The organism is Pseudomonas sp. UBA3153 (assembly GCF_002364635.1).
GTDB classification, from domain to species: domain Bacteria; phylum Pseudomonadota; class Gammaproteobacteria; order Pseudomonadales; family Pseudomonadaceae; genus Pseudomonas_O; species Pseudomonas_O kuykendallii.
Genome location: NZ_DEYR01000076.1, coordinates 1 through 54,387 on the forward strand (window position 1 = coordinate 1; position 54,387 = coordinate 54,387).

General features: G+C 67.6%; 53 protein-coding genes and 2 pseudogenes. 17 read left to right on the top strand and 38 right to left on the bottom strand.

What is annotated here, in order from left to right:
- Positions 1–271 (bottom strand): Rieske (2Fe-2S) protein (locus tag B2X67_RS16920; RefSeq protein ID WP_286786205.1); only part of this gene is annotated, 271 nt, incomplete at its 3' end.
- Entirely contained in the window at positions 268–1,344 is a 1,077-nt protein-coding gene (locus B2X67_RS16925) for a BMP family ABC transporter substrate-binding protein (RefSeq protein WP_286786206.1), read from the bottom strand. The genes B2X67_RS16925 and B2X67_RS16920, both read right to left, overlap by 4 nt.
- A 179-nt stretch (positions 1,345–1,523) precedes the next feature.
- On the opposite strand from B2X67_RS16925, the gene B2X67_RS16930 reads away from it, so the two are divergent.
- The 6 genes from B2X67_RS16930 (at position 1,524) to B2X67_RS16955 (ending at position 7,018) form a co-directional block, all read left to right on the top strand.
- Positions 1,524–2,357, top strand: a complete 834-nt coding sequence (locus B2X67_RS16930; protein ID WP_286786207.1) for an AraC family transcriptional regulator — start codon at positions 1,524–1,526, stop codon at positions 2,355–2,357.
- 263 nt (positions 2,358–2,620) lie between these two features.
- Positions 2,621–3,595 carry an HlyD family secretion protein gene (locus tag B2X67_RS16935; RefSeq protein WP_286786208.1) on the top strand — a complete coding sequence of 325 codons (975 nt, stop codon included), beginning with the start codon at positions 2,621–2,623 and terminating at the stop codon, positions 3,593–3,595.
- Positions 3,580–4,749, top strand: coding sequence for an ABC transporter permease (locus B2X67_RS16940; RefSeq protein ID WP_376747738.1), 1,170 nt, complete (start codon positions 3,580–3,582; stop codon positions 4,747–4,749). The genes B2X67_RS16935 and B2X67_RS16940 overlap by 16 nt, the downstream gene beginning before the upstream one ends.
- Positions 4,750–4,759: 10 nt before the next feature.
- Positions 4,760–5,896 (top strand): ABC transporter permease, encoded by a 1,137-nt coding sequence (locus B2X67_RS16945; RefSeq protein ID WP_286786210.1) that lies wholly within the window; start codon positions 4,760–4,762, stop codon positions 5,894–5,896.
- A 37-nt stretch (positions 5,897–5,933) separates the two neighbouring features.
- A complete protein-coding gene (locus B2X67_RS16950; RefSeq protein ID WP_286786211.1) occupies positions 5,934–6,494 on the top strand; it encodes a chromate transporter in 561 nt (186 codons plus the stop codon).
- On the top strand, positions 6,491–7,018 hold the full coding sequence (locus B2X67_RS16955; RefSeq protein ID WP_286786212.1) for a chromate transporter: 528 nt from the start codon (positions 6,491–6,493) through the stop codon (positions 7,016–7,018). The genes B2X67_RS16950 and B2X67_RS16955 overlap by 4 nt, the downstream gene beginning before the upstream one ends.
- A gap of 216 nt (positions 7,019–7,234) precedes the next feature.
- Here B2X67_RS16955 and B2X67_RS16960 read toward each other — a convergent pair whose 3' ends face one another.
- From B2X67_RS16960 to B2X67_RS16970, 3 genes are all read right to left on the bottom strand, one after another.
- Complete coding sequence (locus B2X67_RS16960; RefSeq protein WP_286786213.1) at positions 7,235–8,590, bottom strand: 8-oxoguanine deaminase; 1,356 nt, start codon at positions 8,588–8,590, stop codon at positions 7,235–7,237.
- 136 nt (positions 8,591–8,726) lie between these two features.
- Positions 8,727–10,517 carry a SulP family inorganic anion transporter gene (locus tag B2X67_RS16965; RefSeq protein ID WP_282340854.1) on the bottom strand — a complete coding sequence of 597 codons (1,791 nt, stop codon included), beginning with the start codon at positions 10,515–10,517 and terminating at the stop codon, positions 8,727–8,729.
- Positions 10,518–10,591: 74 nt separating this feature from the next.
- Positions 10,592–10,957 carry a MerR family DNA-binding protein gene (locus B2X67_RS16970; protein WP_282340801.1) on the bottom strand — a complete coding sequence of 122 codons (366 nt, stop codon included), beginning with the start codon at positions 10,955–10,957 and terminating at the stop codon, positions 10,592–10,594.
- Positions 10,958–11,038: 81 nt separating this feature from the next.
- Between B2X67_RS16970 and B2X67_RS16975 the strand changes: the two genes are divergently transcribed.
- Entirely contained in the window at positions 11,039–11,443 is a 405-nt protein-coding gene (locus B2X67_RS16975) for a hypothetical protein (RefSeq protein ID WP_282340803.1), read from the top strand.
- Between the two features lie 203 nt (positions 11,444–11,646).
- Here B2X67_RS16975 and B2X67_RS16980 read toward each other — a convergent pair whose 3' ends face one another.
- From B2X67_RS16980 to B2X67_RS17040, 13 genes are all read right to left on the bottom strand, one after another.
- The gene (locus B2X67_RS16980; RefSeq protein WP_090225408.1) at positions 11,647–12,573 is read right to left on the bottom strand and encodes an ABC transporter permease; all 927 of its coding nucleotides are present in this window, start codon (positions 12,571–12,573) and stop codon (positions 11,647–11,649) included.
- 40 nt (positions 12,574–12,613) lie between these two features.
- Positions 12,614–13,711, bottom strand: coding sequence for an ABC transporter permease (locus tag B2X67_RS16985; protein ID WP_286786214.1), 1,098 nt, complete (start codon positions 13,709–13,711; stop codon positions 12,614–12,616).
- A 12-nt stretch (positions 13,712–13,723) separates the two neighbouring features.
- Positions 13,724–15,265 (bottom strand): ABC transporter ATP-binding protein, encoded by a 1,542-nt coding sequence (locus B2X67_RS16990; protein ID WP_273230407.1) that lies wholly within the window; start codon positions 15,263–15,265, stop codon positions 13,724–13,726.
- A 236-nt stretch (positions 15,266–15,501) separates the two neighbouring features.
- Positions 15,502–15,969, bottom strand: a complete 468-nt coding sequence (locus B2X67_RS16995; protein ID WP_286786215.1) for a nucleoside deaminase — start codon at positions 15,967–15,969, stop codon at positions 15,502–15,504.
- 1 nt (position 15,970) lies between these two features.
- Positions 15,971–16,738, bottom strand: a complete 768-nt coding sequence (locus tag B2X67_RS17000; protein WP_286786216.1) for an ABC transporter permease — start codon at positions 16,736–16,738, stop codon at positions 15,971–15,973.
- Position 16,739: 1 nt separating this feature from the next.
- Positions 16,740–17,546 (bottom strand): ABC transporter ATP-binding protein, encoded by an 807-nt coding sequence (locus B2X67_RS17005; protein WP_286786217.1) that lies wholly within the window; start codon positions 17,544–17,546, stop codon positions 16,740–16,742.
- Positions 17,543–18,532, bottom strand: a complete 990-nt coding sequence (locus B2X67_RS17010) for an ABC transporter substrate-binding protein (RefSeq protein WP_286786218.1) — start codon at positions 18,530–18,532, stop codon at positions 17,543–17,545. The genes B2X67_RS17005 and B2X67_RS17010 overlap by 4 nt, the downstream gene beginning before the upstream one ends.
- 31 nt (positions 18,533–18,563) lie before the next feature.
- Positions 18,564–19,322, bottom strand: coding sequence for an alpha/beta fold hydrolase (locus B2X67_RS17015; protein ID WP_286786219.1), 759 nt, complete (start codon positions 19,320–19,322; stop codon positions 18,564–18,566).
- Positions 19,315–20,286, bottom strand: coding sequence for an isopenicillin N synthase family dioxygenase (locus B2X67_RS17020; RefSeq protein ID WP_286786220.1), 972 nt, complete (start codon positions 20,284–20,286; stop codon positions 19,315–19,317). The genes B2X67_RS17015 and B2X67_RS17020 overlap by 8 nt, the downstream gene beginning before the upstream one ends.
- A 290-nt stretch (positions 20,287–20,576) precedes the next feature.
- Positions 20,577–21,527 carry a LysR family transcriptional regulator gene (locus B2X67_RS17025; protein WP_282340823.1) on the bottom strand — a complete coding sequence of 317 codons (951 nt, stop codon included), beginning with the start codon at positions 21,525–21,527 and terminating at the stop codon, positions 20,577–20,579.
- A gap of 331 nt (positions 21,528–21,858) precedes the next feature.
- Positions 21,859–22,524 (bottom strand): TetR/AcrR family transcriptional regulator, encoded by a 666-nt coding sequence (locus B2X67_RS17030; protein WP_286786221.1) that lies wholly within the window; start codon positions 22,522–22,524, stop codon positions 21,859–21,861.
- A gap of 238 nt (positions 22,525–22,762) precedes the next feature.
- Positions 22,763–24,157 carry a nucleobase:cation symporter-2 family protein gene (locus B2X67_RS17035; RefSeq protein ID WP_286786222.1) on the bottom strand — a complete coding sequence of 465 codons (1,395 nt, stop codon included), beginning with the start codon at positions 24,155–24,157 and terminating at the stop codon, positions 22,763–22,765.
- A gap of 254 nt (positions 24,158–24,411) precedes the next feature.
- A complete protein-coding gene (locus B2X67_RS17040) occupies positions 24,412–25,332 on the bottom strand; it encodes a LysR family transcriptional regulator (protein WP_282340826.1) in 921 nt (306 codons plus the stop codon).
- A gap of 207 nt (positions 25,333–25,539) precedes the next feature.
- Here B2X67_RS17040 and B2X67_RS17045 point away from each other — a divergent pair, with 207 nt between their 5' ends.
- Both B2X67_RS17045 and B2X67_RS17050 read left to right on the top strand, forming a co-directional pair.
- The gene (locus tag B2X67_RS17045) at positions 25,540–26,886 is read left to right on the top strand and encodes an aspartate aminotransferase family protein (protein ID WP_090225430.1); all 1,347 of its coding nucleotides are present in this window, start codon (positions 25,540–25,542) and stop codon (positions 26,884–26,886) included.
- Between the two features lie 123 nt (positions 26,887–27,009).
- Entirely contained in the window at positions 27,010–28,509 is a 1,500-nt protein-coding gene (locus B2X67_RS17050; RefSeq protein WP_282340830.1) for a CoA-acylating methylmalonate-semialdehyde dehydrogenase, read from the top strand.
- Between the two features lie 357 nt (positions 28,510–28,866).
- On the opposite strand, the gene B2X67_RS17055 is transcribed toward B2X67_RS17050, so the two are convergent.
- The 3 genes from B2X67_RS17055 to B2X67_RS17065 are packed head-to-tail and all read right to left on the bottom strand — an operon-like array spanning position 28,867 to position 30,522.
- On the bottom strand, positions 28,867–29,301 hold the full coding sequence (locus tag B2X67_RS17055; RefSeq protein ID WP_286786223.1) for a hypothetical protein: 435 nt from the start codon (positions 29,299–29,301) through the stop codon (positions 28,867–28,869).
- Positions 29,298–29,975, bottom strand: coding sequence for a hypothetical protein (locus B2X67_RS17060; protein WP_286786224.1), 678 nt, complete (start codon positions 29,973–29,975; stop codon positions 29,298–29,300). Before B2X67_RS17060 ends, B2X67_RS17055 begins: the two co-directional genes overlap by 4 nt.
- Before the next feature lie 34 nt (positions 29,976–30,009).
- Positions 30,010–30,522: a PAAR domain-containing protein gene (locus B2X67_RS17065; RefSeq protein ID WP_286786225.1), complete on the bottom strand. Its 513-nt coding sequence runs from the start codon at positions 30,520–30,522 to the stop codon at positions 30,010–30,012.
- Between the two features lie 310 nt (positions 30,523–30,832).
- Here B2X67_RS17065 and B2X67_RS17070 point away from each other — a divergent pair, with 310 nt between their 5' ends.
- The 4 genes and pseudogenes from B2X67_RS17070 to B2X67_RS17080 all read left to right on the top strand — a co-directional run bounded on the left by B2X67_RS17070 (position 30,833) and on the right by B2X67_RS17080 (position 34,641).
- Entirely contained in the window at positions 30,833–31,600 is a 768-nt protein-coding gene (locus B2X67_RS17070; RefSeq protein ID WP_286786226.1) for a hypothetical protein, read from the top strand.
- A gap of 247 nt (positions 31,601–31,847) precedes the next feature.
- Positions 31,848–32,879 (top strand): annotated as a pseudogene (locus tag B2X67_RS20910) (HAMP domain-containing protein); the annotation flags it as partial.
- Positions 32,880–33,191: 312 nt separating this feature from the next.
- Positions 33,192–33,740, top strand: a pseudogene (locus tag B2X67_RS20915) (methyl-accepting chemotaxis protein); the annotation flags it as partial.
- 271 nt (positions 33,741–34,011) lie between these two features.
- A complete protein-coding gene (locus tag B2X67_RS17080) occupies positions 34,012–34,641 on the top strand; it encodes a c-type cytochrome (RefSeq protein ID WP_286786228.1) in 630 nt (209 codons plus the stop codon).
- A gap of 55 nt (positions 34,642–34,696) precedes the next feature.
- Here the strand turns inward: B2X67_RS17080 and B2X67_RS17085 are convergent, their stop codons facing one another.
- The 6 genes from B2X67_RS17085 to B2X67_RS17110 all read right to left on the bottom strand — a co-directional run bounded on the left by B2X67_RS17085 (position 34,697) and on the right by B2X67_RS17110 (position 40,851).
- Positions 34,697–35,038, bottom strand: coding sequence for a zinc ribbon domain-containing protein YjdM (locus B2X67_RS17085; RefSeq protein ID WP_282340844.1), 342 nt, complete (start codon positions 35,036–35,038; stop codon positions 34,697–34,699).
- A 93-nt stretch (positions 35,039–35,131) separates the two neighbouring features.
- On the bottom strand, positions 35,132–36,259 hold the full coding sequence (locus B2X67_RS17090; protein ID WP_286786229.1) for an acyltransferase family protein: 1,128 nt from the start codon (positions 36,257–36,259) through the stop codon (positions 35,132–35,134).
- Positions 36,260–36,350: 91 nt separating this feature from the next.
- Complete coding sequence (locus B2X67_RS17095) at positions 36,351–36,767, bottom strand: DUF1850 domain-containing protein (protein ID WP_286786230.1); 417 nt, start codon at positions 36,765–36,767, stop codon at positions 36,351–36,353.
- The gene (locus B2X67_RS17100) at positions 36,764–38,794 is read right to left on the bottom strand and encodes a TRAP transporter permease (RefSeq protein ID WP_286786231.1); all 2,031 of its coding nucleotides are present in this window, start codon (positions 38,792–38,794) and stop codon (positions 36,764–36,766) included. Before B2X67_RS17100 ends, B2X67_RS17095 begins: the two co-directional genes overlap by 4 nt.
- A 69-nt stretch (positions 38,795–38,863) precedes the next feature.
- Positions 38,864–39,820 carry a TAXI family TRAP transporter solute-binding subunit gene (locus B2X67_RS17105; protein WP_286786232.1) on the bottom strand — a complete coding sequence of 319 codons (957 nt, stop codon included), beginning with the start codon at positions 39,818–39,820 and terminating at the stop codon, positions 38,864–38,866.
- Between the two features lie 107 nt (positions 39,821–39,927).
- Positions 39,928–40,851, bottom strand: coding sequence for a LysR family transcriptional regulator (locus B2X67_RS17110; RefSeq protein ID WP_286786233.1), 924 nt, complete (start codon positions 40,849–40,851; stop codon positions 39,928–39,930).
- Positions 40,852–40,964: 113 nt separating this feature from the next.
- On the opposite strand from B2X67_RS17110, the gene B2X67_RS17115 reads away from it, so the two are divergent.
- A complete protein-coding gene (locus B2X67_RS17115) occupies positions 40,965–41,720 on the top strand; it encodes a 3-oxoacyl-ACP reductase family protein (protein WP_286786234.1) in 756 nt (251 codons plus the stop codon).
- A gap of 207 nt (positions 41,721–41,927) precedes the next feature.
- On the opposite strand, the gene B2X67_RS17120 is transcribed toward B2X67_RS17115, so the two are convergent.
- From B2X67_RS17120 to B2X67_RS17130, 3 genes are all read right to left on the bottom strand, one after another.
- Positions 41,928–42,419 carry an LEA type 2 family protein gene (locus B2X67_RS17120; RefSeq protein WP_286786235.1) on the bottom strand — a complete coding sequence of 164 codons (492 nt, stop codon included), beginning with the start codon at positions 42,417–42,419 and terminating at the stop codon, positions 41,928–41,930.
- A 103-nt stretch (positions 42,420–42,522) separates the two neighbouring features.
- Positions 42,523–43,278: a hypothetical protein gene (locus B2X67_RS17125; protein ID WP_273230452.1), complete on the bottom strand. Its 756-nt coding sequence runs from the start codon at positions 43,276–43,278 to the stop codon at positions 42,523–42,525.
- Positions 43,279–43,611: 333 nt separating this feature from the next.
- Positions 43,612–44,298, bottom strand: a complete 687-nt coding sequence (locus tag B2X67_RS17130) for a hypothetical protein (protein ID WP_090225454.1) — start codon at positions 44,296–44,298, stop codon at positions 43,612–43,614.
- Positions 44,299–44,507: 209 nt separating this feature from the next.
- Between B2X67_RS17130 and B2X67_RS17135 the strand changes: the two genes are divergently transcribed.
- Positions 44,508–45,566 (top strand): YeiH family protein, encoded by a 1,059-nt coding sequence (locus B2X67_RS17135; RefSeq protein WP_175534303.1) that lies wholly within the window; start codon positions 44,508–44,510, stop codon positions 45,564–45,566.
- A gap of 36 nt (positions 45,567–45,602) precedes the next feature.
- On the opposite strand, the gene B2X67_RS17140 is transcribed toward B2X67_RS17135, so the two are convergent.
- Positions 45,603–47,330 carry a cobaltochelatase CobT-related protein gene (locus B2X67_RS17140; protein WP_090225456.1) on the bottom strand — a complete coding sequence of 576 codons (1,728 nt, stop codon included), beginning with the start codon at positions 47,328–47,330 and terminating at the stop codon, positions 45,603–45,605.
- Positions 47,327–48,292, bottom strand: coding sequence for an AAA family ATPase (locus B2X67_RS17145; RefSeq protein WP_090225458.1), 966 nt, complete (start codon positions 48,290–48,292; stop codon positions 47,327–47,329). The genes B2X67_RS17140 and B2X67_RS17145 overlap by 4 nt, the downstream gene beginning before the upstream one ends.
- 207 nt (positions 48,293–48,499) lie before the next feature.
- Between B2X67_RS17145 and B2X67_RS17150 the strand changes: the two genes are divergently transcribed.
- Positions 48,500–48,742: a hypothetical protein gene (locus B2X67_RS17150; RefSeq protein ID WP_090225459.1), complete on the top strand. Its 243-nt coding sequence runs from the start codon at positions 48,500–48,502 to the stop codon at positions 48,740–48,742.
- Between the two features lie 62 nt (positions 48,743–48,804).
- Positions 48,805–49,569, top strand: coding sequence for a TSUP family transporter (locus B2X67_RS17155; protein ID WP_090225461.1), 765 nt, complete (start codon positions 48,805–48,807; stop codon positions 49,567–49,569).
- Here the strand turns inward: B2X67_RS17155 and B2X67_RS17160 are convergent, their stop codons facing one another.
- The 6 genes from B2X67_RS17160 to B2X67_RS17185 all read right to left on the bottom strand — a co-directional run bounded on the left by B2X67_RS17160 (position 49,570) and on the right by B2X67_RS17185 (position 54,158).
- Positions 49,570–50,478 carry a glycerophosphodiester phosphodiesterase gene (locus B2X67_RS17160; RefSeq protein WP_286786236.1) on the bottom strand — a complete coding sequence of 303 codons (909 nt, stop codon included), beginning with the start codon at positions 50,476–50,478 and terminating at the stop codon, positions 49,570–49,572. It abuts the gene before it with no gap.
- 372 nt (positions 50,479–50,850) lie between these two features.
- Positions 50,851–51,423, bottom strand: a complete 573-nt coding sequence (locus B2X67_RS17165; RefSeq protein WP_286786237.1) for a HupE/UreJ family protein — start codon at positions 51,421–51,423, stop codon at positions 50,851–50,853.
- 21 nt (positions 51,424–51,444) lie between these two features.
- Positions 51,445–52,059, bottom strand: a complete 615-nt coding sequence (ureG, locus tag B2X67_RS17170) for an urease accessory protein UreG (RefSeq protein WP_090225466.1) — start codon at positions 52,057–52,059, stop codon at positions 51,445–51,447.
- A gap of 70 nt (positions 52,060–52,129) precedes the next feature.
- The gene (locus tag B2X67_RS17175; protein ID WP_286786238.1) at positions 52,130–52,804 is read right to left on the bottom strand and encodes an urease accessory protein UreF; all 675 of its coding nucleotides are present in this window, start codon (positions 52,802–52,804) and stop codon (positions 52,130–52,132) included.
- Positions 52,801–53,301: an urease accessory protein UreE gene (gene ureE / locus B2X67_RS17180; protein WP_273230472.1), complete on the bottom strand. Its 501-nt coding sequence runs from the start codon at positions 53,299–53,301 to the stop codon at positions 52,801–52,803. The genes B2X67_RS17175 and ureE overlap by 4 nt, the downstream gene beginning before the upstream one ends.
- A gap of 221 nt (positions 53,302–53,522) precedes the next feature.
- Positions 53,523–54,158: a TetR family transcriptional regulator gene (locus B2X67_RS17185; protein ID WP_273230474.1), complete on the bottom strand. Its 636-nt coding sequence runs from the start codon at positions 54,156–54,158 to the stop codon at positions 53,523–53,525.
- Positions 54,159–54,387: the final 229 nt, after the last annotated feature.

Sequence of the window (54,387 nt, forward strand, 5' to 3'; positions counted from 1 at the left end):
GGTGCGCGGGGTAGTGGCGACAGCGGCCGGCGGCGTCGAACTGCCAGCCGTGGTACGGGCAGGCCAGGCTCTCGCCGCTTACCGCGCCGAGCGACAGCGCGGCGCCGCGGTGCGGGCACTGGTCGAGCCAGGCGCGCGCCTCGTGCTCGCCACGCCAGAGCACGACCGGCAGGCCGAGCAACTGATAGCGGCGCGCCTGCTGCGGGGCCAGCTCGTCACTTATGGCCAGCATGTACCACTGGTCGAAGGCATTGTCCGCGCGTGCGCTCATTGCAGGCTCCCGGTCACGCCTTCGACGAAGTAGTTCATCCTGGCCAGTTCGGCGTGACCGAGGGTGACGCCGGCGGCGACCACCTTCTTGCCGCCCTGATCGCGGAGCGGGCCGACGAAGACGTCGCGGCGGCGTTCGCGCAGCTGTTCGAGCATGGCGTTGGCATCGTCCTGCGCGGCCTGCGGGATCGCCGCGTTGAACGGCGAAAGGGTGACCACGTCATCGGCCACGTCGCCCCAGTAGTCGCCGCTCTTGAAGGTTCCGGCGGCGATCGCCCGGACCTGCTGGCGAAAATACGGCGCCCAGTTCTGCACGATGGCGGTGAGCTGGCCCTTCGGACCGAAGCTGCTCATGTCCGAGCCGTAGCCGACGCTGTAGACCCCGGCGCGCTCGGCGGCCATCACCACCGAGGCGCTGTCGTTGTGCGCGGTTAGCACGTCGGCACCCTGGCCGATCAGCAGCTGCGCCGCCTCCATCTCCTTCTGCGGGTCGTCCCAGGTGTTGACCCAGACCACGCGCAGGGTCGCCTGCGGGTTGACCGTGCGCATACCGAGGAGGAAGGCGTTGACCTCGCGGATCACCTCCGGCAACGGGTAGCTGCCGACGTAGGCGGCGATACCGGTCTTGCTCATGTGGCCGGCGAGGATGCCGGCGATGAAGCGGCCCTGGTAGGTGGCGGCCAGGTAGTTGCCGACGTTGGGCGCCTGCTTGTAGCAGGAGGCGCAGAGGTAGATCACGTCGGGATTCTGCTTGGCCGCCTGCATCAGCGGGTTCATGAAGTTGAACGAGGCACCGACGATCACCTGGCTGCCCTGGCGTGCCAATTGGCGCAGCACGCTCTGCGCGTCGCTGTTGCCGCTGACCTTTTCCACATAGCCGGTCTTCAGCGTGGGTATTTCCCGCTGCAGCGTCTGCCGGGCGAGTTCATGGCCGTGCACCCAGCCCACCGGATTGCTTGCCAGGCCGCTGTAGACGAAATCCATCTTCAGCGGCGCCGCGCTCTCGGCCAGGGCGTGGCCCGCCAGCAGCAGGGGGAGGAGGGCGAGGGCGGTTCTGATTCTTCTGTTTTTCATGGGGCACCGGGCACGTCGATCAAGGTGGCCCGACACTAGGAAGTGCCCGGGGAACGGACAATCCGTCGCAGGCCGATTGCCCGGCTGCAGCCAAGAGCGTGTTCATACCAGTCAATTTCCGTTACTGGCACGCAACTTGATCGGCTGATCGGCAAAAAGCCGACGAGGCCATGCGTGCGATGAAATTGTTCACCGAAGACCAGCTGTTTCGTTTCGGCGAAACCACCTACGAGCGCGGCGGCAGTTACGGCCCGTTGCGCGGCCCCTATCTGTGGCTGGCGATGATCGACGCCGGGCGCAGCCGCCTGGACATCGACGGCCGGTGCGTCGAGCTGAACGCCGGCCAGGCCTGCCTGGTGTATTGCCGCGAGAAGGTGCTGCAGCGCTTTCCCGGCGATCTGCACTGCCATGCGAGCTGGTGCGAGACCGGCGAATTCCTCGACACCCCGGACAACCAGCGCCTGCTGCAACGCAGCTTCGGCGCCTTCGACGCCAGTGCGCGGCTGAAATCGCTGCTGGGCATGGGCCTGGAGCTGGAGAAGGAGCAGCCGGGCCAGGCCGAGGCGCTGCGCGACGTGCTGGCGAAGGGCGTGTTCTACGAGTGTTTCCGCCAGCTCGGCCTGCTGCCGGAGCGCGCCGGCGCGCTGCACCGCTCGGTGGCACGGGCGAAGAGCTACATCGAGCGGCACTACGCGGCGCCCTGCAACCTCGACGAGATCGCCGCCTACGCCTGCCTCAGTGCCCAGCACCTGAGCCGGCTGTTCAACGAGCAACTGGGCATGCCGCCGATGCAGTACCTCTGGCAGGTACGCCTGAACAGCGCCGAGGAACTGCTGATCCAGTCGACCCGCAGCATGGCCGACATCGCCTATCAGTGCGGCTTCAAGAGTCCCTGCCACTTTTCCCGGATGGTCCGCGAGCACTTCGGACACAGCCCGCGCGAGCTGCGCCGGCGGCGCTGGGCGCGGATGCCGGCGCTGTACAGGGGCGAGGCGCGCGACGTCCACTTCTAGGAGCCGGCCTCACAAGATGCGACAGATGACCGCAGTGGCGGGTTGGGGTAGTTTGGCGCTCGATGAGCGTGTTTCGAGGAACCGTGAGTTTGGATGCATCGCGGTCGGGCTGGCCCATGACGCCCGTCTGACCGGGTGCCGGCTGGTCGCCATCGGCGCCGCCAGCTTGCTCGTCAGTGCCACCCGCCTGCCGCCGCTTTGGCTATCGTGGTCTTGCAGGCAACATGCCTACCCCTCGTCCGCAGGCTCAAGGAATCCGCTCAATGAAAGGATGGAAACTCTTCGCGCCGCTGCTGTTGCTCTGCATCGTCGGCATCACCCTTTACCTGCGCTTGCACCGCGAGCCGCTGCTGCTGCAGGGCGAAGCCGACGCCATCAGCGTCGTGGTGTCCTCCAAGGCCCACGGCCGCGTCGCCACCCTCCACGTGCAGCGCGGCGACGACGTGAAGCAGGGCGACCTGCTGGTGAGCATTTCCAGCCCTGAGATCGAGGCCCAGGTCGCCGGCCTGGAGGCGGCGCGCGCCGAGGCCCAGGCGCAGGTCCAGGAGTCCGACAACGGCACCCGCGAGGAAGACCTGCGGGTGCTGCGCGCCGGGGTTTCGGAGGCGGAAACCACGCTGCGCAACGCCGAGCGCGACTTCCAGCGGCTCTCCGAACTCGCGGCGAAGGGGTTCTACCCGGCCAGCCAGCTGGACGACGCGCGGCGCCAGCGCGACGTCGCCCGCGAGCAGGTCAACAGCGCCCGCGCCAACCTCGCCAAGGGCGAAAGCGGCGATCGCGACGAGCGCCGCGAGGCGCTGTCCGCCGCGCTGGCCGGCGCCGAGGCACAGCTGCAGCAGCTTCAGGCGCAGGCCGACGACCTGCAGGTGCGCGCCCCGGTGGACGGCGAGGTCGGTTCGATCCCCGCCGAGCAGGGCACCCTGGTGAATGCCTACAGCCCGTTGCTGACCCTGGTGCGCCTGTCGCAGAGCTACTTCGTCTTCAACCTGCGCGAGGACATCCTCGCCGGGGTGCGCAAGGGCGACCTCGTCGCCCTGCGGGTGCCGGCGCTGGGCGACCGCGAGGTGCAGGCCAAGGTCGGCTACATCGCGCCCCTGGGCGACTTCGCCACCAAGCGCGCGACCCGCGCCACCGGCGACTTCGACCTCAAGACCTTCGAAGTGCGGCTGTACCCCGAACAACCGGTCGAAGGGCTGCGCCCGGGGATGAGCGCGCTGTGGCACTGGTCGACCAACTGAAGCGCGACGCCTGGCGCTTCGTCCAGGCGTTCAACACCGAGACCCGGCTGGCGACGCGCAGCTGGACCATCCACTGGCTCGGGTGGATCTGGCCGCTGCTGCTGTTCGTGGTGATCAGCGGCATCTACAAGGCCGGCACCCTGCAGGACATGCCCGTGTCGGTGGTCGACGAGGACCACAGCAGCCTGTCGCGGCAGCTGTTGCGCCAGCTCGACGCCGGCCCCCATGCGCAGCTGGTGACCCAGACCGCCGGGCTGCCGGAGGCGCTGCGGCACATGCAGGCAGCCGATCAGTACGGCCTGCTCTACGTCCCGCGTGATTTCGAGAAGGACGTGCTCGCCGGGCGCCGCCCGAGCGTGCAGTTCTATTACAACTCGCTGTTCTACGCCGCCGGCTTCTACTCGACGCAGGACTTCGGTGGCCTCGCCGCGCTGCTCGACCAGCAGGTGCGCCCGGTGCTCGCCGCCGGCATGGGCAAGCCGGTGCCGAGCCTGGCCAGCGTCAGCGTGAGCTTCGAGAGCCTCTACAACGCCAGCGGCAACTACATCTACTACCAGCAGTTCGCCGCCATCGTGCACCTGCTGCAGTTGTTCGTGATCATCGCCACCATCCATGTGCTCGCCCGCGAGGCGCCCGAGCTGCGCGCCAGCTCGCCGCACATTCTGCGTGCCAAGGCGCTCGGCGTGCGCCTGCTGGGCAAGCTGGCGCCCTACACGCTGCTGTTCTCGACGCTGCTGATGGTCGAGCTGTTCCTGCTGGTGGTGCTCAACGGCGCGGTGATCAAGGGCAGCGTCGGCTGGATGCTGGCGATCACCCTCTGCTACGTCGTCGCCGCGCAGGCGATCGGGCTGCTGCTGTTCATCTTCACCGCCAACCGCTTTTCCGCCTACTCGCTGGTGGGCATGCTGATCGGCATCGCGCAGACCTATTCGGGCGTGCTCATCCCGACCCTGGCGATGCCGCTGCCGGCCCAGGCGATCAGCTACCTCGAGCCGCTGACCCACTGCCTGAGCGGGCTGTTCGACCAGTTCCTCCGCGAGGCGCCGGCCAACTCGGGCGCCTACGCCTGCCTCAAGCTGTCGCTGTATCCGCTGGTCACCTACATGATCGCCAAGCAGCGGTTGCGCAAGCGCCTCGATTTCAGCCCGGCTTAGCGAGGAACCCATGGAAAACTTCTGGAACGTCCTGCGTCAGAGCCTGAAGAACATGCTGGGCAAGCCGCTCTGGCTGCTGCTGGTGCTTACCGTGTGCTTCGCCTCCACGCCCTACCTGGGGCGCACCATCGACGACCTGCCGGTGGCGGTGATCGACATGGACCACAGCAGCGCCAGCCGCGAGCTGGCGCGGATGCTCGACGCGGCGCCGAAGATCGGCGTGCGGGCCTATGCCGACCTGCCCGTGGCGCAGGCCGACCTGGCCTGGCGCCAGCTCTTCGCGGTGATCGTCATCCCGGTGGATTTCGAGAAGCGCCTGCTGCGCGGCGAACAGCTGGTGGTCCCGGTGTTCGGCGACGCCACCAACCGCATCGCCAACGGGCAGATTCAGCAGGACATCAGCGCCACCTACAACCAACTGCTGCGCGACCACAACGGCGAGCTGCTCGCGCGCAGCGGTTTTTCCGCGATGCAGACGCAGACCCTGCTCGATCCGCTGGTGGCGCGCCTGGTCGATCTGTACAACCCCGGCGCCAGCTTCGCCGCCATCGTCCTGCCGGGGCTGGTCACGCTGATCCTGCAGCACGGCCTACTGCTGTCGAGCACGCGGGTCAGCCTCAACCTGCGTGGCGGTACGCCACGCTCGCTGCGTCAGCCGCTGTCCACCCGGCTGGGACGCTACGCGGCGCAGTTGCTGATCTGGATCGTCCTGGCGATGCTGCTCTACGTGATCTGGCCGTACATCTTCGGCTTCCGCCAGACCTCGCCGTTCTGGGCGCTGCTGGGCATCGTCCTGCCATTCCTGCTGGCGGTGCTGGCGTTCAGCGAGTTCCTCGCCGAACTGCTGCCCTCGGAGGAGGCGGTGTACCTGACGCTCACTTTCGTCACCCTGCCGCTGTTCTACCTCGCCGGCTACACCTGGCCGCCGCAGGCGATGCCCGACTGGGTGCTGCTGCTGGCCAACGCGATTCCGTCGACCTGGACCATCCGCGCGGTGGCGGAAATGAACCAGATGGACCTGCCGCTGGGCGCCGTAGGCCCGCACATCCTGGTGCTGCTGGCGATGGCCGCGGGCTACGCGTTGCTCGGTACGCTGATCTACCAATGGCGCAACTGGCGCACCGACCACAAGGCCGCGGCGGCGTGAGCGGCAGGCGGCCCGACCTTCATTGCGGAGATATCGCTTGAGCGAACCTGAACCCACCACGTCGGCGCAGCGGCCGAGTTGCACCGCGCTGTTCCTCGGTTTTCTCGGCCTCGGCCTGACTTCCTTCGGCGGTGCCCTGCCGCTGGCGCGCCGCGCCCTGGTGGAGCGCCGGCGCTGGCTCGGCGAGGAGGCGTTCACCGAGCTGCTCGGGCTCTGCCAGTTCCTGCCCGGCGGCAACATCATCAACCTCTCGGTGGCCGTGGGCGCGCGCTTCCAGGGCGTCGCCGGGGCGCTGGCTGCGCTGCTCGGGCTGGTGGCCGGGCCTACGGCCATCGTCATCGGCCTCGGCGTGATCTACGAGCGCTTCCACGACGACCCGCACATCCGCCACCTGTTCGCCGGGCTCGCCGCGGCCGCGGCCGGGCTGATGGTGTCGATGGCGGTGAAGATGGCCAGGCCGCTGCGCGGCCAGCCGGTGGCCATCGGCGTCGCGTTGCTGGCCTTCGTCGCGCTCGGCGTGCTGCAGTTGCCGCTGCTGGGGGTGATGCTGGTGCTGACGCCGTTGAGCGTGCTGATCGCCGCGGGGCGCGGCCGGTGAGCGAGACGCTGCTTGCCCTGGCGATCATCTTCACCCAGCTCTCGCTGCTGGCCTTCGGTGGCGGCAACACGGTGCTGCCGGAGATGCAGCGGCAGGTGGTGGACGTGCATCACTGGATGTCCGCCGCCGACTTCGGTGCGCTGTTCGCCCTGGCCCGCGCGGCGCCGGGACCGAACATGATGGTGGTGCCGCTGATCGGCTGGCATGTCGCCGGCTGGAGCGGAATGCTGGTGGCCTCGCTGGCCAAGTTCATCCCCTCGTCGCTGCTGACCCTGTTCGTCCTGCACCTGTGGCAGCGCTTCAGGGATCACCCCTGGCGCCGTCACGTACAGGCCGGCCTGCTGCCGGTGACCATCGGCCTGGTCGCCGCCAGTGCGCTGCTGCTGGTGCAGGCCACGGCGACCAGCTGGCTGCTGTTCGCCATCGCGCTGATGGTGGCGCTGTTCGACGTCTTCACCCGCGTCCACCCGCTGTGGCTGCTGGCCGCCGGCGCGCTGGCGGGGTTGCTGCTGGGCAGCGGGTAAGGCGCGACCAACCGTAGGGTGGATCGCGCTTCATCGATCCACCGGGCGGTGTGGCGGTGGATGAAAAGAGCGTCATCCACCCTACGCAAGTGGGTTGGTGCTTTGTAGGGTGGATCGCGCTTCATCGATCCACCGGGCGCCGTAACGGTGGATGAAAACGGCGTCATCCCCCTACGGCGCCTGGACCAGGGGCTGCCCCGCCATCGGGCGGCCGCGTCAGCCGGCGATCAGTGCTCCGGCGGCTTCGCGGTGGCGGGCGATCAGCTGTGGCAGGTCGAGGCCTTCGACCTGGCCGTCGATCACCCGCCACTGGCCGCCAACCATCACCCGGTCGGCGCGGTCGGCGCCGCACAGCAGCAACGCCGAGAGCGGGTCGTGGCTGCCGGAGAAGCGCAGTTCGTCGAGCCTGAACAGCGCCAGGTCGGCCTGCTTGCCGACTGCCAGCTCACCGATGTCGTGGCGTCCGAGCAGCTTCGCCGAACCGCGCGTGGCCCAGCCCAGCGCCCGTTCCGGGGTTATCCGCTCGGCGCCGTAGCGCAGGCGCTGCAGGTACAGCGCTTGCTTGGCCTCGAGGATCATGTTGGAGGCGTCGTTGGAGGCCGAGCCGTCGACGCCCAGGCCGATCGGCGCGCCGGCCGCTTCCAGCTCCAGGGTCGGGCAGATGCCCGAGGCCAGGCGCATGTTCGAGCTCGGGCAATGGCAGATGCCGGTGCCGGCGGCGCCCAGGCGGGCGATCTCGTCCGGGTTGAAGTGGATGCCGTGGGCCAGCCAGGTGCGCGGGCCGAGCCAGCCGACGCTGTCAAGATAGTCCACGGTGCGCAGGCCGAAGCGCTGCAGGCAGAAGTCCTCCTCGTCCAGCGTCTCGGCGAGGTGGGTGTGCAGGCGCACGTCCTCGGCCTCCGCCAGCGCGGCGCTGGCGCTCATGATCTCGGTGGTCACCGAGAACGGCGAGCAGGGCGCCAGGGCGATCTGCACCCGGGCGCCGTCGCCGCGCTCGTGGTAGCGGCGGATCAGCCGCAGGCTGTCGTCGAGGATCACCTGGCCCTGCTGCACCGTCTGCTGCGGCGGCAGGCCGCCGTCCTTCTCGCCGAGGCTCATCGAGCCACGGGTGAGCACGGCGCGCATGCCCAGCGCGCGGACCGCCTCGACCTGCACGTCGATGGCCTCTTCCAGGCCGTCGGGGAACAGGTAGTGATGGTCCGCCGCGGTGGTGCAGCCGGAGAGCAGCAGCTCGGTCAGCGCCACGCTGCTGGCCACGGCGAGCTTTTCCGGCGTCAGCCGCGCCCACACCGGGTAGAGCGTCTTCAGCCAGGGGAACAGCGGCTGGTTGACCACCGGCGCCCAGGCGCGGGTGAGCGTCTGGTAGAAGTGATGGTGGGTGTTGATCAGCCCCGGCAGCACGACGTGCTCGCGGGCGTCGAAGACCTGCCCGCAGGGCGCGGCGGGCGCTTCCCCGGCGGCCAGCAGTTGCACGATGACGCCGTCCTCGATCACCAGGCCGCCGGCGGCGGTGGAGGTCGTGGCGGTGAACAGGGCGAGGGGGTTCTTGATCCAGATGCGGGTAGCAGCCATGGGCCGGCTCCTCTGACGTGTGGGTTCAGGTTAGCCAGCTCAGTTTTCCTGTCTGCTGATCCAGGTGCCTTCTTGATGGAGGGCGCGGCGAAGATAAGGGCTTCGCCGTGCGTTGTCATCCCTTGGCGGCGGCCTTTCACTCGCGGGCGATCAGCGGCGCGCCCGTGTCCGGGGCCTGCGCGGCGCGCTGCGCGCATTCGGTGAAGGCGCGCGCGTTGCAGGTGCGGCAGATCGCCGAGTCCAGGTGCGGGTAGATCGCCTTCAGCGCCTGGTCCTTGGAGGCGAACACATGGTCGCGGCCGAGGCGGCCGAGCAGCCCGCTGCGGGCGAACAGCTCCAGCACCGGCGCGCGCGGGCGGTGGAAGTACAGGTCGCCGCCCATGCTGCGGCGCTGCTTCAGTTCGTGTTCCCAGAGGTCGTTGCCGGCAAGGTCGATGAAATTCATGCTCTTGGTCATGAACAGCGCGTGCTTCTGCTGCGGGTGCCGGTCGCGGAACTGCTGCAGGTAGTCGCCGACGTGCGCGGCGGCGCCGAAGAAGATCGAACCTTCGATGCGCACCAGCTTGAGCTGCGGGCACTCCTCCGGCACCGGTTGCAGGTCTTCCAGCGGCGTGAAGCGGCGGCCCGGATCGTTCGGGTCGGGCAGCAGCACGCGCACCGCCGGATGCGCCGAGCGATACAGGTAGACCATCAGCGAGACCAGCGTGCCGAGCAGCACCGCGCGGTCCAGCGGGATGGTCAGGGTCGCCATGAAGGTCACCGCGGCCACCAGCGCCTCGCTGCGGCTGGTGCGCAGGACGTGCCGCCAGCGCGCGCCATCGACCAGGTTCCAGGCCACCAGCAGCAGCATCGCGGCGATCGCCGCCAGCGGAATCTGCGCGATCAGGGTGCCGCCGAAACTCACCAGCAGCACCAGCAGCAGTGCCGAGAACACCGCCGCCAGCGGCGTGCGCGCGCCGGCCTCGTAGCTGGGCAGCGAGCGGTTCAGCGAGCCGCAGGACACGTAGGAGGAGAAGAAGCCGCCGATGCCGTTGGCCAGGCCCTGGCCGATGAACTCGCGGTTGACGTCGATGCGCTGCCCGGAACGCTGCGCCAGTGCCTTGCTGATCGACAGCGACTGGCCCAGCGCGACCAGGGTCAGCGCGACGGCGATCGACGACAGGTTGGCCAGGTCGGTGAAGCTGACGTCCGGCAAATGGAACGGCGGCAGCGCCGAGGGCATCGCGCCCACCGTGCTGATGCCGGCGTGCAGGCCGGGCTTCAGCCAGTCGATGACGAACGCCGCGAGGCAGCCCGCCAGCAGGCCCGCCAGCATGTACGGCCAGCGCGGCCGCAGCCGGCGCAGCAGCAGGGTCGCGCCGAGCGAGAGCAGGCCGATGCCCAGCGTCGGCCAGTGAATGGCGGTCGGGTGCTGGAGGATGTACTGCAGCAGGAAGTACGGCGAGCCGTCGCGCGGCAGCACGATGCCGAAGAAATCCTTGAGCGAGTACAGGCCGATCAGCACCGCCGCGCCGGACATGAACCCCAGCAGCACGGAGGGCGAGATGAAATTGGCCAGCGCGCCGAGGCGGAAGGCGCCCACCAGCAGTTGCAGCAGGCCGACCATCACCGTCACCGCCAGGGCCAGGTCGATGTACTGCGGCGAGCCGGCCGCCGCCAGCGGCGACAGCGCCGCGAACAGGGCGAGCGAGTTGGCGTTGTTCGGTCCTGTCACCACGTGCCGGCTGGAGCCGAACAGCGCCGCGATGATGCACGGCAGCACGGCGCCGTACACGCCGTACTGCGGCGGCAGCCCGGCCAGGGTGGCGAAGGCGACGCCCTGCGGCAGCGCCAGCACCGCGCCGAGCAGGCCGGCGCCGAGGTCCGGGCTCCAGCTGCTGCGGTTTACCGCGCGCAGCCAGGGGAACAGCTTGATCAGGCTTTCCAGGGTAGTGCCCTCGTCTGCGTCTGGCCGTCGTTGGCCTCGACTGTGGGAGCGGGTTGTTTGGCGATCGGGCGCATTCAGCCCGGCCCTTCGTCGCGGCCCAGCGGGCAGTCGTTGCCCAGGCGTGTCTGCAATTCCGCGCGCAGTTGCTGCAGCTCATCGATCTGCTGGTCGACCCGCGCCAGCTTGTCGCCGAGCAGGACGCGCACGGCGGCGTCCGGGTCGCTGGCGCTCTGCACGCCGGCCAGGTTGCTGCCGATCTCGGCCAGGCTGAAACCCAGGCGTTGCGCGGTCTTGATGTAGAGCACCAGCTCGCGGGCCTGCAGCGGGTAGTCGCGATAGCCGTTGGCGCTGCGGCGCGAACCGATCAGCCCGAGGCGTTCGTAGAAACGCAGGCTGTCGCGGCTCACCGCGGTGCTTTGCGCCAGTTCGCCGATGCGCATGGCGGGACTCCGGAAAAGGGCTTGACCCTGGAGCTTACTCCAGGCTCCAGGCTGCGCGCTCTTTCATCCGAGGATTCGCCCATGTGGAGCACGCAACACTATCGCCAGCTGGTTCGCGCCAGCGCCTGGTACGACCTGATCGTCAGCGCCGCCTTCGCCACGCCCTGGACCTTCGTCCTGCTGCACGGCGTTCTGGCGGCCATCGCCGCGCGTTTCGGGATTCCCGGCGAGCTGGGCGAATTCGGGCCTGTGCAGCTGCTGATGGCCAACCTGATGGGCTCGATCGTCTGCGTCTGGGCGGTGCTGCGCATCCGCGATCCGCAGGTGCGCCTGGGCCGCTACGACGCCGCCGGGCGGGTGCTGTTCGCCCTCTGGCAGGCCTACGCCCTGAGCCAGGGCGCGAGCCTGATCCTGCTGCCGTTCCTGCTCGCGGAGATCGCCTGGGGCGTGGCGCAGCTGCTGCCGCTGCGCACATCGAAGCCGTAGGGGCGCCGTGCGCACCGGCAGACCGCGGAAGGTGCGCATGGCGCACCCTACGACGGCAAGCCCCGTGGGGTGTGGACTCGAGGAGCGCAGCGACCATCCCATCGAGACCGGCAATCGACCCCACCCACATTTGCGTCGGGCGAAAATCCGTAGGGTGCGCCGCGCGCACCGGCAGAGCGCGGAAGGTGGAGTGGGCGACGCGGTCAGTGCCCGGCTTTCCACGGCTGGCCGAGGGAAACCGGCGCGTACAGGCGGGTCTTGATCGCATCGCGGGAGAGCACCACCAGCACCACGATGGTCGCCACGTAGGGCAGCATCGCCAGCAGGTTGCCGGGGATCGCCAGGCCAATGCCCTGGGCCACCAGGTGGAGGATGCTGGCGAGGCCGAACAGCCAGGCGCCGAGCACCACGCGGAACACCCGCCAACTGGCGAACACCACCAGCGCCAGGGCGATCCAGCCGCGTCCGGCGGTCATGTTCTCCGCCCACATCGGCGTGTAGGCGAGGGACATGTAGCCGCCGGCAAGGCCGGCCATGGCGCCGCCGAACATCACCGCCAGGGTGCGCACGCGCAACACCGGCAGGCCCATGGCGCTGGCCGCGTTGGGGTTCTCGCCGACCGCCTGGATGATCAGGCCGGCACGACTCTTGAGGATCACCCAGGCGACCAGCGCGAACAGCGCGAAGGACAGGTAGACCAGCAGGTCCTGGCCGAACAGCATGCGCCCCAGCAGCGGGATTTCGCTGAGCAGCGGGATCGCCACCGGCTCGAAGCCGGCCAGCGGCTTGCCGACCCACGCGGCGCCGATGAACGACGACAGGCCGACGCCGAAGATGGTCAGCGCCAGCCCGGTGGCGACCTGGTTCGACGACAGGCCGAGGGCGACGAAGGCGAACAGCAGCGAGAGCAGCACGCCCGCCAGGCAGGCGCACAGCACGCCGAGCCAGAGGCTGCCGCTGGAGAAGGCGACGATGAAGCCGATCACCGCGCCGAACAGCATCATGCCTTCCTGGCCGAGGTTGAGTACGCCGCTCTTCTCGCACACCAGCTCGCCGAGGGCGACCAGCAGCAGCGGCGTTCCGGTGCGCACCATGGCGTAGAAGATATTGGTCAGCAGGTCGATGTCCATGGTTACTCCGCGAGTTCGTAGGGGGCGACGGGCAGGCGCATCACGCGGCCGCCTTCTGCAGCGCCGCGCGCTTGGCCCATTTCAGCTTCAGCCGCGGGCGGTAGAGGATCAGCACGTCGCAGGCGAGCAGGAAGAACAGCACCATGCCCTGGAACAGCTGGGTGATCGATTGCGGCAGGTTGGCGGCCATCTGCGCGTTCTCGCCGCCGAGGTAGAGCAGGGCCATCAGCAGGCCGGCGAAGAGGATGCCGATCGGGTTCAGGCGACCGAGGAAAGCCACGGTGATCGCCGCGTAGCCGTAGCCCGGCGACACCTGTGGCACCAGTTGGCCGATCGGTCCGGTGACCTCGCCGACCCCGGCCAGACCGGCCAGGCCGCCGCTGATCAGCAGCGCCAGCCAGACCAGCCGGCGCTCGCGGAAACCGACGAAGCCGGCCGCGCGCTTGTCCAGGCCGAGCACCTTGATCTGGAAGCCGACGAAGCTCTTCTGCAGCAGCACCCAGACCACCACCAGCGCCAGCAGGGCGAAGTAGAGACCGGCGTGGACGCGGCCGTCCTCGAACACCGCCGGCAGCCGGCTGGCATCGCCGAAGGTCGCCGATTCCGGGAAGTTGAAGCCGGCCGGGTCCTTCAGCGGCCCGTGCACGAAGAACAGCAGCAGGTTCAGGGCGATGTAGTTGAGCATGATGGTGGTGAGGATTTCGTTGGCGTTGAAGCGCGTCCGCAACCAGGCCGCCAGGCCGCCCCATGCCGCGCCGGCGAGCGTGCCGGCGGCGAGTACCAGGGTCAGCGCCCAGCGGCTCTCCCAGTCGATGATGTGCACCGCCAGCGCGCTGCCGGCGAGGGCGCCGATCAACAGTTGGCCTTCGGCGCCGATGTTCCAGATGCGCGCCTGGTAGGCCACCGCCAGGCCGAGCGCGCAGAGCAGGATCGGCAGCGCCTTCACCAGCAGCTCGGAGACCCCGTAGAAGTCGGAGACCGGGTCGATCAGCAGCACCTTGAAGGTTTCCAGCGGCGGATGGCCGAGGATGGCGAACAGCAGGGTGCCGCTGGCCAGGGTCAGCACGCCGGCGAGCAGCGGCGACAGCCAGAGCATGGCGCGGGACTGGCGACCGCGAGGTTCTAGGGATAGCAACATGGGTCGGTCTCGTCAGGCGTGGGTTACGGGTTCGAATTCGCCGGCCATCCAGCGGCCGACTTCCACCGGCGTGGTCTGCGCGGTTTCTGCCAGCGGCGACAGGCGACCGCTACACAGCGCCCCGATGCGGTCGCTGATCTGGAACAGTTCGTCGAGGTCTTCGGAGATCACCAGGATCGCCGCGCCGGCATCGCGCAGGGCGATCAGCGCACGGTGAATCGCCGCTGCGGCGCCGACGTCGACGCCCCAGGTCGGGTGCGCCGCCACCAGCAGCTTCGGCTGCTGGAGGATTTCCCGGCCGAGGATGAACTTCTGCAGGTTGCCGCCGGACAGGCTGCGCGCGGTGGTGTGGGCGTCCGGGGTCTTCACCGCGTAGTCGGCGATGATCCTGTCGGCGAAGGCCATCACCTTGCCGTGGTTGATCATCCCGGCGCGGGTCAGGCCCATCTGGAAGCCGGTGAGCAGGGCGTTGTCGGCCAGGCTCATGTCCGGCACCGCGCCGTGGCCGAGGCGTTCGGCGGGGACGAAGGTCAGGCCGAGCTGGCGGCGCGCGTCGGGGTAGAGGTTGGCCACCGGCTGGTTGTCCAGGGTGATGCGCTCGCGTTCGGTGGAGGGCAGGCGCACCTCGCCGGAGAGCAGCGCCAGCAGTTCGTCCTGGCCGTTGCCGGCGACCCCGGCGATGCCGACGATCTCGCCGCTGCGCACTTCCAGGCGGCATTGCGCCAGGGAGGTGCCGAACGGGTCGGCGTTGTGCCAGTTGAGGTCGTCGACGCGCAGGCGGGTGAGGCCGCCGTGGACCTTCGGGTAGCTCGCTTCCAGGCCTTCCGCCGCGCCGACCATCAGCCGCGCCAGGTCCATGTCCGAGCATTCCGTCGGCACGCAGTGCCCGGACACCTTGCCGCCGCGCAGTACGGTGGCGCTCTGGCAGAGCGCGCGCACCTCGCCGAGCTTGTGGCTGATGAAGAGGATGCTGCAGCCCTCCGCCGCCAGGTGGCGCAGGGTGACGAACAGCTCGTCGGCCTCCTGCGGGGTGAGTACCGAGGTCGGCTCGTCGAGGATCAGCAGCTTGATGTCCTGCATCAGGCAGCGAACGATTTCCACCCGCTGGCGTTCGCCGATCGACAGGCTGTGCACCAGCCGGTGCGGCTCCAGGGCCATGCCGTAGCGCTGCGACACCTCGCGGATGCGCGGCTCCAGCTGCTTCGGCGTGCCGGCCGCGGCGCCCATCGCCAGGGCGATGTTCTCCGCCACGCTGAGCGTCTCGAACAGCGAGAAATGCTGGAACACCATGCCGATGCCGAGCCCGCGCGCCTGCGCCGGATCGCGCATCTTCAGCGGTTCGCCATGCCAGATGATCTCGCCTTCGTCCGGCTGGGTGACGCCGTAGATGATCTTCATCAGCGTGCTCTTGCCGGCGCCGTTCTCGCCCAGCAACGCGCGGATCTCGCCGGGCTGGATGCTCAGCTCGACGCGGTCGTTGGCCACGGTGCCGGGGTAGCGTTTGGTGATGCCACGCATCTGCAGGCGCGGGGTGGAAGCGGTGTCGAAGGACATGGCGTATCCAATGGGAAGCGGGATGGGCTTGTCGAAAGCAAAAACCTGGCCAGTGGGTCAAGTTTTGTCAAAAGGCCAGCAGAACGGTGCTCGGCGCGCGCTTCTGCGGCGTCCGGCAAGCCTGGCCGGGAAGCCAGGCGGCTTTTCAGTGCAATAAGAAGGCCGACGCAAAGGTCGGCCACATGATAAGTCGTCGCACCATTGCGGAGCGAGACGTCGTCTTTCGGTGCGGCCGATCACCACACGCCGTCGTGCAGCTCCGCGCCCTCTTCCTCGAGCAGTGGGCCGATCACCTCGACCTTGCGCTGGCCGGCGTCGAACACCACGCGGCATGGCAGGTCCAGCGTCGGATTTTCCGGGTGGTTGCCGGTGATGCGTTTCAGGCGCGCTTCGGAGAGGCCGTAGATGACCCGTCCCAGGCCCGCCCAGTAGGCCGCGCCGGCGCACATCGCGCAGGGTTCGGCGGAGGTGTACATGCTGCAGTTGGCGAGGAACTCCGGGCTGTAGGTGGTGCTCGCACGGGTCATCAGCACGCGCTCGGCGTGTCCGGTCATGTCGTGGTCGGGCAGGTAGGCGTTGCCCTGTTCCATCAGCACCTTGCCGTCGGCGTCCACCAGGATTGCGCCGAAGGGGTGGGCGCCGTTCTCGTGGGCGCGGCGGGCAACGTCGAAGCTCTTGCGCAGCAGGGTTTCGTGATCGGTCATGTCATGGGCTCTTCTTGGGCAGGCTCCAGGCGAACAGCAGGCGCTGCGCCAGACCGACCAGCTGGAACAGGATCAGGCTGATCAGCACCAGCATCATCAGCGCGGCGAACGCCTGCGGGACCTGGAACAACGAGGTGGAGAAGTTGATGAAGTAGCCCAGGCCGTTCTCCGCGGCGACGAATTCGGCGACCACCGCACCGATCACCGCGAGGGTGATGGAGATGCGCAGGGCGGCGAAGATGTGCGGGATGGCGTAGGGCAGGCGGATGTTGCGGTACTCGCGCAGGCGGCTGGCGCCGAGCGACTGCGACAGTTCGATGAGCTCGGCGGGGGTCGATTGCAGGCCGGTGACGGTGGACACCACGATCGGGAAGAACGCGATCAGGAAGGTGATGAACACCCGCGGCAGGTCGCCGGCACCGAGCACCACGACGATGATCGGCGCCACCGCCACGATCGGTGTGGACTGCACCACCACCAGCAACGGATAGAGCGTGCGCGACAGCGCCTTCGACGCCGACAGCGCGATCGCCAGCGGAATCCCGACCAGGATCGACAGGCCGTAGCCGAGCAGGCTGACCTTCAGCGTGGCGCCGATGTGCCCGGCCCAGGTGCCCGGCGCGACCTTGTACGCGGCAGCGGCGATGGCGCTGGGCGAGGGCAGCACAAAGCCGGGAATGGCGAACAGCCGGCAGGCGGCTTCCCAGAGCGCGAGCAGGGCGATGAAGGCGCACAGCGGGGCGAGCCCGTCCTTCCAGCGTGCGCTCATCCTAGAGCCCGACGACACGCGAGAAGACCTGTCGGCGGATGTGGTTGGCGAGCTCATGGAAGCGCGGCTCCGTCAGGGTTTCCAGGGACCGCGGGCGCGGCAGGTCGACCTCGATGATCTCGCGCACGCGCCCCGGCCGTGCCGACATCACCAGGATGCGGTCGGCCAGCAGCAGCGCCTCGGGAATCGAGTGGGTGATGAACAGCACGGTCTTCGGCCGCTGCGTCCAGATGTTCAGCAGCTCCAGGCTCATCTCGTCGCGGGTCAGCGCGTCGAGCGCCGAGAACGGCTCGTCCATCAGCAGGATTTCCGGATCGTGCAGCAGCGCCCGGGCGATTGCCGCGCGCTGCTGCATGCCGCCGGACAGCTCGTCCGGGCGTTTGTCGGCGAACTCGGCGAGGCCGACCATCTGCAGCAGCTCGCCGGCGCGCTGGCGTTCCTGCGGCGTCACCCGGCCGTACTTGTGCTTCATCGGGAAGGTGACGTTGTCGGCGATGCTCAGCCAGGGCAGCAGGGTCGGCTTCTGGAACACGATGCCGATCTCCTCGCGCGGGCCGTTCACCGGCAGGCCGTAGATCTGCACCTGCCCGGAGGTCGGCCTGACCAGACCGGCGAGCACCCGCAGCAGCGTGCTCTTGCCGCACCCGGACGGGCCGATCACGGCGACGAACTCGTGCCGGCCGATGCTGAAATCGACATCCTCCAGGGCCACCACCCGGCTGCCGTCGGAGGCCGGGAAGACCTGGCCGACGTGCTCGAAGCGCAGGCTCGGCCGGGTTTCCGTAGCGTTCGCGGGCGTTTCGTTCACTTGGAGAAGCGCCCGTCGATGGCGCTGGCCGGGTCGAGGGTATCCAGCGGCAGGTTCTGCGACTTGGCCACCCATTCCCAGGTGGTGTTGAGCAGCGTGCTGTCGAAGGTCTTCTTGCCGAGCTTCTCGCTGACCGGGTTGTCGATCAGCGGCAGCGACGCGCGGTACTGGGCTTCGGCCTGCGCCTCGTCGATTTCCGGAACCATGGCCTTGAGCGCCGCGGCGGCTGCGGCCGGGTCGGCGACGGCCATGTCCTCGGCCTTCTGATAGGCGCGGACGAAGCGCTCGGCGACATCCGGGTGGGCGTCGACGAAGCGCTTGGAGCCCATCAGCGACAGGCCGTAGCCGTCGAAGCCGTAGTCCGACCAGGGCAGCACGCGCAGCTTCTTGCCGGTTTCGGCGAGGGCCTTCTCGAAGCCCGGCGCCACGGTCACCCAGTTCAGCGTGGCCTGCACCTTGCCGGTGGCGAGCATGGCGGTCATCGCGCCCGGGTCGACCTTGAGCAGCGGGATGGCGTCGGCGGCGATGCCGTTGTTGGAGAGCACCAGCGGCCAGGTCACGTTGGACGCGGAGAAGGTCGGCGTGGCGACCTGCTTGCCAACCAGGTCCTTGATGCTGGCGATGCCGCTGTCCTCGGTGGTGAATACCGCATCCGGCTGGCGCGTGTAGATCGGCGCCAGCGCCACCACCGGCACTTCGCCCTGGGCGCGCGCCTGCAGCAGGGCCGGCAGGCTGGCGGAGCCGAAGTCGGCGCTGCCGGTGGCCAGCTTGGTGACCACGTCGCTGCCGCCACGGGCGCTGCCGATTTCCACCTCGAGGCCTTCGGCGGCGAACAGGCCCTTCTGCACGCCGAGGTAGATCGCGGCCTTGTCGCCGGCCGGCAGCCAGTCGTTCAACCAGCGCACCTTGTCGGCGGCCTGCGAGGTGCCGGCGAAGGCGAACAAGCCGGCGGCGAGCAGCGCGGCTTTGAGCGGGGAGAGCGTCATGGGGGTGAACTCCTGGAGGAAGAACGGTAGGTCATGCAAGAAACGAATCGGTTTGCGCGAAGAAGCCCAGCAGCGCGCTGGCCAGGTGGTCCGGCGCCGCCAGCTGCGGGACGTGCCCGCAGGCCAGGCTGACCACCTGGGCGCCGGGCACCTGCTGCTGCATGCGCCGTTGCGCGGCGAGCGTCACCGAGCGGTCGGCGCGCGCTTCGATGTACAGACGCGGCAGCCGGCCGAAGCGTTCCGCGCTCCATCGCACGCTGACCTGGCGACCGCCGTCGGGCTGCATCACCAGGCGTTCGGCAGCGCACCGGGCGGCTTCGTCCGGCGCGTCGTGAAAGAAAATGTCCCGCGCGGCATGCGGCGGCACGCGGCTGCCGCCGTCGACCGGCTGCAGGTAGGGGCCAATTCCGGCGACATCCTCGCCCTCCGCGCTCAATTGCGCGCAGAGTTCGGCGAAGCCCAGGCCGCTGGGCAACATCATCCCGGCGACGTAGCTGACGCTGGCGATGCGCTCCGGCGCCGCTTCCCCCACCGCGGTGGCCGTCAGCCCGCCGCCGGAATGCGCGACCAGGTGCACCTTGCCGTCCAGCGCGGCGATCAGCGCGAGGATCTGTTCGCGATAGCCTTCCAGGGTGACCTCGCCGGGCGCCACGGCATCGCTGCCGTTGCCGATCAGGTCCGGCGCATGCGGGCGGTAGCCGGCGTCGCGAAGGGTCGGCAGCAGGCCGTCCCAGACCCAGCCGCCGGCCCAGGCGCCGTGGATCAGGATGACGTGAGCGGACTCAGGCATAGGTGCGCCGGTACATCTCGCGCAGGTGTTCCTCGACGGTCACCGCCGGGTAGCGCGGCGGCTCGTCGGAGCCGGGCAGGCACTCCACCAGGTGGTCGGGGTTGCCGCTGTAGAAGAACGGGATCGAGTAGCGCTCGCCGCCGCTGGTGTTGATCACCCGGTGCAGCGTCGAGTGGTAACGGTCGTTGGTCCAGCGCGCGATCATGTCGCCCAGGTTGATCACGTAGGCACCTGGCACCGGCGTACCGGACAGCCACTCGCCGTTGACCTGGTCCCAGACCTGCAAGCCGCCGCTGCCGTCCTGCAGCAGCAGGGTCAGCCCGCCGAAGTCGCTGTGCGCGCCACAGCCCTTCTCGCCGGGCGCGGCGTTGGCCGGCTGTGGCGGGTAGTGCAGCAGGCGCAGGGTGGTCAGCGGGTCGCGGCAGTAGTCGTCGAAATGCGTGTGCGGCAACCCCAGCGACAGCGCCATCAGGCCCATCAGCCGTTGCGCCAGGTCGCTCACCGCCTCGAGGTAGCGAAGGTTCACCTCGCGGAATTCCGGCAGCGCCTGCGGCCACTGGTTGGGTCCGTGGTTGAAGCGCCCGGCCTGCACGGCGGGATGCTCAGCGCCCAGCTCCGGGCCCATGTAGAAACCTTCCTTCAGGTCCGGCGGCGTGCCCGCTTCCAGCACCTGCCCGCGCAAGGGCTCGTAGCCGCGGTTGGCGCTGGAGTTGGCCTTGTGCAGCGCCAGCTTGTCCGCCTCCGGTAGGGCGAAGAACTGCCGCGACTGCTCGAACATCGCCGCCTGCAACGCCGGGTCGATGCCGTGTCCGACGACATAGAAGAAGCCCTTGTCGCGGCACGCGCTGCCGATATCGGCGGCGATTTCGGCCAGGCGCCGCGGGTCGCCGGATTCGGCGCCGGAGAGGTCGATGATTGGCAGGCTGGTACGGGGCAGGTCGCGGGCGTCGAGTGAGGTGGGCATGAGCTGTCTCCAAGGTTGGCCCGAGCATACGGTGGGCCGGCTGATGCTCCCAAGAAGAGAATTACGCCTGCCCCGATGCCAAAACGGCATCGGCCATCTCCACCCCAGCACTGGAACGTTCCGTAGGGTGTATCACGCTGCACTGATCTACCGGGCGGTGTTTCGCTGGATCAAAAAAGGTCATCCACCCTACGTGCTGCATGCACGGGGTTAGCCCCTGCACGGGCGCATTTCGTAGGGTGGATCATGCTCCACCGATCCACCGGGCGGTGCTTCGGTGGATGAAGAAGTCATCCGCGTTGCGCCTCGACTTCCAGCGCCTCGGCCCGTTCGAGCTGGGCGATTTCCTCGCCCAGGGCGCGGACGAAGGCGTCCACCGCCACCGGCAGGTAGCGGCCGCTGCGCACGTAGACGCCGAGGTCGCTGAACACGCCGCCGTTGTCGTTCAGCGGCAGGTGCTGGAGTAGGCCGCTGTGGCGGTCGGCCTCGACGCCGATGCGGGTCTGGAACGCCACGCCCATGCCGCGCCGCACCAGCTGGCGCGACAGCTCGACCGAGTTCGACTCGATCACCGGGCGCAGGCGCTGGGCGTGGCGGGCGAGGATCGGCTTGAGCAGGTGATGGATCGACAGCTCGCTCTTGGCCAGGATCAGCGTGTGCTCGGCGCAGGTGGCGAAGCTGACGTCCTTGCGTCCGGCCAGCGGGTGCGCGGCATCCACCAGCGCGCCGAGGCGGAAATGGCCCACCGCCATCTGGTTGAGGTCGGTGGTGCGCGGCAGGGCGAAGGCCAGGCCGATGTCCGCCGCGCCACTGATCACCGCCTCGGGAATCGCCGTGGAGCCGAGCGTGGTGACGCCGACGGTGACCCGTGGGTAGCGCTCGCGCAGGCGCATCAGCAGGTTCGGCAGCAGGTCGACGGTGGGCCCTTCCACCGTGGCGATCTCCACGTGTCCGGTGCGCAGCCCCTGCATGGCGTCGAGTTCGGAGCGCGCACGCTCGGCGTCCTGCAGCACCAGCTTGACGTGGCGGGCCAGGGTTTCGCCGGCGCTGGTCAGTTGCAGGCCGCCGGGCAGCCGGTCGAACAGCGGCACGCCGAGCTCGTGTTCGAGCTTGAGGATCTGCCGGTTGACCGCCGAGGAGGCAACGTTCAGCTGGCGCGCCGCCTCGCGGATCGAGCGCGAGCGGCAGACCATGTCGAAGTAGTACACGGCGGGGGAATGGATACGCAGCGGACGACTCATGGCAACTCCGGAAAACGGGGTGAAGGGTGGGGTGCTGCAGTCCTTGCCGGGCCTGCTTTCCAGGCGGTTGTCCGCAGACTTATCCACAGGTTCGCGGCTGGCGGGGATCGCCTCTGCGGCAGCCTGCCACGGCAGCTGCGAAAAACCCGCATGGCGCCGCTGTCAAGCAGGAAAAACCAATAAAGTCAGTGGGTTGTACTGTCGCACCCCAAGCCGTTGGCGATTTTTTGAGCAGCGCCGGCGAAGCCCCGCGAGGCGCGGGATCGGTGCGCCTGTCCCCGTGTTATGCACATTTTTGTGCACAGATTCTGTGGGCGGTTGCGCGGCCGGATCAGGCGCTCGGCGGCGTCAGGCCGCAGCCCTTGAGGATGATGTGGATGAGGTTCTCGGTGGCGACGGCGAAGTCGCCGCGGGTGAGCTTCTTGCGGCCCATCAGGCTGCAGATCTGGCTGGAGAAGTCGGCGTAGTGCTGGGTGCTGCCCCACAGCAGGAAGATCAGGTGGATCGGGTCGACCGGGTCCATCTTGCCCTGCGCGATCCACGCCTCGAACACCGCGGCGCGGCCGCGTACCCAGTCGCGGTAGTCCTGGCTGAAGTGCTCGGACAGGCAGGCTCCGCCGCTGATCACTTCCATGGCGAAGATCTTCGAGGCCAGCGGTTCGCGTCGCGAGTATTCCATCTTGGCGCGGATGTAGTTGGCCAGCGCGGTGCTCGGGTCGTCCTCGGCGCGCAGGTGGCTGAACGTGCCGTCCCAGAGTTCGAGGATGTTGCGCATCACCTCGATGTACAGCCCCAGCTTGTTGCTGAAGTAGTAATGCAGGTTGGCCTTGGGCAGCCCCGCACGCAGGGCGATGGTGTTCATGCTGGTGCCCTTGAAACCGTGCCGGGCGAATTCTTCGGTGGCGGCCGTGAGGATGGTTTCTTCGTTCTTCTGGCGGATGCGACCGGCGGGCTTTCCGTTGGACGGTGCGGTCACGGCGGGGGTATCGGCGGTCATTACCTATCCGGTGAGTCAGCTTGGGCGGGAGAACAGATACTCCACAGATCGGCGCGAGACAAGCCTACGAAACGATAATCCTGAAAATTGCCGAGGCCTGCCCGATCGCGGTGCGTGGCGGCGTCGTGCTTGCCTTTTTCCGGGGCGTTCGCGGGCGCGTATCGAGCGTCTCGCCAGGTGAAAAAAAGCCCCTCGCGAGAAGGGGCGGTCAGGTCAACCAAAAAGGAGAAGGTCACGCTCAGGGCGATTCGGGGGTTTCCGCGCCGGGCTCGATCGCCCGGACCGGTGTGCTCGTCCGCTCCAGGGGCAGCACCAGGTTGAGGATGATCGCGGTCAGGCCGCCGCAGGTGATCGCCGAGTCGAACAGGTTCTGCACGATCTTCGGCAACTCGTGCAGCAGCGTCGGCTGCGCGGCGATGCCCAGGCCAACGCCGAACGAGGCGGCGATGATCAGCATGCTGCGGCGGTCAAGCGGCGCGCGGGCAAGGATGCGGATGCCGGCGGCAGCCACGCTGCCGAACATCACCAGGGTGGCGCCGCCGAGCACCGGCTTGGGAATCTGCTGCAGCACCGCGCCCAGCAGCGGAAACAGACCCAGGGCGAAGAGGATCGCGCCGATGTAGAGGCCGACATGGCGGCTGGCCACGCCGGTCATCTGGATGACCCCGTTGTTCTGCGCGAAGGTGGTGTTGGGGAAGGCGCTGAAGGTGGCCGCCAGCAGGCAGCTGACGCCGTCGCCGAGCACGCCACCCTTGAGCCGCTGCACGTAGCTGGCGCCTTCGATGGGCTTGCGCGAGAGCATGCAGTTGGCGGTCAGGTCGCCGACCGTTTCGATGGTGCTGATCACGTAGATCAGCGCGACCGGGAGGAACGCCGTCCAGTCGAAGGCGAAACCGAAGCGGAACGGGATCGGCAGGCTGATCAGCGGCAGGTCGGGCAGCGGCTGCGGCACCAGCTTGCCGCTGAACCAGGCGGCCAGGCTGCCGATCGCCAGCCCGATGATGATCGCCGACAGGCGCACCCAGGGGCGGTTGGAACGGTTCAGCAGGATGATGGTGACCAGCACCAGCGCGCCGAGGGCGAGGTTGCGTGGGGCACCGAAGTCCGGTGCGTTGAAGCCGCCGCCGAGGTCGGTGACGCCGACCTTGATCAGGCTTACGCCGATCAGGGTGATGACGATGCCGGTCACCAGTGGGGTGACCAGGCGCTGCAGTCGGCCGATGAAGCGGCTGAGGACGATCTGCACGAAGGCGCCGAAGAAGCACACGCCGAAGATCATCGCGAGGATGTCTTCCGGGCTGCCGCCACGGCTCTTGACGATGAAACCGGCGGAAAGCACAGCGCCGAGGAAGGCGAAGCTGGTGCCCTGCAGGCAGATCATCCCGGCGCCGATGCCGAACGGGCGGCGCGCCTGGATGAAGGTGCCGACCCCGGAGACCATCAGCGCCATGCTGATCAGGTACGGCAGGTGTGCGCCGAGCCCGAGCACCGAGCCGATCACCAGTGGCGGGGTGATGATGCCGACGAAGCTGGCCAGCACGTGTTGCAGTGCGGCGAACACGGCGGCGACGGGGGCCGGGCGGTCTTCCAGTCCGTAGATCAGATCGGGTGCGTTTTCGGATTCGGCGTTCATGCGGTACTCGTGTTGGCTGAGTGGGGCCGTCGTGGGCCTCCGCACTAAGCAAAAAGCTGACCATGTGACCAGCTTTTAGGACTCTGAGCTCTCGCTCATTGCTATTTTATCCTTTTTAATCAAATGGATAAACGTTGAGAAGAGATTGATAAGAATTTTTCCCCCAGCCACGCATAGGCGCGCTACGCACCAGAATGTTGCGAGATGTGTGCGCCGTGGGTGGAGCGGTGGCAGCCCTTTGCGTAACTGTTTCCTCAGCCAGTCGCCGCCAGGGCCTCCAGGAAGCTCTCCAGCACCAGGTGAGGGCGCCGGCCCTTGCGCGTCACCGATGCCAGGCTCAGGTCGTAGAAGCGCGTCCCCGGTTTCAGCGCCCGCAGGCGGCCTTGCTGCACCCACTGCCTCGCGTAGTGATCGGGCAGATAGCCGATGTAGCGCCCGGTGAGGATCAGGAAGGCCATGCCCTCGCGGTCCGAGGCGCTGGCGCTGCAGTTCAGCGCGCCGTAGTGCGCCTGGATTTCGGTGGGCAGGCGGAAGGTCGGCGCGATGGCGTCCTGGTCGTTCAGGCGGCGGTCTTCCAGCGCATCGTCGTCGACGTAGAACAGCGGGTGGCCCACCGCGCAATAGAGCTGCGAACGTTCGCTGTACAGCGGCAGGTATTCCAGGCCGGGCAGGGCGCCGGCCTGCGGCACCACGCCGACGTGCAGGCTGCCGCCGAGCACGCCCTGCTCGACTTCGCTGGGCGGGATCATGCGAATCTGGATGCGCACGTCCGGGCCGCGCTCCTTGAGCCGGGCGAGGGCGTGGGTGATGCGCATCTGCGGCACCGTGACCAGATTGTCGGTGAGGCCGATGTTCAGCTCGCCGCGCAGATGGCGGTGCAGCCCGTTGACCTCGGTGCGGAAGGTTTCCAGCGCGCTGAGCACCTGCTGCGACGCCTGGTAGACCTCGCGGCCCTCCTCGGTCAGGGCGAAGCCGGCCCGGCCGCGCTGGCACAGACGCAGGCCGAGGCGCTGTTCCAGATCGCTCATCTGCTGGCTGATCGCCGAACGGCCGATGCCCAGCGCGCCCTCGGCGGCGGAAAAGCCGCCGCATTCCACCACGCTGCGAAACAGCCTGAGCAGACGGATATCGAAGTCGCTGACCTGGGCCAGCGGGTCGGGGCGGCGGATGCTCATGCGAGGCTCTCTTGCGTAGGGTGCGCCGCGCGCACCGGGGCTTTTGCAGGGGGCTGCAATTGTTTAGCGGTTAGTAAACTGAAGATAGGAATAATCGGATTTTAGAGAATCTATGCGCGTGTCACTGTCGCCGGCAAGTGCTATTCCGTAGAGGCGAGCCAGCCGCCGCTGCTACGACTCCCTGTCCGCCTTCGCGAGGATTCGCCGATGAACATGCCGCAGACCGCCACTCCACCCCTGGCCAGCCAGCTCAAGCTCGACGCCCACTGGATGCCGTTCACCGCCAACCGCGCATTCCAGAAGGACCCGCGGATCATCGTCGGCGCCGAAGGCAGCTACCTGTTCGACGACAAGGGCCGCAAGATCTACGACAGCCTCTCCGGCCTGTGGACCTGCGGTGCCGGGCACACGCGCAAGGAAATCCAGGAAGCGGTGGCCAAACAGCTCGGCACACTCGACTACTCGCCGGGCTTCCAGCACGGCCACCCGCTGTCGTTCCAGCTGGCCGAGAAGATCGCCGAGCTGACGCCGGGCGAACTCAACCACGTCTTCTATACCAACTCCGGTTCCGAGTGCGCCGACACCGCGGTGAAGATGGCGCGCGCGTACTGGCGCCTGAAGGGCCAGCCGGCGAAGACCAAGCTGATCGGCCGCGCCCGTGGCTACCACGGGGTGAACATCGCCGGCACCGCGCTCGGCGGCATCGGCGGCAACCGCAAGATGTTCGGCCAGTTGATGGATGCCGACCACCTGCCGCATACCCTGCAGCCGGGCATGGCGTTCACCCGCGGCATGGCGCAGACCGGCGGCGTGGAGCTGGCCAACGAGCTGCTCAAGCTGATCGAACTGCACGACGCCTCGAACATCGCCGCGGTGATCGTCGAACCGATGTCCGGCTCGGCCGGCGTCATCGTGCCGCCCACCGGCTACCTGCAGCGCCTGCGCGAAATCTGCGACGCCCACAACATCCTGCTGATCTTCGACGAAGTGATCACCGGTTTCGGGCGCATGGGCAAGGCCACCGGCGCCGAGTATTTCGGCGTTACCCCGGACATCATGAACGTCGCCAAACAGATCACCAACGGCGCGATTCCGCTCGGCGCGGTGATCGCCAGTCGCGAGATCTACCAGACCTTCATGGGTCAGGCCACGCCCGACTACGCGGTGGAATTCGGCCACGGCTACACCTACTCCGCGCACCCGGTAGCCTGCGCCGCCGGCCTCGCCTCGCTGGAACTGCTGGCCAAGGAAAACCTGATCCAGCAGTCGCTGGAACTGGCGCCGCACTTCGAGAAAGCGCTGCACGGAGTGAAAGGCGCCAGCCATGTGGTAGACATCCGCAACTGCGGCCTGGCCGGCGCGATCCAGATCGCCCCGCGTGACGGCGACGCCATCGTGCGTCCCTACGAGATCGGCCTGAAGCTCTGGGCTGAGGGCTTCTACGTGCGCTTCGGCGGCGACACCCTGCAGTTCGGGCCGACCTTCAACGCCAAGCCGGAAGACCTCGACCGCTTGATGAGCGCCGTCGGCGACGCGCTGAACAGCGTCGCCTGATTCCCAGGGCGGGGCGACCAGATCGCCCCGCAATCCAACTCCTCGCAAACGCGTGAACGCCCTTGCGGAGCAACGCGGCGGCACGAGCCCCGCGCCTTACACGCCTTAACAAGAGAACCGGACATGAGCCACATCCAGCACCTGATCAACGGTGAATTCGTCACCGACACCGGCCGCACCGCCAACGTCTTCAACCCGTCCACTGGCGAAGCCATCCACAAGGTGCCGCTCGCCAGCCGCGCCACCGTGCAGCAGGCCATCGACGCCGCCAAGGCCGCCTTTCCGGCCTGGCGCAACACCCCGGCGGCCAAGCGCGCCCAGGTGATGTTCCGCTTCAAGCAACTGCTGGAGCAGAACGAGGCGAAGATCGCCGAGCTGATCAGCCAGGAGCACGGCAAGACCCTCGAGGACGCCGCCGGCGAACTCAAGCGCGGCATCGAGAACGTCGAATACGCCAGCGCCGCCCCGGAAATCCTCAAGGGCGAGTACAGCCGCAACGCCGGCCCGAACATCGACGCCTGGAGCGACTTCCAGCCGCTCGGCGTGGTCGCCGGCATCACCCCGTTCAACTTCCCGGCGATGGTCCCGCTGTGGATGTACCCGCTGGCCATCGCCTGCGGCAACTGCTTCATCCTCAAGCCTTCCGAGCGCGATCCCAGCTCCACCCTGCTGATCGCCGAGCTGCTGCAGCGCGCCGGCCTGCCCAAGGGCGTGCTCAACGTCGTGCACGGCGACAAGGAAGCGGTGGACGCGCTGATCGAAGCGCCGGAGGTCAAGGCCATCAGCTTCGTCGGCTCCACGCCGATCGCCGAGTACATCTACAGCGAAGGCGCCAAGCGCGGCAAACGCGTACAGGCCCTCGGCGGCGCGAAGAACCATGCGGTGCTGATGCCCGACGCCGACCTCGACAACGCCGTCAGCGCGCTGATGGGCGCCGCCTACGGCTCCTGCGGCGAACGCTGCATGGCGATCTCCGTCGCCGTCTGCGTCGGCGACCAGATCGCCGATGCGCTGGTCGAGAAGATCGTCCCGCAGATCAAGGGCCTGAAGATCGGCGCCGGCACCAACTGCGGCCTGGACATGGGCCCGCTGGTTACCGCCGCCGCGCGTGACAAGGTGGTCGGCTACATCGACGACGGCGTCGCCGCCGGCGCCGAGCTGGTGGTGGACGGCCGCGGCTACCGCGTCGCCGGCAACGAGGACGGCTATTTCGTCGGCGGTACGCTGTTCGACCGCGTGACCCCGCAGATGCGCATCTACAAGGAAGAGATCTTCGGCCCGGTGCTGTGCATCGTCCGCGTCGACAGCCTGGAAGACGCCATGCAACTGATCAACGACCACGAATACGGCAACGGCACCTGCATCTTCACCCGCGACGGCGAAGCGGCGCGGCTGTTCTGCGACGAGATCGAAGTCGGCATGGTTGGCGTCAACGTACCGCTGCCGGTCCCGGTGGCCTACCACAGCTTCGGCGGCTGGAAGCGCTCGCTGTTCGGCGACCTCCACGCCTATGGCCCGGACGGCGTGCGCTTCTACACCCGGCGCAAATCCATCACCCAGCGCTGGCCACAACGCGCCAGCCACGAAGCCGCGCAATTCGCCTTCCCGAGCAACAACTCCTGAGTAGGCGGTGAATGAAAAAGGCCAGTCGGGAGACTGGCCTTTTCGTTTGCGTCGACGTTGTCATGGGTCGATCAGCGAGTGGACCGGGTCATCCATCGTCAGTGCTATTTGCTCTTCCGATTTCGCACATACAACGACTTTCCTCCCGTAGCTTCGTAGGATGGGTCGAGCGAAGCGACACCCGGGCGCGCGGCGATGGGTTTTGCTGCGCTCGGCCATCCTACGGGCCTGCTCCACGCATAGGATTAGCCATTTTCCAGGCAAGAGCGCGTGACGTGCGTGAGGCTGATGCTGATCAGGTTAAGAAAGGCCAGTCGAGAGACTGGCCTTTTCATCTGCGTGCGCTGTGGGGACGGCTCAGTCGACCCACTCCAGAACCATCTGCTCCAGTTCCTCGCGGGTGACCTGGCGGGCCTTGAGGATGCGTATCAGGTCTTCCTTGCTCAGCGGATAATCAGCGAGCAGCCCCTTCAGGTCATCGGTGTCCACGGCGAAAAGCTGCAGCGGTGGAGCAGACTCGTTAGGCGCGAGACGCTCCATCGACAGTCGTCCGTTGACCATCACCTGGAGCGCGTAAATTTCGGGGCCTTCTTCCAATGCGTACTGATGGTAGAGCACTGTTTCTGAGGGCAGCAGGTAGTACGGCTGGCCGAGTGGGGTAGAGATCAGCGCAGGCTCTTTCAGGCGAAAAGCGAGGGTTTTATCCATGACGGGGGCTCTCAGGTGAGTGATCGCGAGGGTGAGGGCTGCGGCGGATAATGCGGCGGCCAGATGAGTGATACCTGCTTTCATTGCCTGCTCCCGTAGGTGTCGATCCTTTCGGCTGGCAGGCGTTTGTTGGCCGCGAGCATCGCGTGCAGGTCTTCGGGCATGAACAGCTGTGCCGGCCAGCCGCTGACTCGTGCTGCGGCACGCTCCACCAGGCTCATTCCGCGGCCCTGATTGTGCCTGGCCGTTTCCTGCTCCAACTGCGGCAGCGCCAAGCGCGCGCCGGCCATGGATAGGGTCACGCAGTTGTTGCTCAGCGCATGATAATCGTCCTGCAGACGGTACTCGGCCATGTATTTGCCGGATGCCCGCAGAGGCTTACGCCCAGCCAGCAGTGCATCGAAGTGAAGGTTGATCGCCCGTGCCTTCGCCTCGGGTACCGGATAGTGGAAGCCGGCAGTAACGCGCTTGTAGCTGTTCTGGCTGGCGATGTAGCGAGAGAAGTCACTCCATACCCGCAGGCGACCTTCGCCGGTCGGGCCTTTCTCGCCCGCATATCTACCGAAATCGTAAACATGATCGGTGCCCTCGGTCGTCACCCGCAGTGCGACGTGACCGTAGGTGTGCTCCTTTCCCTGCGCGTCGGTATAGGGGCCGCCGATCAGCAGTTCCAGCGAGGCCGGCTTGACGACGATGGGCGTATGCGCGCCGGTTTTGACTGCCAGGCCGCTTCTGGCCTGGCCGTGGGTACTGTCCATGTTCGTGACGTCCTTGTCGGGTATGCGGGAGCGCTCAGACGCTGCGGGTGATGCCCAGGCGCGGGAACTGCAGCGTGCAGCCGCCGCGCCTCACGCCGTCCAGGCGCGCATGGCCGTTAGCATCCAGGGCGCCCTGGTGGGTGGCGCCGGCGCTGTCGGTCAGCACGTAGGCTTCGCCGGCGTAGGCGCTGCCGTGAATGTCGTGCAGGTCGAAGCTGACCCAGGTCGGCGTGTCGCGCATGTGATCGAGGAACGACACCGGCGCGAAGCTGGCGCCGCTGCCCACCAGCACGTTCCCCGAGCCGGAAACGATCGCGCCGCCGTGCGCGGTGGCGCTGCCGAGGTAGGCGATCGGTTTGCCGTTGACGTAGATGCCCGGCACGCCGGTGCTGATCGCGTCGCCGCAGCCGGTGGGGTCGCCGATCCGCGCGGCGGGCAGGTGGTTGATCAGTACATCGGGGGAGCCGGCGCTGATCGGGTTGGGCCCGTGTCCGGGCTTTGGGCAGGCGTCGGTATCGGAAACGCGTGCGGCGGGTTTTCCTGACATGGCGAGCTCCTTGTCTGTCGGTACGGCGTTTGCCGCGATCGCCCCGATCCCTGGGGCCTGGTCAAGTTGCCAGCTTTGCGTGCTCCGGGCCTGATCCACGTCAGGCCGCGGGAACACGCGCGGCGTGCGATGCGACGGGCTTCACGATTGCGCATGGGGGCAGGCGACGTCGCAGACACATGGCGCGCCGACGGCGAGGTTGCCCTGCGAGCGGCATTGCGGCACTTCTATTGCTTGTGTCCGTCACATCAGCACAACCTGGGTGCGCTTTACTCACGCACGCCCTTCGATGATCTAAGGACCAGATCCGATGTACCTGTCTTTTCGCGACCTTGTCGCCCGTCTGCCTCGTGCGCTGCCCGTGCGCGCGGGTTGGTTGCTGCTACCGCTGCTGCTGGCGCTGACGGGCGGCTGCGCCCGGCATCAGGACCACCAGGCGTTCGTCGGCAACAAGAGCCCGGTCAAGCCCAGCGAGTTCTTCCAGACCCATTCCGACCGCCTGGCCACGATCGCCATGCGCAACAACCTGAACAGCCTCTACCAGTTGCTCGACAAGCTCTACCGGCGTAACCCGCGGGAATGGCGCAAGACCGGCCTGCCGAGCATCGAGGCGGCGGAGAAGCGCGTGCAGATGGGCATCGAGAGGGACCAGCCGCTGGCTTCGCTCGGCGGGCGCAAGGACGTGGCGGCGCTCAGCTATGCGCTGAGCAACGAGTTCCAGGGCGACCGCGTCGGCGCTTTCATCTACGCCGTCGGCAGCATGCTGATCACCGCCCATGGCGGCAGTACCGAGTTCTACCTCACCGACTCGCTGAACGCGCAGTTCATCAACAACGCCGCGCGCAACATCGAGAAGGCCACCTGGATGCTGACCAGCCGGCGCGACCTGCAGGGCAATCCGTGGCTGCTCTCCAACGAGATTTCCGCCGATGCGCGCAACCTCAGCTTCGCCGTGGAGTTCGGCAAGATCGTCGCGCGACTGGACTTGCTCAGCGACGTGCTCGACGAGCGTTACCGGCGCATCGGCGTCAATTACGCCCAGGGCCTGCTGTTCCTCAACTTCCTGCCGGTGCAGTAGCGCCTGCCGCTTTTGCGGCCGGCAACTACGCTGATGTTGGCCCTGATTGCCTGCCCTCATCAAAAGCCGCGGCGGGCCGATACCCTCGACCAGAACGCGGCGTCCCCGTAGCGTTTGGCCCCCCGGAAGGCTGCCCAGCATGAACGCACTGCATACCATCAAGGCTCGCTACACCCTGACCTTCGTCGTCTTCATCGTTCTGCTGGTGATCGCCACGGTGCTCGGCATCCGCCGGTTCGTCACGCCGATGCTGGTGGATGCCGGCAAGCAGATCACCCTGGCGCAGGTCGGCGAGATCGGCTCGCGGATCAAGCTGGAGCTGGCCCAGGTCCAGGCCCAGTCGCGCAGCATCACGCAGACCATCCCGCTGCTCGACAGCGACACGATCGACCGCGTGCTGCCTGGGCTGGTCGACCAGTACGGCGACGCCAAGGTGTTCGGCGGCGGTATCTGGCCGCTGCCGGACAAGCGCACGCCGGGGCGCGCCAAGCACAGCACGTTCTACCACCGCGATGCCTCGGGAAAGCTGACGCTCAACGAGCACTGGAACTCCGCCGAATCGCTCAACTACTTCGAGCAGCCCTGGCATCGCGCCGGCATGCAGGCCCCGCGCGGTCATTGCGCGTGGGCCGCGGCCTACCAGGACGAAGCCAGCGCCGAACCGCGTACCAACTGCGCGATGACCCTCTACAAGGACGGCGAGCCCTACGGCGTGTCCACCATCGACCTGACGCTGGGCTTCTTCAACGCGCTGGTGGCGCAGAAGGAGAAGGACATCCACGGCGAGGTCATGGTGGTCGAGGCCGACGGCAAGATCCTCAGCAACCAGCCGGAGATCAGCGGCAACATCGTGCTGAAGAATGTCTCCGACCTGGCCGCGCAGTCGCCCTTCATCGCCACCGTTCAGGCGGCGCTGAAGGTGCCGAACCGTGCCGAGCGCTATGAAAGCGAGTACGAAAGCGCCGGCGGCGAAGACTTCATCTTCTTCCTTTCGCCCATCGAGGGCACGCCCTGGCTGCTGGCCGCGGCGTTGCCGACCAGCCACCTGACGGCCAAGAGCGACACCGTGCTGAAGACCCTCAGCTGGCTGCAGATTCCCATGGTGATCGTGCTGCTGCTGTTGATGCTGTTCGCCCTCGGCCAGTTGATGGGCCGCCTCGGCGTGCTCAAGGCGAACATCGACTCGCTCTCCGCCGGCGACGCCGACCTGACCCGACGCATCGCCCTCAAGGGCCACGACGAGGTCGACGACGTGGGCGTATCGGTCAACCGCTTCATCGAGTACCTGCAGCACATGATGGTCGACGTGAGCAAGGCGACGACCCAGATCGCCAGCGAGATCGATCACCTCAAGCAGCTGTCGCAGCAGACCAACCTGGCGCTGTCGCGGCACGCGTCGGAGACCGATCAGGCGGTGACGGCGATCACCGAAATGAGCTCCACCGCCGACTCGGTGGCGCAGAGCGCCACGGAAACCGCCAGTTTCACCCAGCGCGCCAACATGAACGCGCAGAGCACCCGCGAGGTGGTGGAAGACGCGGCGGGCAGCGTGCGGGCGCTGGTCGACGAAGTGGACGCCGCCACCGCCAAGGTGCAGGCGATGCAGGACGATGCGCAGCGCATCAACACCGTGCTCGGGGTGATCGGCGAAATCGCCGGGCAGACCAACCTGCTGGCCCTCAACGCGGCCATCGAGGCGGCCCGCGCCGGTGAGCAGGGTCGCGGTTTCGCCGTGGTCGCCGACGAGGTCCGCGCGCTGGCCGGGCGCACGCAGCAGAGCACCTCGGAGATCAACGACATGCTCACACGCCTGCAGCAGGGCGTCAGTTCCGCGGTCAGCGCCATGGAGAAGACCAAGTCCAGCTGCCAGGCGACGGCCGACAACACCGCGCGGGTTACCCAGGGTCTCGACGAGATGGTCACCTCGGTGGTGCACATCACCGACCTCAGCACGCAGATCGCCACCGCCGCCGAGGAGCAGAGCGCGGTGTCCGAGGAAATCAACAGGAACATGGTGGCGGTGCGCGAGCTGGTCGAGGAACTGGTCGGCAGCGGCGTCAGCGTCGACCGCAGCACCGAAGGGCTGATGAGTTCCAACCAGCGGCTGATCGCGCTGGTGCAGCGCTTCAGGGTGCACTGAGAAGCTGTCCGGGATCGGGCGCCTTCTCATTTCACAACGCGAAAACGCTGCCTCAACGGGTGTCTTCGCCTTGCCTGGCGTTCTCGCCGGATCGTGAACAGCTTCCGGTCGTCGAAATTTCGCCTTGCTGGATGCGGCTGGTCGGCGCGGTGTGCGTCTCGCGCGTTTCGCATCGACGCTTTCCTTGATGTGCGTCCGCCAGTGTCGCGGTGCCGCGCGGCATAGTCGGCGGCGGCGCGGGCTATCGGCTCGCGGTAAAGGACGACTCCCGATGCGTATTCAGTTTCTCCTGCTGATCGGCCTGCTGGCCTTCGGCGCGCACGCCGGCGACGAAGACGCGATGGCGCGCTTCAACTACCTGATGGGCGACGCCACGCTGCGCCAGAAGGCCTACGAGGCCGGCCAGGAGCGCATCGTCCTGTGCGGGCATTGCCACGGCAAGGACGGCAACAGCAAGCGCGACTACATCCCCAACCTGGCGGCGCAGAATCCGCTGTACCTGTTCCGTTCGTTCGAGAAGTTCGCCGACGGCGAACGCAACAACTACGTCATGTCGAGCCTGGCGAAGTCGCTGAGCCTGGAGGAGCGCGTCGACATCGCCATCTACTTCAGTCAGCAGAAGGTCGTGCCGTTGCCGGCGGTTGGCGACGCGGCGCAGCGCGCGCACGGCAAGGCGCTGTTCGACAGCGTCTGCCATGCCTGTCACGGCCCCCGTGGCGAAGGTCAGGAAAAGGCCCCGCGCCTGGCCGGGCAGTCGGCGGAGTACGTGCGCCTGGCGCTGACCCGCTACCACGACAAGGACCCGCGCCGGGCGTTGTCGGTGATGTACTCGGTGGCCGCCGGCCTCACGCCGGATGATATCGAAGGCGTCGCCGCCTACGTCCAGCAACTGACACCCTGAGTGATCGGCGAAAAAAAGCCCGGCATCGGCCGGGCTTTTTTGTGCGCGATCTGCATCAGACCTTGCGGACGAACTCCGACTTGAGCTTCATCGCGCCGATGCCGTCGATCTTGCAGTCGATGTCGTGGTCGCCGTCGACGAGGCGGATGCCCTTGACCTTGGTGCCGACCTTGACCACCAGCGAGGAGCCCTTGACCTTGAGGTCCTTGATCACGCTGACGGTGTCGCCGTCCTGCAGGACGTTGCCGACCGAGTCCTTGATCACCTTCGCGTCCTCGCCGGGCGCGGCTTCGGCGCTGGCCGACCATTCGTGGGCGCACTCCGGGCACACCAGCATGGCGCCGTCTTGATAGGTGTATTCGGAATTGCACTGGGGGCAGGCTGGCAGGGTGCTCACGAAGAGGCTCCTTGTTCGGATGGCGAAAGGCCGCGGATTGTATAGGGTTTTGTCGCCTTTGGCGTCGCGGCCGGGCTATCGCCCTTGGAGAAGTCAGTCCGCAGCGGCCTTCTTCCGACCGAGCTGGCGGCCGAGGGCGATGCCGGGCTTTTCAACCAGGCGGTGGAGTATCTCCGAACCGACCAGGGTCAGCAGCAGCGTGCCGCTCAGGGTAAGGGTGAAGGTCTGCCAGGAAGAAAGACCCATATGACTCTTCACCACCAGGCAGAGCACCAGGTTCACGATCACCCAGTGCAGGATGTAGACCGAATAGGAACGCAGCCCGGCCTGCGCGGCCACGCGACTGTCCAGTGCCCGGCGGAGCAGGAAGACGATCGGGTCGTTGCTGGCCAGGGCCTTGTCGCTTAGCAGCGCATAGCTCATCAGTACCAGCCAGCCGACCAGCGGCATCAACTGAGGTGCGCCCAGCGCCAGCAGAATCGCACCGACCACGAGCGGCGTGGGGTAGCTCTCCAGCGTGCCGACCCGCTCGATCGCCAGGCGTGTGCCTATGCCCACCAGAAAATAACCGATCGACCCGGGCAGGATGCTTGGCAGGGAGAACTCGCCGAACAGACCCTTGCGGTAGGCCAGGTAGCCGAACACGGCGGCACCGAGGACCACCGGCTGCCAGCGTCGATGGCGCAGGCCCTGGACCAGCAGCGGCGCCAGCAGGTAAAACTGCCACTCCAGCGACACGCTCCAGGCCGGCGTGAGAAAGAAGTACTCGGACTCGTCGAGCAGATTGTTGGGTATCACACCATGAAGCAGCAGGGCGTGCCAGAACACATGCCAGCCCAGATGCCCATGGGTGACTTCCGCGGCCTGCCGCAGGTAATGCTGGGCCAGCACGGCGTCCTGCCACTCCAGGGAGTCCATCGCCTCGAAGCCCAGCGGCAGAATCCATATTCCCGCCGCCAGCGCGACCAGGTAGGCCGGGTACAGGCGCAGCAGGCGCCGGCCGATGTACAGCGGATAAGGTTCGGCCTTGACCAGCAGCAGGTGGGTGATGACGAAGCCGCTGATGATGATGAACAGGCTGACCGCCCAGTCGCCGGCGGCGTTCAACGCGTTGAGCTGCGGCCATGCCTGACGCACGCCGGTCAGCGCGACCACGTGAGCCAGTACCACGAGCCAGGCCAGCCAGCCTCTGGCGCCTTCAATTCCACGAAATGTCTGCATCGCACTCCCCAATGTCCTTGCCGGGGAGGCGCTATCCATCAAGCTGGCACTTTGCCTCCCTAGGATGGGAAGAGAAGCGTCACGGGAAGTTTCATGGCGGGGACGAATGGTGTTTCGGTTGCTGACTAATGGCGCAGCTCCACAACTCCACGGCCGGCTGGCTTGCCCGCGGCGGGCCGATCCAATGGGCGAGGGGCCGGCAGGCCCCGGCCACGCACAGTTCGAAATCGCCAGCCTCCGGCGTGCGGCCCAGGCGCAGGGGCTGCAGCGCCGGCAGGTCGCGCCGGTAGTGCCAGCTGCCGTCACGGAGTACCGCACCGTCGGGAATCTCCATGCCCGCACCGCTTCCGCGAACCCGCGCCTCGCCGAGGTGAAGGCCCTCGGCGTCGAGGTGGTAGTCCTCCTCCCAGCGAATCTTCTCGATGGTGTGACGCCAGGCCAGGGTGAAGTCGGCTGTTGGCTCCTGCGCCCACAACGCCCCGGCCAGGCCGATGCACAGACCGATCAAGGAGCAACCGGCAGCGGCGTCCTGCGCGCACGCCAGAGGTGCTGGGCGACCAGGGCGATGCCGAGGGCGAAGCCGACGACGTCGCTGATCGGTGCTGCCAGCAGCAGCGCGACACCGGCTGCGAATGCCAGCAGTCGCTCCCAGCCGGGCAGCCGCACCTGCAGGAAGCCGACCACCGCGGCGCCCCAGAGGGCCACGGCGAACGAGCTTTTGACCAGCATGTACAGGGTGTCCAGCAGGCTGTCGCCCTGCATCATAAGGGCCGGGTCGTAGACCGCCATGAACGGTACGGCGAAGCCGGCGGCGGCAATGCGGATCGCCCACAGGCTGATCTTGAAGCCGCTCTCCTTGGCGATCGGCGCGGCGGCGAAGCAGGCCAGGGCCACCGGTGGGGTGAGGTCGGCCATCAAGCCGAAATAGAAGACGAACATGTGCGAGACGATCAGCGGCACGCCGAGGTCGAGCAGAGCCGGCGCGGCGATGGCACTGGTGATGATGTAGTTGGGGATGGTCGGGATACCCATGCCGAGGATCAGGCAGGTGATCATCGTCAGCACCAGCGAAAGGAACAGGTTGCTCTGCCCGATGGCCAGGATATAACCGGCGAAGGTGGTGGCGATGCCGGTCAGCGAGACCACGCCGATGATCACCCCGACCAACGTGCAGGCAATGCCCACGGCCACCGAGTGGCGGGCACCCTCGGCGAGCGCCCGCACGCAGGCGCGCAGGGTCTCGCGGCCACCCTTGACGAACCAGCAGGCCACCACCAGCAGGCCGATTACGCCGAACACCACGCCGATGCCGAGCTGGAAGAATCCGGCGCAGAGCACCCCAAGGACGATCCAGAAGATCAGGCGCAAAGCTGTTGAGGACACCCTCAGGATGATCGCGGAGCCGAGGATGACGATGGCGGTGAGTGCCAGGCCGATGGTGCCGGAAAACATCGGCGTGCGTCCGGAGAACAACAGGTAGATCAGGACCAGCAACGGAATCAGCAGGTACCAGCGTTCCTTCACTGCGGCCCAGGCGCTCGGACACTGGTCTTTGGGCAGACCCTTGAGGTTGGCACGGCGGGCTTCCAGGTGGACCATCCAGAACACCGCACCGAAGTACAGCAGCGCCGGTATCAGGGCGGCCTTGGCCACCTCGACGTAGGGCACGTTGATGGTCTCGGCCATGATGAAGGCCACCGCGCCCATCACCGGCGGCATCAACTGGCTGCCCATGCTGGCGGTCGCCTCTACCGCGCCGGCAAATGCCGGGCGATAGCCGAAGCGTTTCATCAGCGGGATGGTGAACTGCCCGGTGGTGACCACGTTGGCCACGCCCGAGCCGGTGATGGTGCCCATCAGCGCAGAGGAAACCACCGAGACCTTGGCCGGGCCACCGAGCTTGTGACCGAACAGGCCCATGGCGAAGTCGGTGAACAGCTTGATCATCCCGGCTTGCTCGAGGAAAGCGCCGAACAGGATGAACAGGAAAATGTAGGTCGCCGATACGTACACCGGCGTGCCGTAGAAGCCTTCGGTGCCGAAGGCCAACTGGTTGACGATCTGGTCGAAGCCGTAGCCACGATGCGCCAGGTCGCCGGGCAGGTATTCACCCAGCAGGCCGTAGGCAAGAAAGATGGCGCAAATCAGCGGCAGGGCGATGCCCATCACGCGGCGTGCCGCTTCGAATACCAGCACCGTGAGCAGGATGCCAATGGCCATGTCCGCATGGGTCAGATCGCCGGAGCGCTGGATCAGGTCGGCCTCGAAATACCATTGGTAGAACGCCGTCGCCATGCCGGCGAGGCCAAGCAGCCAGGCCAGCGGCTGCCAGGGGCGTGCATGACCGCGCAGCGGGTAGCTGAGGAAGACCATCAGCAGGAGAAAGCCGACGTGGGTGGCGCGCAATACCTGCGTGGATACCAGCGGAAAGGCGGCGGTAAGGACCTGGAAGGTGGAAAACAGCAGGGCGACGGCGAACAGCGTCTTGGGCCAATGCTCAGCGTCCGCTGCAAGGCCGTGCGAGGTCTCGCTCATGATTTCACTCCGAAACAGCTGGCGGGCGGCCCCGATCAGGGCCGCCCGCGATGGCGGGACAAGGGCAGTCTAGAACTGCAGTCCCTTCTCCTTGTAGTAGCGCTCGGCGCCCGGATGCAGCGGGATCGGCAGGTTCTTCGTGGCGTTCTCCAGGGAAATGTCCTTCGCCGCGGAGTGGGAAGTGGCCAGCCGGGGCAGGTTCTCGAACATCTGCTTGGTCATCTGGTACGCCAGTTCGTCGCTGACGCCCTTGTGCGTGACGAGGATGTTGACGATGGCTACGGTGGGAACGGCAGCATCCTGGCCGTCATAGGTGCTGGCCGGAATGGTGCTGGGAATGTAGGCGGCATTGCCGATCTTCTCCACCACCTCCGTGGGGATCGGCACGAAAGCGATCTTCATGGTCGAGGCGAGATCACGGATCGCCGCCATGCCCAGGCCGGAGGACTGCAGGGTGGCGTCGAGCTGGCGGTTCTTGATCAGCTCGACGGATTCGGCGAACGGAAGGTACTCGACCTTCCCCATGTCCCCGTAGGTCAGTCCCGCGGCCTTGAAGATCGCCCGCGCGTTCAGTTCGGTGCCGGATTTCGGCGCGCCTACCGAGATGCGCTTGCCCTTCAGGTCCGCCAGGGTCTTGATCCCGGAATCCGCGCTGGCAACGATCTGGATGTAGTTGGAGTACGTCCCGGCGATGGCGCGGAGGTTCTTCAAGGGTTTCTTGAAGCCGGCATCCTCGACGCCGTTCCAGGCGTCCGACACGGAGTCGCCGAGGGCGAAGGCCAGTTCGCCGCGTTTGGCTTCGAGCAGGGTGAGGTTCTCCACCGAGGCCTTGGTCGCCTGGACGGAGGTTTTCGCCCCGTCGATATGCTGGCTGTAGATCTGAGACAGGCCGACTCCGACGGGGTAGTAAACGCCGCTGGTGCCGCCGGTGAGGATGTTTATGAAGTCGGATGCGGCGAAAGCCGTGGTGCTGAGGGTCAGGGCGGTCGCGACAGCGAGCAGCCCTGCACGTTTGCGCAAGTACATGGTGCCTCCATGAAGTTCTTGTAATTGTTCGGCGTGATGAAACTAGCGCAACCGGACGCTCGCGTCGACCGCCAGGCTATGGGCCTAAAGTCGTAGAGCTGCCGGAGCTAGACGGCGCGCAGCCGAGCGGCGAGGTCTTCGCGACGGAAGTGCTCGACGACGAAGTCGACGAACGCGCGGGTCTTGGCCGGCAGGATGCGCTGCGCGGGGAAGTAGAGGCTCAGCGCTCCGCCGTCCACGTACCACTCCGGCAGCACGCGGCGCAGGCGGCCGTCGTTCAGGTACGCCGACGCGTGCGGCAGGCTGACCAGCGCCACCCCGTACCCCAGGCTGGCGGCCAGGCACGCGGCGCCGGGATCGCTCAGGGTCATGCGCGGCTTCAGCGTGACCGGCGCCTGCTGGTTGTCGCGGGTGCGCAGCGGCCAGGTGCGGATGCGCCCGGTCTGTGGCGAGCGGATCAGGATGCCGTCCAGCGCCGCCAGGTCCTGCGGATGCCGCGGCTCGGCGCCGTCGGCGAAGTAGTCCGGGGCGGCCACCAGCACGCGATGCGCCGGGGCGAGCTCGCGGGCAATCACGCCGGGCGGTAGCTCGAAACCGCCGCCGATGGCGGCGTCGAAGCCCTGGCCGATGAGGTCGACCTGGCGATTGTCGAAATGCCAGTCCGGTTCGATGGCCGGGTAGCGGGCGAGGAACTCGCCCAGCAGCGGCACCATGTAGTCGATGGCGAACGCCAGCCCCATGCTGACCTTCAGCGTGCCGGAGGGTTGCCCGGCGCTGTTGCCGAGGTTGGCCACCGCGCTCTTGATGCTGGCCAGGCCCTCGCGGACTTCGCCGAGGAAGCGCTCACCGTCCTCGGTCAGGCTCAGCCGCCGCGTGCTGCGCTGGAACAGCCGCACGCCCATGCTCGCCTCCAGCCGGGCGACGTTCTTGCCCACCGCTGCAGGCGTCAATCCAAGGCGCCGCGCCGCCTCGGCGAAGCTGCCGGCCTCCGCACTGCGGACGAAGCAATCGATGGCGTTGAGGGTTTCCATGGGCGTCTGCGTAAACCATTGGTTCATTCAGCGTATAGGGATTGCCGGCTAATCGGTATCGATTGAGCGGTAGATACTGGACCTCTCTTTCACCGAACACCCAGGAGACACCCATGAGCACATCCGGTAGCAACACCCTTGATGGCAAGATCGCCCTGGTCCAAGGCGGCTCGCGCGGCATCGGCGCCGCCATCGTCGAGCGCCTGGCCGCGGAAGGCGCGGCGGTCGCCTTCACCTACGTCAGCTCGGCGCAGAAAGCCGATGAACTGGCCGCGGCGATCCAGGCGAAAGGCGGCAAGGCCCTGGCGATTCGCGCCGACAGCGCCGACGAGCAGGCGGTGCGCGCGGCGGTCGCCGCCACCGTGAAGGCCTTCGGCGGGCTCGACATCCTGGTCAACAACGCCGGCGTGCTGGCGCTGGGTCAACTGGACGAGCTGAGCCTGGAGGACTTCGATCGCACCGTGGCGATCAACGTGCGCAGCGTCTTCGTCGCCACCCAGGAAGCCGCGCGGCACATGGGCGAGGGCGGCCGCATCATCAGTATCGGCAGCACCAACGCCGAGCGCATGCCGTTCACCGGCGGCGCCGTGTACGCCATGAGCAAGGCCGCGCTGGTCGGCCTGACCCGCGGCCTGGCGCGCGACCTCGGTCCGCGCGGCATCACCATCAACAATGTCCAGCCGGGCCCGGTGGACACCGACATGAACCCCGATGACGGCGACTTCGCGGACACCCTGAAAGGCCTTATGGCGCTGCCGCGCTATGGCCGCGCCGAGGAAATCGCCAGCTTCGTCGCCTACCTCGCCGGGCCCGAGGCCGGCTACATCACCGGTGCCAGCCTGACCATCGACGGCGGTTTCGCCGCCTGAGTCAGCCGCATCCGCCAACGTCAGTGTCGGCCGGCCGATCAGTCGGCCGTCGTCGAACAGCGCGCCGCGGCTGGCGCCGGCGTCGGAATCGGCGAGTATCGCGCCCAGCCAGTCCTGCAGCCCGGCGCCTGGCAGTCCGTCTGCGGCAGGTCCTGGTAGGGAATCGTCTTGCCCGTCTGGCGGGAGAGCGAGCCGCGCTGATCGGCGTCAGGGCGAGGTCGGCGGCTCGGGCCAGGTGAGGGTGCCGCTGTCGCTGAAGCGCTGGGTGCCGAACAGCCCGCTGGCGAACTTGCCCTTGAGCCGATAGGGCAGCCCCTGGCCGGGCTGGTAGAGGCCCAGGCCCCAGGTCTGGCGCATCACCGAGAACGCGGAGATCGTCACCGGCACGCTGACCAGCGCCTCGCCGAAGCGCGGGATTTCGCCGCGCCGGTCGCTGACGCCGCTGGCCAGCGGCTGGCCGTTCACTTCCAGGTCCAGCGCCACGCCGTCGTAGTCGAGGGCGTCGTCGTTGGGGTTCTGCACGCGCAATTGCACGGCGAAGCGCATTTCCAGGCCCTGGCCGGGCAGCGGCTCGATCCCGGCCAGGTCGATGCGCAGCGGGTCGCGCGGGGCCAGGCTGCTGCAGGCGGCGAGACTCGCCAACAGCAGCAGGAGGATGGGCAGGCGAACGGGGACGAGTGACGCGTGACGGTGGCGCATGCGGGCGGTCCGGTCCGGGGAACATGTTCAGCAGACCGGAACCGGGGCGGATTTGCTCATCCGGGCGGGCCCTGGCGGGACGTTTTCCGCCAGGGCGCGTCGCTCACAGCGCCGGTAGCGGCGCCGCGCGCAGGCGCTTGCGCTGCACCTGGGTGGCGACGATCACCAGGCCCACCAGTATCGCGCCGAGGAAGGCCGAGGCGCCGACGGTGCCGAAGTCCAGCCCGCCTTTTTCCAGCGGCTTGGTGAGGAAATCTCCCAGCGTGGCACCGAACGGCCGGGTCAGCACGAAGGCCACCCAGAACAGCAGGACGGTGGAAATCCGCGTGCGGTAGTGCAGCACCGCGATGCCGGCGATCAGGCTGCCGATCAGCAGCGCGCCGCCGCCGAAGCCGAGGCCCGAGTCGTCCGCCAGGTAGTCGCCCAGCGCAGTGCCCAGGGTGTTGGAGAAGAGGATCGCCACCCAGTAGAACATCTCGCCCTTGAAGCCGCGGATACGATCCACCGCCAGCGTGCTGCCGCTGAGTTTCCATACCGCGAAGATCACCGCGAGAATTCCGATCAGCAGCGCCGAGCCACTGGCATAGCCGAGCCCGAGGGTGCGGTCCATGAAGTCCGACATCGTGGTGCCGGCGGTGCTGGTGGAGAGAATCACCGCCCAATACAGCGGCGGGTTGTAGCGTTTGGAGGCGAGCTGAGCCACCAGGGTGACGAGGAACGCGCTGAGCAGGATCAGCGAACTCATGGCATAGCCGACATCGAGGGTCATCGACAGCAGGTCGCCAGCGGTTTCACCGAGCGTGGTGGCGCAGATCTTCATGATCCAGAAGGCGAGCGTAATCTGCGGAAGTTTGTTCATGGGGCGAATTCCGAAAGCGACAGGGGCGGCGGGGCCGGCAATTGCGGTCGGCTGCCAGGCAGGCTGTCGACGCCCTTCCAGAGTGCCGTTCGGAACATCAAGAATTGGTCAAGAAATCATCAACGGAATATGTGTTACAGATTTTTTCTGCGGCATTGATAGCTAATTGAAAGGCTTCTGCGTTTACCATGCGCGCCCCGCATGGCTGCGCTGCAGTCGTGCCGGGCGACACGCCGTCACGAGCGTCGCGTTGTTCTCCCACTGACGTCATTTCCCTTGCGAAGCGACAGCGGTACCGCCACAAGCGGCACCGCGATTTCGCCTGTCCGCGAATCAGGCCGGCCCGCCGCCCAGTTGCTCGAGCCACTGCGCCAGCACGCGCCGGCGCCACCAGTCGCTGTTCTCGATCAGCTGGCGCACCCTTCGCTGTTCGTCGGGGTTGCCGGCGAACTGGCGCGGCGCCGGCAGCACCGGCATTTCCTTCAGCAACGCCGCGCAGGCGTGCTGGTAGTCGCTGGCGTCGAGGCCGAGCTGGCCGTCGGCTAGCAGTTCCAGGCCGCGCAGGCCGGCGTGGTTTTTGGGCAGCAGCGGCAGGCGGGGGCAGAGCCAGAAGAGGATCTGGCTACCGACCTCGCCGTTGCCTGGCTCGCCGAACAGGCCGGCCTCCAGCGATTCGATCAGGCGCCCGGGCGGTTCCGCCTCGGCGTTCTCCGTCAGCGCCACCCAGCGCGGCACCAGCTGTTCGCGGATGAAGGAGTCCAGGCGCGCGGCCAGTTCGTCCGCGCTCAGGCCCTGGTAATCCAGTGCCGCGCCGCTGAACAGGATGCGCAGGTAGGTCTTGTCGACCAGCGTACGGCCGGCGTTCTGCCAGGCGTAATCCGCTGCGTGCGCGAGGCTGCCGTGGAACAGCAGCAACAGCCCGTTATCGCTGCTGCGCGGGTCGTTGCCGGTGGCGCAGTCCGGGTTTGGATTTCGCCATCGCTGCAGCGCGACGGCGGTGGCTTGGGCGAGTCGATGCACGGGAATTGCCACGCGGGTTCTCACGGGTTGTCGGTGGGGCAGCCTGGAGGCCTGGGTGGCCGTCGCGGTAGGTCCAGTTGCCAGGGCGCGCGGGTGCCATTTCAAATCTGGCCCAGCCTGTGCGGTGATAGTGGTTCTAATGGTGCCAGTTTCGATTCTCTAGCATGCGCTTATGCATTTATGCCCAAGCAATGCAAGGAATCGGAATAATGAGTTCCAAAAACAACAATAATTCAGTGGCTGCCCTTCCGCCTACCGACAGTTGGCTCAGCCGGCGCCGGGAGCGTTTCCTGGAGGTCTCGCCCGGCCTGCTGGTGGCCGTCGTCGTCGCTGCCGGCGCGACCTTTCTGTCCGAGCACTACGGGGCGCCGGTGATGCTGATGGCCCTGCTGCTGGGCATGGCGCTGGGCTTCCTGCACGAGGAAGGCCGCGCGGTGGCGGGCATCAAGTTCACCTCCAGCACCATCTTGCGCATCGGCGTCGCGCTGCTGGGCATGCGCATCACCGTGGAGCAGATCTTCTCCCTGGGCGGCACCCTGATGATGGTGGTGATCGGCGCGGTGCTGCTGACCATCGCGGTCGGCGTGGGGCTGTCGAAGCTGCTCGGCCTGGGGCGCGATTTCGGCGTGCTCAGCGGAGGCAGCGTCGGCATCTGCGGCGCTTCGGCGGCGTTGGCGATTTCGGCGGTGCTGCCGCAGGACAAGGACGCCGAGCGCAATACCATCTTCACCGTGATCAGCGTGACCGCGCTGAGCACGCTGGCGATGATCGTCTACCCGATCCTGGCCAAGAGCCTCGGCCTGGACGACCAGCAGGCCGGGGTGTTCCTCGGTGCGACCATCCACGACGTGGCGCAGGTGGTCGGTGCCGGCTACAGCATGTCCAACGAGACCGGCGACACCGCCACGGTGATCAAGCTGCTGCGGGTGGCGATGCTGGTGCCCATCGTGTTCTCCCTCTCGCTGCTGCTGCGTCGTCGCGACGGCGCGGCTGCGGGCGGCTCGAAGACGGCATTGCCGCTGCCGCTGTTCATCATCTTCTTCGTGGTTTTCGTCGGCCTGAACAGCAGCGGCGTGATGCCGGAGTGGTCGCAGAAGATGGCCATCGGCGTATCGAGCTGGTGCCTGGTCACGGCGATCGCCGCGCTGGGCATGAAGACCTCGATCAAGGCGCTGCTGGCGGTGGGCTGGCGACCGGCGACCTTGCTGGTGACGGAAACCCTGTTCCTCGCCGCGCTGATCCTGGTGATCCTCAAGTTCTTCGTCTGAACCGGCGCGGCCGTCCCGGGTGACGGCCGCGCGGCCTCAACGCCGCGCGCGGCCCCGGCCGAGCAGCCCGAGCACCTCGCCGAACAGCGCGTTCTCGACGCCCTGCTGCAGGTCCAGTTCGAGACTGTGGCGGTAGTAGGCGCTCAGGTCGAGGCCGACGCCCAGCGCGTACAGCTCGATTTCCCCTTCGTCCTCGATCTGCCGCGCCACCTGGCGCAGGTGTAGGTCGAGGATGTCCTCGCGGTTGGCCTGATGGGTGGCGCTGTCCATCGGGCAGCCGTCGCTGATGACGATCAGCAGGCGTCGCGGTTCGTTGCGCTGGCGCAGCCGCTGGCGTGCCCAGAGCAGTGCCTCGCCGTCCACGCCTTCGCGGAACAGGTCGGACTTGAGCAGCCCGGCGATGGCCGGGCGGGCGCGGCGCCAGGGCGTGTCGGCGTCCTTGTAGATCATGTGGCAGAGCTCGTTGAGGCGCCCCGGGTCGGCCGGCGAGCCCTGCCCGCGCCAGCGCTTGAACGGGCGGCCGCCGTTCCACTGGCCGGTGGTGAAACCGAGGATCTCGGTTTTCGCGCCGGCCAGCTCGAGCGCGCGGGACAGGCAGTCGACCAGCAGCGCCAGGCTTTCGATGTGCGTGCGCATCGAGCCCGAGTTGTCGATCAGGAAGGTCACCACGCACTCGCTGTGCGGGCGCAGCGGTTCGCGGCGGAACAGGTCGCGCTGGTTCGGGTTGGTCACCAGGCGGCTCAGCCGACCGCCGTCGAGGCGGCCTTCCTCCTGGGCGAATTCCCAGCCCTGCAGGCGAGGCGCGGCGAGCAGCGCGGACAACTGGCGCGCCAGCCGTTGCAGGTTCAGGCCCTGGCGGAGGATGCGCTGGTCGAGGCGTTGGCGCAGTTCCAGCAGCAGTTCGGCGCGTACCCGTTTGCCGACGACCTGCTCGACATCGTGGTCGCGGCTGAACACCCGGTAGCGGAAACCGTCCTGGGCGCCTGCACGGTCGTTGGCGCCCGCGATGCCGCCGCCGTCGCCGTCTTCGCCGCCGTCGTTTTCCAGCAGCAGGGCGAATGCCGCCAGGCTCTTTTCGCTGGCGGTGTCGCGGCGCTCGTCGGCGCTGCCCAGTTGCTGTTCGAGCTGATCGATCAGCGCGGCGATGCAGAAGGCGATGTTCAGCGCGTGGGTGGCGAAGGCGGCCTGGTCGTGGCGGGTCTTGCGCAGCAGGCCGAACTCCGCGCCGAACTGGCCGAGCAGGCCCATGCGTGGCGCTTCCAGCAGGTCCTGGATGCGCTCCGGCGTGTGTCCGTTGCAGAGCAGCCGCCAGCTCATCAGGGCGAGGGTGAAGAGCATCAGGCCGAGGTGGTTTTCCAGCTGGCCGGAGTCGATGAACTGCTCCGCCCACTGGCTGAAGCGGTGCATCAGGTTGTGGCGCACGCCCGGGAGCTGCTCGCTCACCAGCGCTTCGCAGCGCAACTGTTCGAGCAGGTCGAAGACCAGCCGCTCGATCGGCGAGGCCGGCATCCGGCTGCGGTGCAGGGCCCGATCGCTGTGACGCAGGCGCAGGGCGAGGCTGTCGGCGACACCGCGAAAGGAGCGGAAATCATCGCGGGCGAACTCCGGGTGCAGGTGTGGCGCGCGGATCGGGAAGGCCCGTCCGGCCAGTTCCAGGCGGTTGCCGCGATAGCGCAGGCGCGGGCTCGCGGCCAGCGCACGGAGCACCGCGGCGCAGAGTTCCTCGACCTGTTGCTGGCGCTTTTCCAGGCGCTGCGCGGTCACGAGGATTGCTGCCGCGCGTGGGATTCGGCCAGTTCGACGTCGAAGCAGCGCTGGTAGTACTCGGCCACCAGCGCGCGCTCGCTGTCGTCGCACTTGTTGAGGAAAGTCAGGCGGAAGGCGCGCGCCGTGTCGCCGAAGATCTCGACATTCTCCGCCCAGGAGATCACCGCGCGCGGCGACATCAGCGTGGACAGGTCGCCGGCGGCGAAGCCCTGGCGGGTGAGGTTGGCCAGCGCCACCATGCGCCCGATCAGCGCCGGATCGGTGCCCGGCGCCTGCCCGGTGACGATCGCCACTTCCTGTTCGGCGGGCAGGTAGTCCAGGCGGGCGACCACGTTCCAGCGGTCCAGCTGGGCCTGGTTGAGCACCTGGGCGCCGTGGTAGAGGCCGTTGAGGTTGCCCAGGCCGATGGTGTTGGCGGTGGCGAACAGGCGGAAGTACGGGTGCGGGGTGAGCACCTGGTTCTGATCCAGCAGGGTCAGCTTGCCGTCGCGTTCGAGCACGCGCTGGATGACGAACATCACGTCCGGACGGCCGGCATCGTATTCGTCGAAGATCAGCGCCATCGGCCGGCGCAGCGCCCAGGGCAGGATGCCTTCCTGGAATTCGGTGACCTGCTGGCCGTCGCGCAGGACGATGCCGTCCTTGCCGATCAGGTCCAGGCGGCTGACGTGTCCGTCGAGGTTGACGCGCATGCACGGCCAATTGAGGCGCGCGGCGACCTGTTCGATGTGCGTCGACTTGCCGGTGCCATGCAGGCCCTGCAGCAGCACCCGACGGTTGCGCATGAAGCCGGCGAGGATCGCCAGGGTGGCGTCCTGATCGAAACGGTAGGCGGGGTCGATGTCCGGCACCTGCGCATCGCGCTCGAGGAACACCGGCACCTGCAGGTCGGCGTCGATGCCGAACAGGTCGCGACAGGAAACCAGGCGGCTGGCGTGTTCGAAGTGCAGGTCGGTCATCGGGCGGGTCCGGGTCGAGTGGGGATAGCCGATTCTAGGCAGCGGGCGGCGCCGGCTCTGGCACCAGATGCCGCGCAATCGTGCGTCCAGTGACTGCAACTGGCCCCATTGCCGGGCCAGTTGTGGTTCTGGACCCAGCCCTGGCTCTTTTCCGACCATGCGAACCTGTAGACCCGAGCCGTATCGGCATCACCCACGGAGCGCACGATGAGCGAAACACTTGAATTGAACCTGTCCGACGACCAGTTGCAGCTGCTTCGGCGCTACCATGCGCACACCGGCGTCAGCGCCGAGGATTATGTGATCGCGTTGCTGACCCAGACCCGGCCGACGCTGGAGGCCGTGGTGGAAGCATTCGACGAGGCCGGCGGCGACGGCGAGGCGGTGGGCCGGCTGTTCGGCAGCAGGATGGCGGACGTGTTGCGCGAGCGCGAGGCGAACGCGCGCTGACGCCGGCGATACCCTGAAAACGCGGCGGCGCACCGCACGCCCCAAGGTCCTGAGTACAGGGTATGAGCATCTGGTTGCATCTGGCTTTTCTGATCTGCGTGGCGCTGGCCACCTTCGCCCAGAGCCTCACCGGTTTCGCCTTCGGGCTGATCCTGCTGGGCCTGGTCGCGATGCTGCACCTGGCGCCGCTCAACGAGGTGTCCATCGCGGTCAGCGTGCTGACGTTGTTCAACGCGGCGGTGACCCTGGCCGGCTCGAAGACACGCATGGACATGAGCGTGCTGCGTCCGCTGCTGGTCACCAGCCTGCCCGGCGTGGTGATCGGCATCCTGCTGCTCGGCTGGCTTAGCGGCAGCCAGGTGACGCTGCTGCGGGTGCTGCTGGGCGGGGTGATCCTGCTCTGCAGCCTGATGCTGGTGATGCAGACCCGGCCGCGCGCGCAGCGCTCCGGGCCGCTGTCGTTCCACGTCGCCGGCGCGCTCACCGGCCTGCTCGGCGGGCTCTTCGCCAGCGGCGGGCCGCCGGTGGTCTATCACCTGTATCGCCAGCCGCTGCCCTACGAAGTCATCCGCAACACGCTGGTCGCGGTGTTCGCCGCCAATGCGCTGCTGCGCATCGCCCTGGTGCTGGTGCAGGGGCATTTCACCCTCAACGTGCTGCTGCTTAGCGCCGAGGCCTTGCCGCTGGTGCTGGTCCTCAGTTGGCTGGTCAAGCGCTATCCGCCGCCGCTGTCTCTGCGGGCGATCCGCTGGATCGTCTTCAGCCTGCTGGTGATCGCCGGCAGCAGCCTGATCGGCGAGGCACTGCCAGGCCTGCTGGGGCGCTGATCAGGGCCTGGGGGCGATGCGCGTCGGCCGGCCGAGCAGTTGCAGGGCGCGCTCGGGGTAGTCGGTGATCAGCCCGTCGGCGCCCATGTCCAGCAACTGACGCATTTCCGGTTGCTCGTTGATCGTCCACAGCTGCACCGCCAGGCCGCGCGCCCTCGCGCTGGCGAACAGCCGCGCGGAGGCGAGCTGGGCGTCGCCGCTGCGCGGTGGAATCTGCAGCACCTGGTAGGACGGCGAGAGCACGCCGGCCAGGCCGACCCAGTTCAGCGCCGCCAGCAGGCGCACCGAGGTCGGCCCGGCGGCGGTGGCGACGCCGGGGCAGAGCTCGCGGAACAGTTGCAGGCTGCGCTCGTGGAAGCTGGCGACGATCACCTTGTCGCGCTGGCCGGCACTTTTCAGCAGCGCACACAGGCGCTCCTCCACGCCGGCGTCGGCGCTCTTGATCTCGATCGACTTGGGCCGCTCCGGCAGCCGCGCGAAGACTTCGGCCAGGCTCGGGATGCGGATGCCCTGGCCGCGGTATGGGTAGGTTTCACCACCGTCGGCGGTCCAGGTGTAGCCGGCATCGAGCGCCTGCAACTGCGCCAGGCTCAGCGCCTCTACCGGCCCGCGGCCGTTGCTGGTGCGCTCCAGCGCCTCGTCGTGGATCACCACCAGGTCGCCGTCCCGGCTGGCGCGCACGTCAAGTTCCAGCATGTCCACGCCCAGCGCATCGGCGCGCTCGAAGGCGAACAGGGTGTTCTCCGGCCATAGGCCCATGCCGCCGCGGTGGGCGATCACCAGCGGCTGCTCGCCGAGTTCGACGAGCACCGGCGGGCGACTGGCCGGATGGCTGGTCAGCAGCAGGCCAAGCAGCACGGCAGCGAGCAGCAGCAGGGGAATCAGCAGGAAGCGGACGAAGCGCAGCATGGTCGGTCCATCGGACGAGGCGGGAGTGGTCGACTATGCCAAAGCGGCCGGTGAAAGGGCAGGTGCGACGTTGCGTGGAGCGGGTGATTGGTGCGCACGGCGCACCCTACGAGAGCGCTGCACACCGTAGGGTGCGCCATGCGCACCGTTGCCCAAACGGGCGGCAAAAGGTCGGGCGCGGTGCGGGTGGGATTGGTGCGCGCGGCGCACCCTACGAGAGCGGAGCATACCGTAGGGTGCGCCATGCGCACCGTTGCTCGGGCGGGCGTGGAAAGGTCGGGCGCGGCGCGGGGTGATTGGTGCACGCGGCGCACCCTACGAGAGCGATGTACACCGTAGGGTGCGCCATGCGCACCATCAGCGTTGCGGTTATCAGCCGGCCAGCATCCAGGCGCCGGTGATGGCCGAGGCGGCGCCGGCGACGCGGACCAGCGACGCGGCGGCTTGCGGCAGGACGCGCACCAGCGCATAGCCGATGGCATGCAGCGCGGCGGTGGCGGCGACGAAGCCGGCGGCATAGCTCCAGGGGCTGGCGATTTCCGGCAGCTCAAGGCCGTGGGCGACGCCGTGGGCGAGGGCGAACAGCGCGGTCAGGCCTACGGCCACGGCCATCGGCGGACGTACCGCGACGGCGACCAGCAGGCCGAGGGCGAGCACCGAGCTGGCGATGCCCTGTTCCATGAACGGCAATTCCATACCCTCGAAGCCGAACAGCCCGCCGATCAGCATGGTGCCGACGAAGGTCGCCGGCAGCGCCCAGCGCGCGGCGCCTTTCTGCTGCGCCGCCCAGAGGCCGACGGCGAGCATCGCCAGCAGGTGGTCCAGTCCGGTGATCGGGTGGGCGATGCCCGACATCAGTCCGGAAGCGTCATGGCCCGGATGGGCGAAGGCCAGCGCCGGGGTGAAGGCGAGGGCAAGGGCGTAAAGCGAGTGGCGAAGCTTCATGGAGGTCTCCTGGTGATGGGCTCAGGCGGCGCTGAGCATGCCGTGGCGTTCGATGAAGGCGATGATCTGGTCCAGACCCTGGCCGACTTTCTGGTTGCTGAAGACGAACGGCTTGTCGCCGCGCATCTTGCGGGTGTCGCTGTCCATCATCTCCAGCGAAGCGCCGACCAGCGGGGCGAGGTCGATCTTGTTGATTACCAGCAGGTCGGACTTGCAGATGCCCGGGCCGCCCTTGCGCGGCAGCTTGTCGCCGGCAGACACGTCGATCACGTAGATGGTCAGGTCGGACAGCTCTGGACTGAAGGTCGCCGAGAGGTTGTCGCCGCCGGACTCGACGATGATCAGGTCCAGGCCCGGGAAGCGCCGGTTGAGCTGGTCGACGGCTTCCAGGTTGATCGAGGCGTCCTCGCGGATCGCCGTGTGCGGGCAACCGCCGGTTTCCACGCCGATGATCCGCTCCGGCGCCAGGGCTTCGTTGCGCACCAGAAACTGCGCGTCCTCCTGGGTGTAGATGTCGTTGGTCACCACAGCGAGGTTGTAGCGTTCGCGCAGCGCCAGGCACAGCGCCAGGGTCAGTGCGGTCTTGCCGGAACCGACCGGACCGCCGATGCCGACACGCAAGGGTTGGCTGTTCATATCGTTGTTTCTCCCATGTCTATCTGTGTGCCGCGCACACCGGGCGCGCGGCGGCTGATTGGTTGCGCCTTCACGAGCGGAACAGGCGGCTGTACTGGCGTTCGTGGGCCATGCTGCTCAGGGCCAGGCCGAAGGCGGCACTGCCCCAGGTGTCCGCGCTCCGTTCGCTGGCCTCGCGCTGCGCCTGCTGCAAGCTGGGCAGCAGCTCGGAGGTCAGCCGCTGCGCGGCCTGCTGGCCGAGCGGCAGGGTCTTCATCAGTACCGCCAGCTGGTTTTCCAGCCAGCCCCAGAGCCATGCGGCGAGGGCGTCCTGCGCGTCGATCTTCCAGGAGCGGGCGGCCAGCGCCCAGGTCACCGCCAGGCCGGGTTCGTCGAGTTCGCCGAGCAGCGTGCGGGCCGCTTCATCCATCTCGGGCAGGCCTTCGAGCAACTGCTGCAGCGAGTAGCCCATCTGCCGGCTTTCCAGGCGCAGCTCGCGGGTTTCCCGGCTGGCGCGCTGCTCGCCGGCGAGGCGTTTGAGTTCGTCCCAGTCACCCTCGGCGGCGGCCACGCAGTGGGCCAGCAGCAGCGGCGCCTCGAAGCGCGCGAGGTTGAGCAGCAACTGGTCGGCGATCCAGCGCCGCGCGCTGGCGCTGTCCTTCACGCGCGCCTGCTCGACGGCCATTTCCAGGCCCTGGGAATAGCTGTAGCCGCCGATCGGCAACTGCGGGCTGGCCAGGCGCAACAGGGCCCAGGCGGGATTCACGCTTTGCTGCCGAACTGGTGCAGGCGCGGCGCGTAACTGAATTCGGCTTCGCCGGCGTGCGAGTGGTGATGGCCGCCGCCGTAGGCGCCGTGCTCCGGCTGGTACGGCGCCTCGATGGCTTCGACGTGGGCGCCGAGCTGTTCGAGCATGTCCCTGAGCACGTAGTCGTCGGGCAGACGCAGCCAGCCGTCGCCCAGTTGCAGGGCGACATGGCGGTTGCCCAGGTGGTAGGCGGCGCGGGTCAGTTCGAAGGCGTTGGCGCAGGTCACGTGCATCAGTGGCTCGGCGCGGGCGCGGACGCGGACGATGCGGCCGTCCTCGGCCTGCAGGCATTCGCCATCGGCGAGCGGTGGCTGGCCGCGTTCGAGGAACAGGCCGACGTCTTCGCCGGTGCTGCTGAAGCAGCGCAGGCGGCTCTTGCTGCGGGCCTCGAAGGTCATTTCCAGTTCGGCGTCCCATTCGGTGCGGGGTTCGATGCGGCGGTGAATCACGAGCATGGTGGCTTCCGGGGATTGGCGTGGCGGAGGTACGAGCAAGGGACTTGCCAAGTGCGTGCGGCCCCATGGATGGCGCGCTGCGGCGCGGGGTTGCCCGAATTTGAACCCTCGGTCAGGTTTGCTTTGGTGCCCAGGTGAAATTCGTGCGCGGTAATGGTGCATTCAGGCGCGCGGCGTCTGGCCAGTATGCCAAAGCGGGGCAGCGCCGGGGCGCCGGGCGATCAGGTCCGCGAGCCGTTCAGCCCGAGCCAGTGCTTGCCGCCGATGAAGATGAAGCGCAGCTGCTGGGTGATCTTGGCTTCGGCGCTCAGGTGCGCGGGCAGGGATTCGGAGGGCGGGTCGATGAGTTCGGGGAGGGTGGCGAACACCGCTTTCACCACCAGATCGGAGATCACGTCCAGCGCCGCGTCGTCGAGCTGCGGCATGCGGTTCATCAGCTTGAGGTCGGCCGCGAGGTCGTCGGTGATGCGCTGGCGCAGGCTGGAGATGGCCTGGCGCACCGGGCGCGAACCGCCGTATTGCTCGCGGGCGAGGAAGAGGAACTGCTCGCGGTTGGCGCTCACCGCGTCGAGGAAAATCCGCGTGCTGGCCTCGACCAGCCCGCCCAGCTCGAACTCGTTGCGGCGCACCACGCGCAAGGTTTCGCGAAAGGTCTCGCCGACTTCCTCGACCAGCGCCAGGCCAAGCTGATCCATGCCCTCGAAGTGGCGATAGAAGCCGGTGGGGACGATGCCGGCGCAGCGTGCGACTTCGCGCAGGCTCAGGCTGCCGAAGCCGCGCCCGCTGTCCATCAGGCTGCGCGCGGCGGCCAGCAAGGCGTGGCGGGTCTGCAGTTTTTGTTCGGCGCGTGGTGGCATGCGGGGGCGACGGCGAGCGGGGGAGGTGGCCGCACTCTAGCAAAAGGATTTTGCGCCCGTCGATGTCTGGTGATCAGTCGTGCACTGAGCGTGCGGGCGGGGTGTGGCGTGGGCATTCGCGGAAAAGCGCTGGCTGAAAATGAACAAAGCCCGGACGGGCCGGGCTTTTGTCATCTATCGAGGGCTTCAAGCGACTTTACCGCCGGTGCGTTCGAAACCGCTGTCGGCG

Bases quoted from the DNA above. Each gene is read 5' to 3' on its own strand.
- B2X67_RS16925 (WP_286786206.1), bottom strand. From the start codon at position 1,344: ATGAAAAACAGAAGAATCAGAACCGCCCTCGCCCTCCTCCCCCTGCTG.
- B2X67_RS16930 (WP_286786207.1), top strand. From the start codon at position 1,524: ATGAAATTGTTCACCGAAGACCAGCTGTTTCGTTTCGGCGAAACCACC.
- B2X67_RS16935 (WP_286786208.1), top strand. From the start codon at position 2,621: ATGAAAGGATGGAAACTCTTCGCGCCGCTGCTGTTGCTCTGCATCGTC.
- B2X67_RS16945 (WP_286786210.1), top strand. From the start codon at position 4,760: ATGGAAAACTTCTGGAACGTCCTGCGTCAGAGCCTGAAGAACATGCTG.
- B2X67_RS16960 (WP_286786213.1), bottom strand. From the start codon at position 8,590: ATGGCTGCTACCCGCATCTGGATCAAGAACCCCCTCGCCCTGTTCACC.
- B2X67_RS16970 (WP_282340801.1), bottom strand. From the start codon at position 10,957: ATGCGCATCGGCGAACTGGCGCAAAGCACCGCGGTGAGCCGCGACAGC.
- B2X67_RS16975 (WP_282340803.1), top strand. From the start codon at position 11,039: ATGTGGAGCACGCAACACTATCGCCAGCTGGTTCGCGCCAGCGCCTGG.
- B2X67_RS16980 (WP_090225408.1), bottom strand. From the start codon at position 12,573: ATGGACATCGACCTGCTGACCAATATCTTCTACGCCATGGTGCGCACC.
- B2X67_RS16985 (WP_286786214.1), bottom strand. From the start codon at position 13,711: ATGTTGCTATCCCTAGAACCTCGCGGTCGCCAGTCCCGCGCCATGCTC.
- B2X67_RS16990 (WP_273230407.1), bottom strand. From the start codon at position 15,265: ATGTCCTTCGACACCGCTTCCACCCCGCGCCTGCAGATGCGTGGCATC.
- B2X67_RS16995 (WP_286786215.1), bottom strand. From the start codon at position 15,969: ATGACCGATCACGAAACCCTGCTGCGCAAGAGCTTCGACGTTGCCCGC.
- B2X67_RS17000 (WP_286786216.1), bottom strand. From the start codon at position 16,738: ATGAGCGCACGCTGGAAGGACGGGCTCGCCCCGCTGTGCGCCTTCATC.
- B2X67_RS17010 (WP_286786218.1), bottom strand. From the start codon at position 18,532: ATGACGCTCTCCCCGCTCAAAGCCGCGCTGCTCGCCGCCGGCTTGTTC.
- B2X67_RS17015 (WP_286786219.1), bottom strand. From the start codon at position 19,322: ATGCCTGAGTCCGCTCACGTCATCCTGATCCACGGCGCCTGGGCCGGC.
- B2X67_RS17020 (WP_286786220.1), bottom strand. From the start codon at position 20,286: ATGCCCACCTCACTCGACGCCCGCGACCTGCCCCGTACCAGCCTGCCA.
- B2X67_RS17025 (WP_282340823.1), bottom strand. From the start codon at position 21,527: ATGAGTCGTCCGCTGCGTATCCATTCCCCCGCCGTGTACTACTTCGAC.
- B2X67_RS17030 (WP_286786221.1), bottom strand. From the start codon at position 22,524: ATGACCGCCGATACCCCCGCCGTGACCGCACCGTCCAACGGAAAGCCC.
- B2X67_RS17035 (WP_286786222.1), bottom strand. From the start codon at position 24,157: ATGAACGCCGAATCCGAAAACGCACCCGATCTGATCTACGGACTGGAA.
- B2X67_RS17040 (WP_282340826.1), bottom strand. From the start codon at position 25,332: ATGAGCATCCGCCGCCCCGACCCGCTGGCCCAGGTCAGCGACTTCGAT.
- B2X67_RS17045 (WP_090225430.1), top strand. From the start codon at position 25,540: ATGAACATGCCGCAGACCGCCACTCCACCCCTGGCCAGCCAGCTCAAG.
- B2X67_RS17050 (WP_282340830.1), top strand. From the start codon at position 27,010: ATGAGCCACATCCAGCACCTGATCAACGGTGAATTCGTCACCGACACC.
- B2X67_RS17055 (WP_286786223.1), bottom strand. From the start codon at position 29,301: ATGAAAGCAGGTATCACTCATCTGGCCGCCGCATTATCCGCCGCAGCC.
- B2X67_RS17060 (WP_286786224.1), bottom strand. From the start codon at position 29,975: ATGGACAGTACCCACGGCCAGGCCAGAAGCGGCCTGGCAGTCAAAACC.
- B2X67_RS17065 (WP_286786225.1), bottom strand. From the start codon at position 30,522: ATGTCAGGAAAACCCGCCGCACGCGTTTCCGATACCGACGCCTGCCCA.
- B2X67_RS17070 (WP_286786226.1), top strand. From the start codon at position 30,833: ATGTACCTGTCTTTTCGCGACCTTGTCGCCCGTCTGCCTCGTGCGCTG.
- B2X67_RS17080 (WP_286786228.1), top strand. From the start codon at position 34,012: ATGCGTATTCAGTTTCTCCTGCTGATCGGCCTGCTGGCCTTCGGCGCG.
- B2X67_RS17090 (WP_286786229.1), bottom strand. From the start codon at position 36,259: ATGCAGACATTTCGTGGAATTGAAGGCGCCAGAGGCTGGCTGGCCTGG.
- B2X67_RS17100 (WP_286786231.1), bottom strand. From the start codon at position 38,794: ATGAGCGAGACCTCGCACGGCCTTGCAGCGGACGCTGAGCATTGGCCC.
- B2X67_RS17105 (WP_286786232.1), bottom strand. From the start codon at position 39,820: ATGTACTTGCGCAAACGTGCAGGGCTGCTCGCTGTCGCGACCGCCCTG.
- B2X67_RS17110 (WP_286786233.1), bottom strand. From the start codon at position 40,851: ATGGAAACCCTCAACGCCATCGATTGCTTCGTCCGCAGTGCGGAGGCC.
- B2X67_RS17115 (WP_286786234.1), top strand. From the start codon at position 40,965: ATGAGCACATCCGGTAGCAACACCCTTGATGGCAAGATCGCCCTGGTC.
- B2X67_RS17120 (WP_286786235.1), bottom strand. From the start codon at position 42,419: ATGCGCCACCGTCACGCGTCACTCGTCCCCGTTCGCCTGCCCATCCTC.
- B2X67_RS17125 (WP_273230452.1), bottom strand. From the start codon at position 43,278: ATGAACAAACTTCCGCAGATTACGCTCGCCTTCTGGATCATGAAGATC.
- B2X67_RS17135 (WP_175534303.1), top strand. From the start codon at position 44,508: ATGAGTTCCAAAAACAACAATAATTCAGTGGCTGCCCTTCCGCCTACC.
- B2X67_RS17145 (WP_090225458.1), bottom strand. From the start codon at position 48,292: ATGACCGACCTGCACTTCGAACACGCCAGCCGCCTGGTTTCCTGTCGC.
- B2X67_RS17150 (WP_090225459.1), top strand. From the start codon at position 48,500: ATGAGCGAAACACTTGAATTGAACCTGTCCGACGACCAGTTGCAGCTG.
- B2X67_RS17155 (WP_090225461.1), top strand. From the start codon at position 48,805: ATGAGCATCTGGTTGCATCTGGCTTTTCTGATCTGCGTGGCGCTGGCC.
- B2X67_RS17160 (WP_286786236.1), bottom strand. From the start codon at position 50,478: ATGCTGCGCTTCGTCCGCTTCCTGCTGATTCCCCTGCTGCTGCTCGCT.
- B2X67_RS17165 (WP_286786237.1), bottom strand. From the start codon at position 51,423: ATGAAGCTTCGCCACTCGCTTTACGCCCTTGCCCTCGCCTTCACCCCG.
- ureG (WP_090225466.1), bottom strand. From the start codon at position 52,059: ATGAACAGCCAACCCTTGCGTGTCGGCATCGGCGGTCCGGTCGGTTCC.
- ureE (WP_273230472.1), bottom strand. From the start codon at position 53,301: ATGCTCGTGATTCACCGCCGCATCGAACCCCGCACCGAATGGGACGCC.
- B2X67_RS17185 (WP_273230474.1), bottom strand. From the start codon at position 54,158: ATGCCACCACGCGCCGAACAAAAACTGCAGACCCGCCACGCCTTGCTG.